This window comes from Kitasatospora sp. NPDC089913, assembly GCF_044748625.1.
Classification (GTDB): domain Bacteria; phylum Actinomycetota; class Actinomycetes; order Streptomycetales; family Streptomycetaceae; genus Kitasatospora.
The window spans coordinates 1-57,671 of the sequence record NZ_JBIVGI010000032.1 but is presented as its reverse complement, the minus strand read 5'-3'; the positions used below and the strand labels follow the sequence as shown (position 1 = coordinate 57,671).

At 72.6% G+C, this 57,671-nt stretch carries 49 protein-coding genes and 1 pseudogene (1 of these 50 running past the window's edge); 43 read left to right on the top strand and 7 right to left on the bottom strand.

All coding sequences use genetic code 11. From position 1 onward, the window contains the following. The 7 genes from ACIPYS_RS34095 to ftsH all read left to right on the top strand — a co-directional run. Positions 1–554, top strand: the end of a protein-coding gene (locus ACIPYS_RS34095; protein WP_030396728.1) for a hypothetical protein. Its footprint begins 901 nt before the window's first position; the window shows 554 of its 1,455 coding nt (coding positions 902–1,455); its start codon lies beyond the left edge, outside the window; its stop codon occupies positions 552–554. A gap of 468 nt (positions 555–1,022) precedes the next feature. Further along, positions 1,023–2,396 carry an ammonium transporter gene (locus ACIPYS_RS34090; RefSeq protein WP_400753543.1) on the top strand — a complete coding sequence of 458 codons (1,374 nt, stop codon included), beginning with the start codon at positions 1,023–1,025 and terminating at the stop codon, positions 2,394–2,396. Next, positions 2,393–2,731, top strand: a complete 339-nt coding sequence (locus tag ACIPYS_RS34085) for a P-II family nitrogen regulator (RefSeq protein ID WP_093860386.1) — start codon at positions 2,393–2,395, stop codon at positions 2,729–2,731. The genes ACIPYS_RS34090 and ACIPYS_RS34085 overlap by 4 nt, the downstream gene beginning before the upstream one ends. A 144-nt stretch (positions 2,732–2,875) precedes the next feature. After that, positions 2,876–5,425, top strand: a complete 2,550-nt coding sequence (locus ACIPYS_RS34080) for a [protein-PII] uridylyltransferase (protein WP_400753540.1) — start codon at positions 2,876–2,878, stop codon at positions 5,423–5,425. Between the two features lie 123 nt (positions 5,426–5,548). After that, on the top strand, positions 5,549–7,114 hold the full coding sequence (ffh, locus tag ACIPYS_RS34075) for a signal recognition particle protein (RefSeq protein WP_093860384.1): 1,566 nt from the start codon (positions 5,549–5,551) through the stop codon (positions 7,112–7,114). Between the two features lie 173 nt (positions 7,115–7,287). After that, on the top strand, positions 7,288–7,827 hold the full coding sequence (locus tag ACIPYS_RS34070) for a GNAT family N-acetyltransferase (RefSeq protein ID WP_093860383.1): 540 nt from the start codon (positions 7,288–7,290) through the stop codon (positions 7,825–7,827). 105 nt (positions 7,828–7,932) lie between these two features. Beyond that, the gene (ftsH, locus tag ACIPYS_RS34065) at positions 7,933–9,852 is read left to right on the top strand and encodes an ATP-dependent zinc metalloprotease FtsH (RefSeq protein ID WP_400753536.1); all 1,920 of its coding nucleotides are present in this window, start codon (positions 7,933–7,935) and stop codon (positions 9,850–9,852) included. A 199-nt stretch (positions 9,853–10,051) separates the two neighbouring features. Here ftsH and ACIPYS_RS34060 read toward each other — a convergent pair whose 3' ends face one another. Continuing rightward, entirely contained in the window at positions 10,052–10,852 is an 801-nt protein-coding gene (locus ACIPYS_RS34060; protein WP_093860381.1) for a class I SAM-dependent methyltransferase, read from the bottom strand. Positions 10,853–11,072: 220 nt separating this feature from the next. Here ACIPYS_RS34060 and proS point away from each other — a divergent pair, with 220 nt between their 5' ends. The 18 genes from proS to ACIPYS_RS33970 all read left to right on the top strand — a co-directional run bounded on the left by proS (position 11,073) and on the right by ACIPYS_RS33970 (position 28,108). Then, on the top strand, positions 11,073–12,485 hold the full coding sequence (gene proS / locus ACIPYS_RS34055; protein ID WP_400753532.1) for a proline--tRNA ligase: 1,413 nt from the start codon (positions 11,073–11,075) through the stop codon (positions 12,483–12,485). 511 nt (positions 12,486–12,996) lie between these two features. Beyond that, a complete protein-coding gene (locus tag ACIPYS_RS34050; protein ID WP_030306744.1) occupies positions 12,997–13,575 on the top strand; it encodes a hypothetical protein in 579 nt (192 codons plus the stop codon). Between the two features lie 511 nt (positions 13,576–14,086). Then, positions 14,087–14,509 (top strand): 30S ribosomal protein S16, encoded by a 423-nt coding sequence (rpsP, locus tag ACIPYS_RS34045; RefSeq protein WP_030396738.1) that lies wholly within the window; start codon positions 14,087–14,089, stop codon positions 14,507–14,509. Positions 14,510–14,511: 2 nt separating this feature from the next. Continuing rightward, positions 14,512–14,751 carry an RNA-binding protein gene (locus ACIPYS_RS34040; RefSeq protein WP_030056773.1) on the top strand — a complete coding sequence of 80 codons (240 nt, stop codon included), beginning with the start codon at positions 14,512–14,514 and terminating at the stop codon, positions 14,749–14,751. Positions 14,752–14,883: 132 nt separating this feature from the next. Continuing rightward, the gene (rimM, locus tag ACIPYS_RS34035; RefSeq protein WP_400753527.1) at positions 14,884–15,507 is read left to right on the top strand and encodes a ribosome maturation factor RimM; all 624 of its coding nucleotides are present in this window, start codon (positions 14,884–14,886) and stop codon (positions 15,505–15,507) included. Positions 15,508–15,638: 131 nt separating this feature from the next. Further along, positions 15,639–16,457 carry a tRNA (guanosine(37)-N1)-methyltransferase TrmD gene (gene trmD, locus ACIPYS_RS34030; protein WP_093864883.1) on the top strand — a complete coding sequence of 273 codons (819 nt, stop codon included), beginning with the start codon at positions 15,639–15,641 and terminating at the stop codon, positions 16,455–16,457. Between the two features lie 153 nt (positions 16,458–16,610). Further along, positions 16,611–16,961 carry a 50S ribosomal protein L19 gene (gene rplS, locus ACIPYS_RS34025; protein WP_030396741.1) on the top strand — a complete coding sequence of 117 codons (351 nt, stop codon included), beginning with the start codon at positions 16,611–16,613 and terminating at the stop codon, positions 16,959–16,961. A 453-nt stretch (positions 16,962–17,414) separates the two neighbouring features. Continuing rightward, entirely contained in the window at positions 17,415–18,068 is a 654-nt protein-coding gene (gene lepB / locus ACIPYS_RS34020) for a signal peptidase I (RefSeq protein ID WP_400753523.1), read from the top strand. Between the two features lie 259 nt (positions 18,069–18,327). Next, positions 18,328–19,083: a signal peptidase I gene (gene lepB, locus ACIPYS_RS34015; RefSeq protein WP_400753520.1), complete on the top strand. Its 756-nt coding sequence runs from the start codon at positions 18,328–18,330 to the stop codon at positions 19,081–19,083. A 240-nt stretch (positions 19,084–19,323) separates the two neighbouring features. After that, positions 19,324–20,331 (top strand): signal peptidase I, encoded by a 1,008-nt coding sequence (gene lepB / locus ACIPYS_RS34010; RefSeq protein ID WP_400753517.1) that lies wholly within the window; start codon positions 19,324–19,326, stop codon positions 20,329–20,331. Positions 20,332–20,479: 148 nt separating this feature from the next. Then, on the top strand, positions 20,480–21,229 hold the full coding sequence (gene lepB / locus ACIPYS_RS34005; RefSeq protein WP_400753514.1) for a signal peptidase I: 750 nt from the start codon (positions 20,480–20,482) through the stop codon (positions 21,227–21,229). Between the two features lie 118 nt (positions 21,230–21,347). Beyond that, positions 21,348–21,821, top strand: coding sequence for an NUDIX hydrolase (locus ACIPYS_RS34000; RefSeq protein ID WP_093860375.1), 474 nt, complete (start codon positions 21,348–21,350; stop codon positions 21,819–21,821). 55 nt (positions 21,822–21,876) lie between these two features. After that, the gene (locus ACIPYS_RS33995) at positions 21,877–22,203 is read left to right on the top strand and encodes a DUF2469 domain-containing protein (protein WP_030056781.1); all 327 of its coding nucleotides are present in this window, start codon (positions 21,877–21,879) and stop codon (positions 22,201–22,203) included. 408 nt (positions 22,204–22,611) lie between these two features. Then, complete coding sequence (locus tag ACIPYS_RS33990) at positions 22,612–22,998, top strand: YraN family protein (RefSeq protein ID WP_107452678.1); 387 nt, start codon at positions 22,612–22,614, stop codon at positions 22,996–22,998. Continuing rightward, on the top strand, positions 22,999–24,768 hold the full coding sequence (locus tag ACIPYS_RS33985; RefSeq protein ID WP_400753510.1) for a YifB family Mg chelatase-like AAA ATPase: 1,770 nt from the start codon (positions 22,999–23,001) through the stop codon (positions 24,766–24,768). Then, complete coding sequence (dprA, locus tag ACIPYS_RS33980; protein ID WP_093860373.1) at positions 24,765–25,949, top strand: DNA-processing protein DprA; 1,185 nt, start codon at positions 24,765–24,767, stop codon at positions 25,947–25,949. The genes ACIPYS_RS33985 and dprA overlap by 4 nt, the downstream gene beginning before the upstream one ends. A gap of 416 nt (positions 25,950–26,365) precedes the next feature. After that, a complete protein-coding gene (whiG, locus tag ACIPYS_RS33975) occupies positions 26,366–27,256 on the top strand; it encodes an RNA polymerase sigma factor WhiG (protein ID WP_093864880.1) in 891 nt (296 codons plus the stop codon). A gap of 279 nt (positions 27,257–27,535) precedes the next feature. Beyond that, positions 27,536–28,108 carry a TetR/AcrR family transcriptional regulator gene (locus ACIPYS_RS33970; RefSeq protein ID WP_093860372.1) on the top strand — a complete coding sequence of 191 codons (573 nt, stop codon included), beginning with the start codon at positions 27,536–27,538 and terminating at the stop codon, positions 28,106–28,108. A gap of 178 nt (positions 28,109–28,286) precedes the next feature. On the opposite strand, the pseudogene ACIPYS_RS33965 reads toward ACIPYS_RS33970, so the two are convergent. After that, a pseudogene (locus tag ACIPYS_RS33965) lies at positions 28,287–28,574 on the bottom strand (peptidoglycan DD-metalloendopeptidase family protein); the annotation flags it as partial. 869 nt (positions 28,575–29,443) lie between these two features. On the opposite strand from ACIPYS_RS33965, the gene rpsB reads away from it, so the two are divergent. The 6 genes from rpsB to rlmN all read left to right on the top strand — a co-directional run bounded on the left by rpsB (position 29,444) and on the right by rlmN (position 35,725). Beyond that, a complete protein-coding gene (gene rpsB, locus ACIPYS_RS33960; RefSeq protein ID WP_093860371.1) occupies positions 29,444–30,340 on the top strand; it encodes a 30S ribosomal protein S2 in 897 nt (298 codons plus the stop codon). A gap of 129 nt (positions 30,341–30,469) precedes the next feature. Continuing rightward, on the top strand, positions 30,470–31,309 hold the full coding sequence (gene tsf, locus ACIPYS_RS33955; protein ID WP_093860370.1) for a translation elongation factor Ts: 840 nt from the start codon (positions 30,470–30,472) through the stop codon (positions 31,307–31,309). Between the two features lie 261 nt (positions 31,310–31,570). Then, positions 31,571–32,335 carry a UMP kinase gene (gene pyrH, locus ACIPYS_RS33950; protein ID WP_030396754.1) on the top strand — a complete coding sequence of 255 codons (765 nt, stop codon included), beginning with the start codon at positions 31,571–31,573 and terminating at the stop codon, positions 32,333–32,335. Between the two features lie 97 nt (positions 32,336–32,432). Next, positions 32,433–32,990, top strand: a complete 558-nt coding sequence (gene frr, locus ACIPYS_RS33945; RefSeq protein WP_030396755.1) for a ribosome recycling factor — start codon at positions 32,433–32,435, stop codon at positions 32,988–32,990. Positions 32,991–33,343: 353 nt separating this feature from the next. Beyond that, positions 33,344–34,549, top strand: a complete 1,206-nt coding sequence (locus tag ACIPYS_RS33940) for a phosphatidate cytidylyltransferase (RefSeq protein ID WP_231978567.1) — start codon at positions 33,344–33,346, stop codon at positions 34,547–34,549. A 75-nt stretch (positions 34,550–34,624) separates the two neighbouring features. Then, positions 34,625–35,725 carry a 23S rRNA (adenine(2503)-C(2))-methyltransferase RlmN gene (gene rlmN, locus ACIPYS_RS33935; RefSeq protein ID WP_093860369.1) on the top strand — a complete coding sequence of 367 codons (1,101 nt, stop codon included), beginning with the start codon at positions 34,625–34,627 and terminating at the stop codon, positions 35,723–35,725. 187 nt (positions 35,726–35,912) lie between these two features. On the opposite strand, the gene ACIPYS_RS33930 is transcribed toward rlmN, so the two are convergent. From ACIPYS_RS33930 to ACIPYS_RS33915, 4 genes are all read right to left on the bottom strand, one after another. Then, complete coding sequence (locus ACIPYS_RS33930) at positions 35,913–37,064, bottom strand: hypothetical protein (RefSeq protein ID WP_093860368.1); 1,152 nt, start codon at positions 37,062–37,064, stop codon at positions 35,913–35,915. Positions 37,065–37,077: 13 nt separating this feature from the next. Then, positions 37,078–37,833 carry an ABC transporter ATP-binding protein gene (locus ACIPYS_RS33925; RefSeq protein WP_093860367.1) on the bottom strand — a complete coding sequence of 252 codons (756 nt, stop codon included), beginning with the start codon at positions 37,831–37,833 and terminating at the stop codon, positions 37,078–37,080. A 289-nt stretch (positions 37,834–38,122) separates the two neighbouring features. Continuing rightward, positions 38,123–39,517, bottom strand: a complete 1,395-nt coding sequence (locus ACIPYS_RS33920) for an aspartate aminotransferase family protein (protein ID WP_093860366.1) — start codon at positions 39,515–39,517, stop codon at positions 38,123–38,125. Then, a complete protein-coding gene (locus ACIPYS_RS33915) occupies positions 39,514–39,987 on the bottom strand; it encodes an Lrp/AsnC family transcriptional regulator (protein ID WP_030396761.1) in 474 nt (157 codons plus the stop codon). The genes ACIPYS_RS33920 and ACIPYS_RS33915 overlap by 4 nt, the downstream gene beginning before the upstream one ends. Positions 39,988–40,257: 270 nt before the next feature. On the opposite strand from ACIPYS_RS33915, the gene ACIPYS_RS33910 reads away from it, so the two are divergent. The 3 genes from ACIPYS_RS33910 (at position 40,258) to ACIPYS_RS33900 (ending at position 44,549) form a co-directional block, all read left to right on the top strand. Next, complete coding sequence (locus ACIPYS_RS33910) at positions 40,258–41,733, top strand: gamma-aminobutyraldehyde dehydrogenase (RefSeq protein WP_093860365.1); 1,476 nt, start codon at positions 40,258–40,260, stop codon at positions 41,731–41,733. 171 nt (positions 41,734–41,904) lie between these two features. Then, the gene (locus ACIPYS_RS33905; protein ID WP_400753499.1) at positions 41,905–43,263 is read left to right on the top strand and encodes an aspartate aminotransferase family protein; all 1,359 of its coding nucleotides are present in this window, start codon (positions 41,905–41,907) and stop codon (positions 43,261–43,263) included. A gap of 68 nt (positions 43,264–43,331) precedes the next feature. After that, positions 43,332–44,549, top strand: a complete 1,218-nt coding sequence (locus tag ACIPYS_RS33900; RefSeq protein WP_400753496.1) for a spermidine/putrescine ABC transporter substrate-binding protein — start codon at positions 43,332–43,334, stop codon at positions 44,547–44,549. Between the two features lie 59 nt (positions 44,550–44,608). Here the strand turns inward: ACIPYS_RS33900 and ACIPYS_RS33895 are convergent, their stop codons facing one another. Beyond that, positions 44,609–46,258 (bottom strand): PucR family transcriptional regulator, encoded by a 1,650-nt coding sequence (locus ACIPYS_RS33895; protein ID WP_093860362.1) that lies wholly within the window; start codon positions 46,256–46,258, stop codon positions 44,609–44,611. A gap of 325 nt (positions 46,259–46,583) precedes the next feature. Here ACIPYS_RS33895 and ACIPYS_RS33890 point away from each other — a divergent pair, with 325 nt between their 5' ends. From ACIPYS_RS33890 to ACIPYS_RS33850, 9 genes are all read left to right on the top strand, one after another. Continuing rightward, positions 46,584–48,095, top strand: a complete 1,512-nt coding sequence (locus ACIPYS_RS33890) for a gamma-aminobutyraldehyde dehydrogenase (RefSeq protein ID WP_400753492.1) — start codon at positions 46,584–46,586, stop codon at positions 48,093–48,095. Positions 48,096–48,147: 52 nt separating this feature from the next. Beyond that, positions 48,148–49,404 (top strand): spermidine/putrescine ABC transporter substrate-binding protein, encoded by a 1,257-nt coding sequence (locus ACIPYS_RS33885; RefSeq protein ID WP_093860361.1) that lies wholly within the window; start codon positions 48,148–48,150, stop codon positions 49,402–49,404. A gap of 38 nt (positions 49,405–49,442) precedes the next feature. After that, positions 49,443–50,585, top strand: a complete 1,143-nt coding sequence (locus ACIPYS_RS33880; protein WP_093860360.1) for an ABC transporter ATP-binding protein — start codon at positions 49,443–49,445, stop codon at positions 50,583–50,585. Then, entirely contained in the window at positions 50,582–51,526 is a 945-nt protein-coding gene (locus ACIPYS_RS33875) for an ABC transporter permease (protein WP_093860359.1), read from the top strand. The genes ACIPYS_RS33880 and ACIPYS_RS33875 overlap by 4 nt, the downstream gene beginning before the upstream one ends. Beyond that, on the top strand, positions 51,526–52,329 hold the full coding sequence (locus ACIPYS_RS33870) for an ABC transporter permease (RefSeq protein WP_093860358.1): 804 nt from the start codon (positions 51,526–51,528) through the stop codon (positions 52,327–52,329). The genes ACIPYS_RS33875 and ACIPYS_RS33870 overlap by 1 nt, the downstream gene beginning before the upstream one ends. A gap of 81 nt (positions 52,330–52,410) precedes the next feature. Beyond that, positions 52,411–53,805, top strand: a complete 1,395-nt coding sequence (locus ACIPYS_RS33865) for an FAD-binding oxidoreductase (protein WP_093860357.1) — start codon at positions 52,411–52,413, stop codon at positions 53,803–53,805. Positions 53,806–54,039: 234 nt separating this feature from the next. Then, the gene (locus tag ACIPYS_RS33860) at positions 54,040–54,471 is read left to right on the top strand and encodes a bifunctional DNA primase/polymerase (protein ID WP_093860356.1); all 432 of its coding nucleotides are present in this window, start codon (positions 54,040–54,042) and stop codon (positions 54,469–54,471) included. Between the two features lie 72 nt (positions 54,472–54,543). After that, positions 54,544–55,419, top strand: a complete 876-nt coding sequence (locus ACIPYS_RS33855) for a nucleotidyl transferase AbiEii/AbiGii toxin family protein (protein WP_400753485.1) — start codon at positions 54,544–54,546, stop codon at positions 55,417–55,419. Positions 55,420–55,590: 171 nt separating this feature from the next. Then, positions 55,591–57,114 carry a CoA-acylating methylmalonate-semialdehyde dehydrogenase gene (locus ACIPYS_RS33850; RefSeq protein ID WP_093860354.1) on the top strand — a complete coding sequence of 508 codons (1,524 nt, stop codon included), beginning with the start codon at positions 55,591–55,593 and terminating at the stop codon, positions 57,112–57,114. Positions 57,115–57,671: the final 557 nt, after the last annotated feature.

Genomic DNA, 57,671 nt, shown 5'->3' with positions numbered 1-57,671 from the left:
ACACCGCCACCCCGCGCCAGCAGTCCCTGCTGTACGCGATGGAGGCGCGCGCGTACGCCACCATCGGCGAGGTGAACCGGTGCGCCCGGGCGGTCCGGCTGGCCGAGGACACCTTCACCGACATCCGGGAGGGCGACGCCGACCCGGACTGGCTGAAGTTCTTCTCGCCGGCCGAGCTGAACGCCGAGAACGCGCACTCCTTCCGCGACCTCGCCTACCACTCCGACAACGGCGCGCTCTACGCCTCGATGTCCGCGCCGGTGATGGAGCGCGCCGTCGACCTGTTCCGGCAGGACGGCGACCACGTCCGCTCCTACGCCTTCAACCTGGTCGGCATGGCCAGCGTGCACCTGCTCCAGAACGAGCCGGAGCAGGCGGCGGTCTTCGCCGAGCAGGCGGTGGACATCGCCACCAAGGTCCGCTCCGAGCGGCTCAACTCCCGGGTGCGCAAGACCACCGAGGCCGCCTCGTCCCGCTACCGGGGCGTGGACGCGGTCAGCCGGCTGAAGGAGCGGGTGGTGCAGGACATCCCGGAGTACGTCTCGGTGGTCTGAGCCGACACCGGTCCGGCCCCGGGTGCCCGCCTCCGACCCAGGCTCGCCCCCGCCCCGCCCCGCGCCGCCCCGCCCACGTGCCCGTGCCGGGCCCGACCCGCCGACCGTGCCGTCCGCCGACGGCACGGTCGGTGTCGTTCGGCGGCGTTCCGCGCCGCTCGGTGTCGTGCGGTGTCGTGCGGTGCCGTGTCGCTCGTGCCGTCCCCGCGCCGTGCCGTGCCGTGTCGTCCCGCTCCGTGCCGCCCCCGGTACACCCCGTGCGGGGCGGCCGTACGGTAACCCCTCGGGCCCCGTGACACGGCCGGGGTTCACGCGGGTGTAACCCCGCCGTCGCCCTCGTCACGGTGGTGAAACAACCGGCGGCATCGGCCGAAACCGGCCTTCGGCACGCTCCTCCTCAACGCCGACGCCCCGGTGCACGGGACAGGAACCCGGGTGCGGATCGGCTTCCAGTCAGGAGGTACGCCGATGCCGGACGGCTTCAGCGCGGGTGACACCGCCTTCGTACTCGTCAGTGCGGCCCTGGTCATGGTGATGACCCCGGGGCTGGCCTTCTTCTACGGGGGGATGGTCCGGGCCAAGAGCACACTGAACATGCTGGCGATGAGCTTCCTCTCGCTGGGCATCGTCAGCGTGCTGTGGGTCCTCTACGGGTACTCGCTCAGCTTCGGGCCCGACGCGGGCGCCGGTCTGATCGGGAACCTGGACTTCCTGGGGATGGACGGCATCGGCCTCGACGACCTCGCCGGGACGATCCCGGTGACGGCCTTCTCCGCCTTCCAGCTGATGTTCGCCGTGATCACTCCGGCCCTGATCAGCGGGGCGGTCGCGGACCGCGCCAAGTTCACCGCCTGGGGCCTGTTCGTGGCGCTCTGGGTCACCGTGGTCTATTTCCCGGTCGCGCACTGGGTGTTCTTCTTCGACGGCGGCAACGGCGGCTGGCTCGGCGACCGCAACGGCGTGATCGACTTCGCCGGCGGGACGGCCGTCCACATCAACGCCGGTGTCGCGGGCCTGGCGCTGTGCCTGGTGCTCGGCCGGCGGATCGGCTTCCGAAAGGACCCGATGCGCCCGCACTCGCTGCCGCTGGTGATGCTCGGCTCCGGGCTGCTGTGGTTCGGCTGGTTCGGCTTCAACGCTGGCTCGGCGCTGGCCGCCAACGGCGTCGCGGCGATGGCGCTGATCAACACCCAGGTCGCCACCGGCGCCGCGCTGATCGGCTGGCTGGTCTACGAGAAGCTGCGGCACGGCGCCTTCACCACCCTGGGTGCCGCGTCCGGCGCGGTGGCCGGCCTGGTGGCCATCACCCCGGCCTGCGGCTCGGTCTCCCCGCTCGGCGCGGTGGCGATCGGACTGGTCGCCGGAGCCGCCTGCGCGGCCGCGATCAGCCTCAAGTACCGCTTCGGCTTCGACGACTCGCTCGACGTGGTCGGCGTGCACGCGGTCGGCGGGGCGATCGGCTCGCTGCTGGTGGGCCTGTTCGCCACCGGGACGGTCGGCCAGAGCGCCAAGGGGCTCTTCTACGGCGGCGGGTTCGAGCAGCTGGGCAAGCAGGCGATGGGCGTGGCGGTCGTCGCGGTCTACTCCTTCGTGCTCTCCTGGCTGCTGGCCAAGGCGATCGACCGGACGATCGGGTTCCGGGTCTCCGAGGAGGTCGAGGTGGCCGGTATCGACCAGGCCGAGCACGCCGAGTCCGCGTACGACTTCAGTGCCCTCGGTTCGGGCCTGGGCCGGTCCTCGGTCGCCCCGGCGCCCGTGACCGCCGTACCCGCCGCCACCGCCACTGCCGCCGCCACCGCCGTGGCCCGGAGCACCGAGAAGACCGAGGTGGACGCCCGATGAAGCTCATCACCGCCGTCATCAAGCCGCACCGCCTGGACGAGGTGAAGGCCGCCCTGCAGTCCTTCGGCGTGCACGGCCTGACCGTCTCCGAGGCGAGCGGCTACGGCCGTCAGCGCGGCCACACCGAGGTCTACCGGGGTGCGGAGTACACCGTGGACCTGGTGCCCAAGGTGAGAGTCGAGGTCCTGGCCGAGGACGAGGACGCCGAGCAGCTCATCGACGTCCTGGTCGAGGCGGCCAGGACCGGGAAGATCGGCGACGGCAAGGTGTGGACCGTCCCGGTCGACACCGCGGTCCGGGTCCGCACCGGCGAACGCGGCCCCGACGCCCTGTAGGGCCTCCCCGGCCGCCCGGCGCCTCTCCGGCGCCCTGCCCGACAGCCCCTTCCGCGGGCCTGCGACCCCCCACGGTCGCAGGCCCGCCGACGGCGTTCCGGCGCCCGCACGACCGACCCGCACGACCACGGACGGGGACTTCAGATGGACTCCCACACCGACGACTCCCGCACCGGCGACTCCCGCACCGGCAACTCCCACACCGACGACTCCCGCACCGGCGACTCCCACCCTGGCCAGGCCGGACCGGCCGACCCCGCCGCCGCCCGGGCCGCGCTGCTCGCCGCCCCCGGACCCGGCGGCCGGGCCCGGCGCGCCGAACTGTCCGCGCGCACCGACGACTGGCTGGCCGCCCTGTTCGCCTCGGCCGGCGCCCCCGCCGGGACCGCCGTGGTCGCGGTCGGCGGTTACGGGCGCGGCGAGCTCTCCCCGCGCAGCGACCTCGACGTGCTGCTGCTGCACGAGGGCCGACTGGACCCCGCCCTGCCCGAGCGGCTCTGGTACCCGGTCTGGGACTCCGGCGCGGCCCTGGACCACGCCGTCCGCACTCCGGCCGAGGCCCGGGCGGTGGCGGCCGCCGACCTCAAGGCGCAGCTCGGCCTGCTGGACGCCCGGCACGTCGCGGGCGACCCGGCGCTCACCGCCGCACTGCGCTCCACCGTGCTCGCCGACTGGCGGGCGGGCGCGGTGCGGCGGCTGCCGGAGCTGCGCGAGCTGGCCCGGGAGCGGGCCGAGCGGCACGGCGAGCTGTCCTTCCTGCTGGAGCCCGACCTCAAGGAGGCCAGGGGCGGGCTGCGGGACGTGGTCGCGCTGGACGCGATCGCCGCGAGCTGGCTGGCGGACGCGCCCCGGGAGGGCCTGGACGCGGCCGCGCTCCGGCTGGCCGACGTGCGCGACGCGCTCCACCTGGTCACCGGGCGGGCCACCGATCGGCTGGCCCTGCAGGACCAGGACCAGGTCGCCGAGCGGCTCGGCGTGCTGGACGCGGACACCCTGCTGCGACAGGTCTACGAGGCGGCCAGGACGGTCGCCTACGCCGCGGACGTCACCTGGCGGGCGGTGGACCGGGTGCTGGCCGCCCGCTCGGGCCGGGGCCGCCGTCCGCACCGGCGCGGGTTCCCGTTCGCCGGTGCGTTCGGCGGCGCGTCCGGGGGCGCGTCCGGAGCGGCGCGGCGCGGCGCCGGTGCGGTGGCCCGGGGCGCGGTGGAGCGCCGGCCGCTCGCCGAGGGCGTCGTCGAGCAGGACGGCGAGGCGGTGCTCGCCCAGGGCGCCCGCCCGGCCGTCGACCCGGTGCTGCCGCTGCGGGTCGCGGCGGCGGCCGCGCAGAACGGGCTCGCCGTCTCCCACGCGACGGTGCGCCGGCTGGCCGCCGAGTGCCGTCCGCTGCCGGTGCCCTGGCCGGACGAGGCGCGCGAGCAGCTGGTCACCCTGCTCGGCGCCGGCGAGGCCTGTCTGCCGGTCTGGGAGGCACTGGAGGCGGAGGGGCTGATCACCAGGATGCTGCCGGACTGGGAGCGGGTCCGCTGCCGGCCGCAGCGCAACGCCGTGCACCGCTGGACCGTGGATCGGCACCTGGTGGAGACCGCGGTGCGGGCGGCCGCGATGACCCGCCGGGTGGCCCGGCCGGACCTGCTGCTGGTCGCCGCGCTGCTGCACGACCTCGGCAAGGGCTGGCCCGGTGACCACAGCGAGGCGGGTGAGGTGATCGTCCGCGACGTGGCCGCCCGGATGGGCTTCGACCCGGAGTCGGTGGAGACCCTCGCGGTGCTGGTCCGCCACCACCTGACCCTGGTGGACACCGCGACCCGGCGTGATCCGGACGACCCGGCCACCGTCGAGGCGGTCACCAAGGTGGTCACCACGCTGCCCCGGCTGGAGCTGCTGCGGGCGCTGACCGAGGCGGACGCGCTGGCCACCGGTCCGGCCGCGTGGAGCGGCTGGCGGGCCTCGCTGGTGGACGGGCTGACCGCCCGGGCCGCCGCCCGGCTGGCGGGGGACGCCGTCCCGGGCCCGGAGCCGGCCGCCGCGCCGACCGCCGAGCAGGAGCGGCTCGCGGTGGAGGCGGCCAGGACCGGCGGACCGGCGCTCTCCCTGCTGGCCCAGGCCGGGGCGGACGCGGCGGGCACCGAGCCGATGGGTGTGCGGCTGCTGCTGGCCGTCCCGGACCGGCCGGGGCTGCTCGGCACCGTCGCCGGGGTGCTGGCCCTGCACCGGCTGGCGGTCCGCTCGGCGGGGCTGCGGGAGCTGGACCCGATCGGCGCGGGGCCGGTGCTGCTGCTGTCCTGGACGGTGGCGGCGGAGTTCGGCGAGCTGCCGGAGGCGGCGCGGCTGCGGGCCGATCTGCGCCGGGCCCTGGACGGCTCGCTGGACGTCGCGCGCCGGCTGGCCGAGCGGGACGCGGCGGCCCCGCGCCGGCGGGGGATCCCGACGCCGCCGCCGGTGGTCGCGGTGGCGCCCCCGGTCGCCTCGGCGAACGCCACGGTGCTGGAGGTGCGCGCCCACGACGCCCCCGGGCTGCTGCACCGGATCGGCCGGGCCCTGGACGGCGCGGGGGTGCGGGTGCGGACGGCGCACGTCTCCACCCTGGGCGCGGACGTCGTCGACGCCTTCTACCTGACCGACGCGGCGGGCCGTCCGCTGTCCGCCCGGCGGGCCGGGGAGGTGGCCGCGGCGGTGCGCGAGGCCCTGGGCTGACCGGCTCCTCCGGGGGGTTCCGGAGTCCCGCCGAACCCGGGTGGAGACCGTCCGTGGACCGGCCGGATACCCTTGGGGGCGACGACCGTACTCAGACCGATGCCGTAGAGGACCCGCGACGACGTGTTCGACACCCTTTCCGATCGCCTCGCAGCGACGTTCAAGAACCTCCGGGGCAAGGGCCGCCTGAGCGAGGCGGACATCGACGCCACCACCCGCGAGATCCGCATCGCGCTGCTGGAGGCGGATGTCGCGCTGCCGGTCGTCCGGGCCTTCATCAAGCGGGTGAAGGAGCGCGCGCTCGGCGCCGAGGTCTCCGGTGCACTGAACCCGGCGCAGCAGATCATCAAGATCGTCAACGAGGAGCTCGTCGCCATTCTCGGCGGCGAGACCCGCCGGGTGCGGTTCGCCAAGAGCGGCCCGACGGTGATCATGCTCGCGGGCCTCCAGGGTGCCGGCAAGACGACCCTCGCGGGCAAGCTCGGCCACTGGCTGAAGAAGCAGAAGCACACCCCGCTGCTGGTCGCCTGCGACCTCCAGCGCCCCAACGCCGTCAACCAGCTGCAGGTCGTCGCCGACCGCGCGGGCGTCGCGTTCTACGGGCCGCAGCCGGGCAACGGCGTCGGCGACCCGGTCCAGGTGGCCCGGGACTCGATCGAGTACGCCAAGCAGAAGCAGTACGACGTCGTCGTCGTCGACACCGCCGGCCGCCTCGGCATCGACGCCGAGCTCATGCAGCAGGCCGCCGACATCCGGGCCGCGGTGAACCCGGACGAGGTCCTGTTCGTCGTCGACGCCATGATCGGCCAGGACGCGGTCACCACCGCGCAGGCCTTCCTCGACGGTGTCGACTTCACCGGTGTGGTGCTCTCCAAGCTCGACGGCGACGCCCGCGGCGGTGCCGCGCTCTCGGTCGCGCACGTCACCGGCCGCCAGATCATGTTCGCCTCCAACGGCGAGAAGGTCGACGACTTCGACGCCTTCCACCCGGACCGGATGGCCTCGCGCATCCTGGGCATGGGTGACGTCCTCTCGCTGATCGAGAAGGCCGAGCAGACCTTCTCGCAGGCCGAGGCCGAGAAGATCGCCGCCAAGCTGCGCGGCGGCCCGAAGGCCTTCACGCTGGACGACTTCCTGTCGCAGTTGGAGCAGGTCCAGAAGATGGGCTCGATCTCCAAGCTGCTGGGGATGCTGCCCGGGATGGGCCAGATCCGCGACCAGATCAACAACATCGACGACAAGGACGTCAACCGCGTCGGCGCCATCATCAAGTCGATGACCCCGACCGAGCGGGCCGAGCCGGAGCTGATCAACGGCTCGCGCCGGGCCCGTATCGCCAAGGGTTCGGGTGTCCAGGTCGGCGAGGTGAAGAACCTGGTCGAGCGGTTCTTCGAGGCCCGCAAGATGATGTCGGCGATGGCCTCCGGCAAGGGCGTCCCCGGTATGCCGGGCATCCCGGGCATGGGCGGCGGCGGCAAGAAGAGCACCAAGAAGGCCCCGGCCGCCAAGGGCAAGCGCAAGAGCGGCAACCCGCTGAAGCGGGCGCAGGAGGAGGCCGCGGCCGCCGAGCGCCGCGCGCTCGGCCCCGGTGCCGACCAGGCGCCCGCCCAGGGCGGCGCGTTCGGTCTCGGCGCGGGCAAGGGCCCGGCCGACTTCGAGCTGCCCAAGGAGTTCAAGGACCTGCTGTAGTCCTGACCCGGTCCTGCCCCGGTCCCGCTGCCCGCGGGTCCCGGGGCGAACGGCCCGCCGTCCCGGTCTTCCCGGGAAGGTGGGCCGTTCGCATGCCCGATGGCCCGCCGTCCCGGTCTTTCCGCGGAGGTGGGCCGTTCGCATGCCCGATGGTCATTCGAGATGATGGTCCGATGCGAGTAGCGATCAGGGCCCCGCGGGCCGGGGACGAGGTGGCGTACGCCGAGGCGGTCCGGCGGTCCGCCGAGCACATCGGCCGGTGGAACCCGGTCGAGCCGGACGCCCTGCCGGACCTGCTGGAGCGCCAGGGGCCGGGGCTGCGGACCTTCCTGATCATCGACCTGGAGACCGGCGGGCTGGTCGGCAAGGTCAATGTGGCCAACATCGTGATGGGCCGCTTCTGCAACGGCTCGCTGGGCTACGACTCGTTCCTGCCGTTCGCCGGCACCGGGCGGATGACCGAGGGCCTGCGGCTGGTGCTGGACACCTGCTTCGCCGGGCACCCGGAGGGCGGGCTGGGGCTGCACCGGCTGGAGATCAACGTCCAGCCGGACAACGGGCGGTCGATCGCGCTCGCCAAGCGGCTGGGCTTCCGGCACGAGGGGTTCACGCCGCGGATGCTGTTCCTCCAGGGGGGCTGGCGGGACCACGAGCGGTTCGCGCTGACCTCGGAGGAATGGCCCGGGTCGGCCGCGGCGGACGAGCGGGGCTGACGGCGGGGCTCACGGCGGGGCTCAGGGCGGGGCGGCCGGGCGGGGGCGGGCCGGGAGCGGCGTTGCGGTTGGAGGCTCCGAGCAGATGTCCGTATTGTCCGATGGGTGACTGATCCCGTGCCGCCGCGCCAGACCCCCGACCAGCCGTGGCGTTCCGAGGGCGCCCCGCCCCCGCCGCCCCCGCGCCGCAGGATGCCCGGCGGCTGGATCGGCCTCGTCCTGACCGCGCTCGTGGTGTTCCTGATCAGCGATCTGCTGCTGTCCTTCTTCGGCCCCGGCGGCGCCACCACGATCTCCTACACCGAGTTCAACAACCAGCTGAACAAGGGCAACGTCACCAAGATCTACTCCAAGGGCGACTCGATCGAGGGCACCCTCAAGAACGCCGAGCCGAAGCCGGACGGCGGCAAGGGGACGTACACCGAGTTCGACACCCAGCGGCCGGTCTTCGCCGGGGACAACCTCTGGACCACCCTCCAGCAGCAGGGCGTCGAGGTCACCGCCTCGCCCGTCGTCCAGCAGCGCAGCTTCCTCGCAAACCTGCTGATCTCGCTGGCCCCGATGCTGCTGCTGATCCTGGTCTGGGTGCTGCTCGCCCGCCGGATGGCCGGGGGCCTCGGCGCCGGCGCGCTCGGCCGCAAGGCCCCGCCCAAGCCGGTCACCGCCGAGGCCGGCCGACGGACCACCTTCGCCGACGTGGCCGGCATCGACGAGGTCGAGGCCGAACTCAGCGAGGTGGTCGACTTCCTGAAGAACCCGCAGCAGTACCGCCGGCTCGGCGCCAAGATGCCGCGCGGCGTCCTGCTCAGCGGCCCGCCCGGCACCGGCAAGACCCTGTTGGCCCGGGCCGTCGCGGGCGAGGCGGACGTGCCGTTCTTCTCGGCCTCCGCCTCCGAGTTCATCGAGATGATCGTCGGCGTCGGCGCCAGCCGGGTGCGCGAACTCTTCGCCGAGGCCCGCAAGGTCGCCCCGGCGATCGTCTTCATCGACGAGATCGACACCATCGGCCGGCAGCGCGGCGGCGGCGGCGGGATGGGCGGCCACGACGAGCGCGAGCAGACGCTCAACCAGATCCTCACCGAGATGGACGGCTTCAGCGGCTCCGAGGGCGTCATCGTCATCGCCGCCACCAACCGGGCGGACGTGCTCGACCCGGCCCTGCTGCGTCCCGGCCGCTTCGACCGGCGGATCACGGTCAGCCCGCCGGACCGCGACGGCCGCGCGGCCATCCTGCGGATCCACTCCCGGCACGTCCCGCTGGCCGGGGACGCCGACCTGAACCAGCTGGCCAAGGTGACGCCCGGCATGACCGGCGCCGAACTGGCCAACCTGGTCAACGAGGCCGCGCTGCTGGCGGTCAAGCGCCGCCAGGACTCGGTGAACGAGCGCGACCTCTCGGACGCGCTGGAGAAGGTCCAGCTGGGCGCCGTCCGGCCGCTGGTGATGCCGCAGGCCGAACGCGAGCGGACGGCGTACCACGAGAGCGGCCACGCCCTGCTCGGCATGCTCCAGCCGGGCGCGGACCCGGTCCGAAAGATCACCATCGTGCCGCGCGGCCGCGCCCTCGGGGTCACCCTGTCCACCCCGGAGACCGACCGGTACTCCTACACCGAGCCCTACCTGCGCGGCCGGATCATCGGCGCGCTCGGCGGGATGGCGGCCGAGCAGGTGGTCTACGGGGTCATCACCACCGGGGCGGAGAGCGATCTGGAGCAGGTCACCAACATCGCCCGCGGCATGGCCGGCCGGTGGGGCATGAGCGAGCGGGTCGGCCGGCTCACCGCCGTGCCGTCCGACCCGCAGGGGGCGTACGGGCTCTCGGCCGCGCCGACCACGCTGGACGCGGTGGACGAGGAGGCCCGGCGGATCGTCGCGGAGTGCTACGACGAGGCGGTGCGGCTGCTGACCGAGCAGCGGGACCGGCTGGACGCGTTGTCGGCGGCGCTGCTGGAGGCCGAGACGCTGGACGAGGAGGCGGCGTACCGGGCGGCGGGGGTGCCCCGGAAGACGCTCGACCAGGCCTGAGCCGCCGGTCCCCGGCCCCGGACGGAGGGGCGTGCGTCAGGGTGACGCGCGCCCCTCCGTCGTCGCCGTGCTGCGGTCGGTGCGGTGGCCGGTGGTCGGTGCGACCGCGGTCGGTGCGGTGGCCGGTGGTCGGTGCGGCTGCGGTCGGTGCGGTGGTCGGCGGCCGGTGGTGGTGCTCGGTGCGGCGGCGGGATCGCTGTCAGCGGGGCCGTTCGGCGATCAGATAGCGGAAGACGTTCGCCATCCGCACCGTCCCGTCCGGCCGCAGGTGGGGCTGCAGCGCCTCCTCCAGCTCCTTCGCGACCAGCGGCGCCCCGGAGAACTCCGCCGCCGCGTCGTACAGCCCGGTCGAGAGCAGCCCGCGCACGGCACTGTCCAGGTCCGGGTAGGCGAACGGGCAGCCGACCCGCCCGCCGCCGGCCGGGCGCAGGCCGGTCCCGGCGAGCAGGTCCTCCAGCGCCCCGGGCGGGCTCAGCTCGAACGGGTCGCGCGCGCCGCTGCGCCGGGCCATCCGCCGGGCGACGTCCAGGACGGCCGCGCTCTCGCAGCGCTCCCTGGGGCCCCAGGCGGCCAGCACCACGTGCCCGCCGGGCAGGACCAGCCGGGCCGCCGCCGCGACCGTCCGGCGCGGTTCGCCCGCCGGTGGCGGCTGCTCGAAAACGGTGACCAGCGAATAGGCCGAGCGGGCGACGTCCGCGGTCGGCCGGTGACCCGCGCCGACCCGCAGACCGCGTCCGGCGGCCAGCGCGCGCAGCTCGCCGTCCCGCTCGAGACCGGCCACCTGGGCACCCCGTCCGGCCGCCAGCAGCAGGGCGAGACCGGAGCGGCAGCCCAGGCCCAGCAGGCTGGTCGCCGGACCCACCTCCAGCCGGTCGTGGACGGCCTCGTAGAGCGGTACCAGCATCCGTTCCTGGATCTCCGCCCAGTCCCGGGCCCGGGCGTTGTCCCGCCCGGTGCCGACGGGTCCTGCGGTCGTACCGATCACCCCAGCTGAAGCCATCGCGGCCTCCCATCCGGTCCTTCGACGTGCTGCTCCGAACCCCCCTCGACGTCCCGCCCCACTCCAGCGAACAGCGGCTCGGGCGCGGCGTCCAGAGGGGTGCGGGGTGGTGCGCGCGCGTCGGGGGCGTGCGCCCCGGTGCGGGACACCGACGGCAGGGCCCGGACGGCGGCCCGGAACGGATTCGAAGTCGGGGCCCCGCTCCCCGTACGATTCGCCCATGGCTAAGGCACCCGTTCTCACCCCCCAGGCGGAAGACTTCCCGCGCTGGTACCAGGACCTCATCAACAAGGCCGAGCTGGCCGACAACGGTCCGGTGCGCGGCACCATGGTCATCCGACCGTACGGCTACGGCCTGTGGGAGCGGATGCAGCAGGAGATGGACGCCCGGATCAAGAAGGCGGGTGCCCAGAACGCCTACTTCCCGATGTTCATCCCGCAGTCGTACCTGACCAAGGAGGCCGAGCACGTCGAGGGCTTCGCCCCCGAGCTCGCGGTGGTCACCCACGGCGGCGGCAAGCAGCTGGACGAGCCGGTCGTCGTCCGGCCGACCTCCGAGACCATCATCAACGAGTACTTCTCGAAGTGGGTGCAGAGCCACCGCGACCTGCCCCTGCTGATCAACCAGTGGGCCAACGTGGTCCGTTGGGAGCTGCGTCCGCGGGTGTTCCTGCGCACCACCGAGTTCCTCTGGCAGGAGGGCCACACGGCCCACGCCACGTACGAGGACGCTCGTGACTACGCCTCGATGATCCACACCCAGGTCTACGGCGACTTCATGACCAACGTGCTCGGCATCGACGTCGTGCTCGGCCGCAAGACCGCCAAGGAGCGGTTCGCGGGCGCCATCAACACCCTCACCCTCGAGGGCATGATGGGCGACGGCAAGGCGCTGCAGATGGGCACCAGCCACGAGCTGGGCCAGAACTTCGCCAAGGCGTTCAACACCACCTACCAGCTGCAGGGTGCCGAGCGCGAGCACGTCTGGCAGACCTCCTGGGGCGTCTCGACCCGCATGGTCGGCGGCCTGATCATGTCCCACGGCGACGACAACGGCCTGCGCGTCCCGCCGCGGCTCGCCGCGGTCCAGGCCGTCGTGCTCGCCATCAAGGGTGACGACGCGGTGATCGCCAAGGTCCGCGAGATCGGCGCCGCGCTGGAGGCCGCCGGCATCCGGGTGGTCGTCGACGACCGTACCGACACCCCGTTCGGCCGCCGCGCCGTCGACTGGGAGCTCAAGGGCGTTCCGCTGCGGATCGAGGTCGGCCCGCGCGACCTGGAGAACGGCACGGCCATGCTGGCCCGCCGGATCCCGGGCGGCAAGGAGCCGGTCTCGATCGACTCGCTGGCGGCGATCCTCCCGGGCATCCTCGACGAGGACCAGGCCCTGCTGCTGCGTCAGTCGCGCGAGCGCCGCGAGGCCCGCACGGTGGACGTCACCAACCTCGACGAGGCGGTCGAGGCCGCCGCCACCGGCTGGGGCCGGATCTCCTGGGCCGAGCTGGGCCCGGAGGGCGAGGCCAAGCTGGCCGAGCAGGGCGTCTCGGTCCGCTGCATCGTGGCCGCCGACGGCTCGGTGCCGCAGACGGACGACCAGGACGGCAACATCGCGATTGTCGCGCGCGCCTACTGACCGTTCGGTGGCTCCGGCGGCAGTTCGGCGGTGGCTTCCGGGACGGTGCCCCGGGCGGTGTCCGGAGGTGGTGTCCGCGGCGCTTCCCGTGCGCGAAGGATGTTGCCGTAAAACGACGCCGGGCGCCGCGTTCTGACGGTTCTCGACCTGTCCGACAGGAAATTCGAACGTCCGATGAGCGGTGTTGTTCCACGGATGTCTCACCTGTCGACATCCCTACTGGTCGGTCAACTGCCGGTATTAACGGAATAGCGGTACGGTGTACGGCCCGTGGCCCTGTCAACTCGACAGGATCACGGGCCGTACGTCCTGGGGGCGACAGCCCGTCCCCGGGCGGAATTGACGAGGCGCCCGTCGAGCTCGACGGGGCCCGAACCTGTAGGGGGTTGGTCTTGCGTCAGATCCGGAACGCGCATTTCGCGCGAGGTCGCACATTCCTGAGAGTTTCCTGGGAAATCCCGGGGAACGGGAACACGCGGAACATCGGCTCCTGCTCCATCGTTGGTCTAGCGTGAGCACGACACAGCCCCTCGTTCTCGCGGCCGAACTGGCCGCCGCCTGGAGTGACATCCAGGCCTACCACCAGGACCTCCCCGACCTCGCCTCGCCCGAGGCGCTGATCGGCGAGTCCTCCTCGGCCTGTGGCACCCGGCTCGGTTTCGAGCGGCTGCTCCACGAGGCTGCCCACGGTCTGGCCGCGGCCCGGGACATCCGGGACACCTCGCGCGCAGGCCGCTACCACAATCGGCGCTTCCTGCTCCTGGCCTCCGAGCTGGGCCTGGCGCACCCGGTCGAACCGCACGCCAGTAGCGGCTTCTCCCAGGTGACCATGCTCAAGGAGACCCGCGAGCGGTACGCCGAGACCATCGAACGCCTGGATCGCGCCCTCGGCGCGCACCAGGAGGCGGTGGCCGGTGAGGGTGCCTCGCGCGCCTTCCGCGGCCCGGCGGCCCGGCACGGCTCCTCCGGGGGCGGCGTCCGGGTGAAGGCGGTCTGCGGCTGCGGTCGCAACGTCCGGGTCGTTCCCTCGGTTCTCGCCCAGGCGTCCATCGTCTGCGGCGCGTGCCAGCAGCCGTTCAAGATCGCGTAACGCGGGTCGCGTCACGCGGGTGCCGCAACGCGGGGCGCGGGGCTCGGGTCGGGTGACCAGGGCCACGTGGTTCACGTGGTTGCGCGGTTCGGAAAGGTCCGGGATCCGGGGACACCCGGGGCCCGGGGAAGCGGAAGAGCCGGCCGGCGACTGTGCGGGCAGTGGTCCGGCCGCAACGACGAACGGTGGCCGTAGGGGATCCGCAGGGGGTCTGCGGATGTCCGCGGGCGACCGGCCGAACACCGGCCGGTGGTCCGGAGGCGGTCCACCGTGATCCGCCAGGGAGGTGCGCCGCGAAGGCGCACGTGTTGGGCTGACCGGGAGCGGGGGCTCCCGGTCGACCTGTTTTCGGGGGTAGGGCGCCCTTGTGGCAGAATGGACCGCTGAGTACCCGGCAGCCGGGCAGGACCCCTCTCTCCTACGGCTGGCGTGTCCCTTGAACGGCCCACCACGCAACCCCACGCGAGGGCAGGGCCGCTCACCCACGTCAACACCAGGAGAATCCACTCCCGTGGCAGTCAAGATCAAGCTCAAGCGTCTCGGCAAGATTCGCTCCCCGCACTACCGCATCATCGTCGCCGACGCCCGCACCAAGCGTGACGGCCGCGCGATCGAGGAGATCGGCCTCTACCAGCCGACCTACAACCCCTCGAAGATCGAGGTCGACAGCGACCGCGCCCAGTACTGGCTGTCCGTCGGCGCCCAGCCGACCGAGCCCGTGCTCGCGATCCTGAAGCTGACCGGCGACTGGCAGAAGTTCAAGGGCCTGCCGGCCCCGGCGCCGCTGCTGGTTGCCGAGCCGAAGGTCGAGGACTTCTCGCACCTGTTCGCGAAGGCCGTCGCCGGCTTCGAGGACGCCACCACCGGTGTCGCCATCACCCCGAAGGCCAAGAAGTCGGACAAGGCCGAGGCCGACGCCGACGCCGAGGCCTGAGCGTGATCGAGGATGCCCTCGACCACTTGGTGAAGGGCATTGTCGAGCACCCCGACGAGGTGCAGGTGCGCTCGCGCAACCTGCGTCGGGGCAACACCATCGAGGTGCGGGTGCACCCCGATGACCTCGGCAAGGTGATCGGCCGGGGCGGTCGTACGGCTCGTGCTCTGCGCACGGTCGTCGGTGCCCTCGGCGGTCGCAACGTCCGGGTCGACCTGGTCGACGTGGACAACATTCGCTGATCCGGCTGCTCGTTCAGCCGTCAGGGTTTCGAGGCCGGCCGGGACGCATGTCGTCCCGGCCGGCTTTCGCCGTTCCGGCGGCAATTCCGCAACTCCGCAACTCCGCAGCACTCATCCAGGAGAACGATCACCGTGCAGCTCGTCGTCGGCAAGATCGGCCGCGCCCACGGCATCAAGGGGGACGTCAGCGTCGAGGTCCGCACCGACGAGCCCGAGCTCCGGCTCGGGCCCGGCGCCGTCCTGTTCACCGACCCCGCCTCGGCGGGTCCGCTGACCGTCGAGTCCGGCAAGGTCCACAGCGGCAGGCTGCTGCTGCGGTTCGCCGGGGTCAAGGACCGCAACGCCGCCGAGGAGCTGCGGGGCACGATCCTGATCGCCGAGGTGGATCCGGAGGAGCGTCCGGACGACCCGGAGGAGTACTACGACCACCAGCTGATCGGTCTGGACGTGGTCCTGCTCGACGGCACCCTGGTCGGTGAGCTCACCGAGGTGGTCCACCTGCCGTACCAGGACCTGCTCACGGTGCGGAAGCCGGACGGCACGGAGGCGCTGGTGCCCTTCGTCAGCCGGATCGTGCCGACCATCGACCTGGAGAACCAGCGCGCGGTGATCGACCCGCCGGTCGGGCTGATCGACCTCGGGCAGGCCGAGGTCGCCGGCGGCGCCGCGGCCGGTGACGAGGCCGGTGACGACGTCGCCGACGGGGCGGACGCCGCTGCGGGGACCGACGCCGGTGACGCGGAGGAGTCGCGGTGAGCACCGAGGAAGGCGCGGACGTCGTCACGGAGGCTGTCACGGCGGCCGCAACGGCGGACGTGACGGCCGACGCGGGGGAGCCCGCGGCGGTGTCCGGGGAATCCGCCGCGCGGGCCTCCGTGCGGGACGGGATGCGGATCGACGTCGTGTCGATCTTCCCCGAGTACCTGGAGCCGCTGAACATCTCGCTGGTCGGCAAGGCCCGTGCGCGCGGCCAGCTCGACGTGCACGTCCACGACCTTCGGGGCTGGACGCACGACGTGCACCGGACCGTCGACGACAGCCCCTACGGCGGCGGCCCCGGCATGGTGATGAAGCCCGAGCCGTGGGGCGAGGCCCTGGACGCGGTGCTCGGTCAGGGGCCGGAGGGCGAGGTGCCGACCCTGGTGGTGCCGACCCCCAGCGGCCGACCGTTCACCCAGGAGCTCGCGCAGGAGCTGGCCGGCCGGCCCTGGCTGGCGTTCACCCCGGCCCGGTACGAGGGCATCGACCGGCGGGTCATCGAGGAGGCGGCCACCCGGATGCCGGTGGTCGAGGCATCGATCGGCGACTACGTGCTGGCCGGCGGCGAGGTCGCGGTGCTGGTCATGGTCGAGGCGATCGCCCGGCTGCTGCCCGGCGTGCTCGGCAACGCCGAGTCCCACCGGGACGACTCCTTCGCGCCCGGCGCGATGGCCGACCTGCTGGAGGGGCCCGTCTACACCAAGCCCGCCGAGTGGCGCGGCCGCACGGTGCCGGACATCCTGCTGAGCGGGAACCACGGCCGGATCGCCCGCTGGCGTCGCGAGCAGGCGTTCGCCCGCACGCTGGCGAACCGGGCGGACCTGGTGGCGCGCTGGCGGCACGCGGACTTCGACAAGAAGGACCGCGAGGCGCTCAGCCTGCTCGGCCTGGCCTGGGACGAGCACCACGGCCGATTTCGGTCCGTGGCCGATGGTGTGGAAGAATAGGCCGCTGCTGTCTGTCGCTGGGCTCCTCCCGTAGGAGTCACGTGGTCCGTCGCCCCCGCCACGGGGGGCTCGTCGGTAACCGGTGCGGCCCGCAGTTACCCCATTTGTGACGACTTCCGTGGGCGGCCCGTGGCGCCTGCGATGGAGAGCAACATGAGCAACAAGCTCGCTGCTGTCGACGCGGCCTCGCTGCGTAGCGACATTCCGGCCTTCCGCGCCGGTGACACCCTGAAGGTTCACGTCCGGGTCATCGAGGGCAACCGCTCCCGTGTCCAGGTCTTCCAGGGCGTCGTCATCCGCCGTCACGGCGCCGGCATCGGTGAGACCTTCACCGTTCGCAAGGTCAGCTTCAACGTCGGTGTCGAGCGCACCTTCCCGGTGCACACCCCGATCGTCGAGAAGATCGAGGTCGTGACCCGCGGTGCGGTTCGCCGCGCCAAGCTGTACTACCTGCGTGACCTCCGCGGCAAGGCCGCGAAGATCAAGGAGAAGCGCGACCGCTGATCCACCGGCCCCCGGCACCGCCGGGGGATCGGGATCGCTCTGGGGGGCCGGACCGCCGCACGGTAGGCTCTGCCCCCGATGAGCACGCACGAACCACCCGCGGACCGCGACGGCTGTCCCGCACCCACCGGTGCGGACTCGCCGACGCGGTCCGCGGTCGTTTCCGCACCCGGCGCCGGGGATCCGTCCGGTGTCGGGCAAGGGCCCAGCACCGGGGATGCGTCCGGTGGGCGAGCGTCCGGTGCCGCTGGGGTGCTCGACCGGGGGAGGCAGGACGGTCCGGGTGCCGCGGATCGGTCGGACGCCTCGGAAGCCCCGGAGGCCCCGGACGCCTCGGAAGCCCCGGAGGCCCCGGACGCCTCGGAAGCCCCGGACGAGCCGGTCGGTGAGGACGGTGCGGCTGCTTCGGAGGAGGCCGCGGAGAGGGGTGAGCGCTCGCGCTCGCGTGAGCTGTTGCTGCTCACCGGCATCTGCCTGTTCGTCCTGCTGCTGGTCAACGCCTTCGTGGCGCGCCCGTTCTCGGTGCCCTCCGGATCGATGGAGAACACCCTGCGCCCGGGTGATCGCCTGATCGTGAACAAGCTGTCCTACGCCTTCGGAGGCCATCCGCGCCGCGGCGACGTGGTGGTCTTCGACGGCACCGGCTCCTTTCTGCGCAAGCCCCTCGAACCCGCCAGCTTCGGGACCTCGCTGCGCTCCTTCGGCCGGGAGATCGGACTGGTCCCGGCCGGTGACTCCGTCTACGTGAAGCGGGTCGTCGGTATCGGTGGCGACCGCGTCACCAGCGCCGGACCGGGCCACCCGATCACCGTCAACGGCGTGCCGCTCGACGAGTCGGGTCTCCTCTTCCCGGGGGACGAGCCGTCCAGTGTGGCCTTCGACGTGGTGGTGCCCCCCGGCAAGCTCTGGGTGATGGGCGACCACCGCAGCGACTCCCGAGACTCCCGCGACCACCTCGGCGAACCGGGGGGCGGTTTCGTCCCGGAGTCCAAGGTGATCGGGCGGGCCGCCTGGGTGGTCTACCCGGTCGGACACTGGGCCGACCTGGACCGGCCGGACGCCTACGCCGCCGCAGAAGGGACGGGCGGTCATGGGGAGCAGGGGTAGGGGGCGGCTCGCCGACCGCCCGGACACCGGCTCCGGGCCCTCGGCCGGTGCCGGCACCGATGTCGCCTCCGGCCCCGGTGCCGGGACGGTGAGCGGGGCCCGGACGGAGACCGGGCCCGGGGAGGCCCTCGGACGGTCGGACCCTGCCGGGACGGCCGATGCCCCGGTGGTGCGCGGCCGTGCCGAGCGCCGCCGCACCGCCCGCAGGGCGGCCCGTCGTCGCAGCCGCTCACGGCTGCGGGAGATTCCGCTGGTCGTCGTGGTCGCACTGATCGTGGCTCTGGTGATGAAGACCTTTCTGGTGCAGGTCTTCGTGATCCCCTCGGGATCGATGGAGCAGACGATTCTGATCGGGGACCGGGTACTGGTCGACAAGCTCACTCCCTGGTTCGGTGCCGAGCCGGAGCGCGGCGAGGTCGTGGTGTTCAAGGACCCGGGCGGCTGGCTGGAGAACCAGCACGGGGCGTCGACGGACGGTGTGCTCCTGCGCGGGGCCAAGCAGGTGCTGACCTTCGTCGGGCTGCTGCCCTCCGACAACGAGCAGGACCTCATCAAGCGGGTGATCGGGGTCGGCGGCGACACGGTCGAGTGCTGCGACGAGCAGGGCAGGATCCTGCTCAACGGCAAGCCGCTGGAGGAGCCCTACCTGGCCCCGGGCAACCCGCCGTCGCGACAGCCGTTCAAGGTGAAGGTGCCGGCGGGGCGGCTCTGGGTGATGGGCGACCACCGGGACGTCTCCGCCGACTCCCGTTTCCACATGGGCAATCCGGGACAGGGCACGATTCCGGTGAGCGGGGTGCTGGGGCGGGCGTTCATGATTGCCTGGCCGGTCGGGCGGGTCCATCAACTTGATGTGCCGGTTTCACTCTCCTCGGTGGCACGCGCCGCGCCGGACCCCGGAACTGCGCGGAACGTGGTGGGTGTTGGCCCGATCCCTGAGGAACCTCCGCTCGTTATGGGTGTGTTGGGCATCCTTCCGCTCGTCGGCCGCCGGGTGGGACGACCCGGGCGGTAGGCCCGGCCGGGCCGGTGGACGGTCGGAACGCGCGCGTGGGACCGCGAGCCGGATGCCCGGGAGTGATAGAGAAGTGCTGGGTGCGGCCGTTGCGACGAGCCGCGCCCGAGGGCTGTGCCGGTGTCGGAGACCCCCGCAGGGGCGGTTCCGGCGGGCGCGGCCGATCGTGGAACGTGGTGCCCGCTGTGCGGCACTGTGAGCGCGGACGCGCAGGCGTCCGCACAGCAGGGAGGAGACGTTGTGGGGGATTTGGTGATCGGCGCCCGCTCGGGTGCCGGAGAGCCCGAGGGCTCCGGCGGCCGGGCGGCCCGGTCCGCGGAGGCCGCGGCGCCTTCGGCCTCGGCCGAGGAGGCGGCGGCCCAGTCCGCGGACGAGCACGGCGACGGCACGGACGACGCCTCGAAGCCCACCCCGGACAACGCTGAGCCGGCGGGCGGTACCGAGGATCAGCCGGAACGGAAGGAGCGGAAGCCGCGGTCCTTCTGGAAGGAGCTGCCGATCCTCATCGGCATCGCCCTCGTGCTGGCGCTCGTGATCAAGACGTTCTTCGTCCAGGCGTTCTCCATTCCGTCGGAGTCGATGCAGAACACGCTCCAGGTGGGTGACCGGGTCCTGGTGGACAAGCTCACCCCGTGGTTCGGTGCCGAGCCGGAGCGCGGCGAGGTCGTGGTGTTCCACGACCCGGGCGGCTGGCTGGCGGACGAGCCGACCAACGAGAGCAGCAACTCCTTCGTCCGGGGCGTTCAGAACGTGCTGAGCTTCGTCGGTCTGATGCCGTCCGACAACGAGAAGGACCTCATCAAGCGTGTCATCGCGGTCGGCGGGGACACCGTCGAGTGCGAGGGCGAGGGCCCGGTGAAGGTCAACGGGATCGCGCTCGACGAGCCCTACGTCTATCCCGGCAACACCCCCTGCGGGACCAAGCCGTTCGGTCCGGTGAAGGTGCCGGACGGTCGGATCTGGGTGATGGGTGACCATCGCGCGGACTCGCTCGACTCGCGCTTCCACATGGACCAGCCGGGTGGCGGGACCGTCCCGGTGGACGACGTGATCGGGCGTGCCTTCGTGGTGGCGTGGCCGATCAACCACTGGTCGACGCTGCCGGTGCCGGACACCTTCGACCAGAAGGGGCTGGCGGCGGCTGCGCTGCCCGCCGTTCCGGCCGCGGCCGGTGCCGTGGGCGCCGTCGCGCTGCTCCCGCTGGTCCGTCGGCGGTGGAACGGGACGGACCGCGACGACCGGTCCTGACGACGACCGGGGGCGCCCGGGTCTTGCGCGGGCCGTGGTACCGACGAGTAATCTGCTCGGACGTGCCACGGCCCGCCGGGTTTTCCGCCCGTCGTCCCGGCGCGGTGCTGTGGGCGTTTCCGGGTCGGTCTGGGGTTGGACGGTATCGATGAGCAGTGTCGTGGAACGCTCGGCCGACAGTCCGCCGGCTGCCGCCCGCCGTCGGCGTCGACCCGCGGCCGTGGTCCAGGGTGTACTGCTCGGCCTCGGGCTGGCCCTGCTGATCGGCGGCTTCGCGGTGATCGCCGTGAGCTACCGGCCCTACAGCATTCCGACCGCCTCGATGGCGCCCACCCTCCAGGCCCAGGACACCGTCCTGGCCAGGAAGTCCGACGGCTCGGACGTCGGTCGCGGTGACGTGGTCGTCTTCCGCGACCGGGCCTGGGGCGGCGAGCTCATGGTCAAGCGCGTGGTCGCGGTGGGAGGGGACACCGTCGCGGTCGGAGAGGGCGACCGCCGGCTGACCGTTAACGGCAAGCCGGTGGACGAGCCCTACCTCGCCGGGACGGGTGCCCAGGGAGCCTCCTTCAGCGTGGAGGTGCCGCCCGGCCGGCTCTTCCTGCTCGGTGACAACCGGCTCGGCTCGCTCGACTCCCGGGTCCACCTGGAGACGGACGGCGGGACCGTCCCGGCCACCGAGGTGCAGGCCAGGGTGGAGGCCACCGTGCTGCCGTTCGGCCGGATGGCGCTGCTGGGCGGCACCTCGGCGTTCGAGGCGATCGACGGCCGCCGGCCGGCTGCCCCGGGACCGCTGGAGCCCGCGTTCTGGGCGAGCGTTGTAGGCGCGGCGACGATCGTCGTGACCTCGGCGGTGGGGGGTGCGGCGGGTCTGGTGCGCCGCCGTCGCCGCGCCGCCTGAGCCGGACCGGCGCCGCCCGCGCCGGGACCGCTCTGCCGAACCTCGCCCCGGACGACCGCGCCGGGTGGCAGGATCGGGGGAACGACCGGGGCGGACGGAGGGAGCGTGGAGGCTCGTCATGGCGGCACAGCGGCGCAGGGCCTCGCGGATCCTGCTGCTCGACGGGCAGGACCGACTGCTGCTCTTCCACGGCTCGGACCCGGCGACGCCCGGCGTCACCTGGTGGTTCACCCCCGGCGGAGGACTGGAGCAGGGGGAGAACGTCCGGGACGCCGCCGAGCGGGAGCTCGTGGAGGAGACCGGCTTGCACGGTGTGGAGCTCGGTCCGGTGGTCGCGTACGGCAATGCTTCGTTCTCCTATCGGGGGCAGCGCTTCGAGCAGGAACAGTGGTTCCACCTGGCCCGGACGACACGGACGGTGCTGGACCACTCGGGCATGGGCGAGGACGAACACGCCCAGTTGCTCGCGGCGCGCTGGTGGACGGTCGAGGAATTGCGGTCCACCTCCGAGACGGTCTATCCGTTCGGACTGGTGGACTTTCTGGAGCGGCTGTTGACCGAGGGGCCGCCGGTCGCCCCGGTACGGCTCTGAGGGTGAGTGCGGTGGTCCACAATGGGTGGACGTGACAAGTTGAGGGGACGCCTGGATGAGTGCCGAAGATCTCGAAAAGTACGAGACCGAGATGGAGCTCAAGCTCTACCGGGAGTACCGGGACGTCGTCGGCCTGTTCAAGTACGTGATCGAGACCGAGCGACGGTTCTACCTCACCAACGACTACGAGCTGCAGGTGCACTCGGTGCAGGGTGAGGTCTTCTTCGAGGTGTCGATGGCGGATGCGTGGGTCTGGGACATGTACCGGCCGGCCCGGTTCGTCCGCAAGGTCCGGGTGCTGACCTTCAAGGACGTGAACATCGAGGAACTCGCGAAGAGCGATCTGGAGCTGCCCTCGGACGAGTCCGGCTTCGGGAACTGACGTTGGACCGCCCGGTCCCCGGATGTCCAGGGGAATTTCGGATATTCCGGAATTCTCACTCCCGTGGGTGACAGGAGTTATCCACAGGCCCGGGTTTTCCACAGGAAATAACAACCCCATGGTCCGCGTCCGGACCGCACGGCAGCCTCCCCGTCGGAGGTGGTCACCGTGCAGGACATCGAGCGCGCCACGCGCCAGCAGACCGCGAAGGCCCGACGGGGCGGGCAGCCACGCCGACGGGCGGCGCCCGCCCCGGCGGGCGGCCCGCTCCCGCAGGCCGACCAGGGATCCGTCGCGCCCGCGTCCGCCCCGGCCGAGCCCGCCCCGCCCGTAGCGGCGCCGTCCGCGCCCGGCGGCGCCGGAGCGGGGCGGCTCGGCAACACCGGCCTCGGCCGCTACGGCGAACGCGTGGCGGCCCGCCGGCTCGCCGAGCAGGGGCTGCACATCCTCGACCGCAACTGGCGGTGCGTCGAGGGCGAGCTGGACATCGTCGCCCTCGACGGCGACACGGTGGCGGTCTGCGAGGTCAAGACCCGCTCCGAGCGGAGTTTCCAGCAGCCCACCGAGGCCATCGACCCCATCAAGGCGGAGCGGCTGCGCCGCCTGGCCGAGCGCTGGATGTCCGAGCGCTGGCCCGGCCACTTCGCCCGGCTGGCGGGCCCCGGGTACCGGCCCGGCTCCACCGACCCGCCGTGGGCGCCCGTTCCGCCGGGCGGTGTCCGGATCGACCTCGTCGCCGTCATCAACCGGGTCCGCGGCGCGGCTACGGTCGACCACCTGCGGGGGGCGGTCTAGATGGCCTTCGCCCGGACGTGTTCCGTGGCCCTGGTCGGGGTCGACGGGGTGATCGTCGAGGTCCAGGCCGACCTGGAGCCCGGGGTGGCGGCGTTCACCCTGGTCGGCCTGCCCGACAAGGCGCTCTCCGAGGCCCGCGACCGGGTTCGCGCCGCGGTCGTCAACAGCGGCGAGGCCTGGCCGCAGCGCAAACTGACCGTAGGACTGAGCCCGGCGTCGGTGCCCAAGAGCGGCAGCGGCTTCGACCTCGCCGTGGCCTGCGCCGTACTGGCCGCGGCCGAGCGGCTCGACCCCTCCGCGATCGCCGACCTGCTGCTCATCGGTGAGCTGGGGCTGGACGGGCGGGTGCGCCCGGTCCGCGGGGTGCTCCCCTCGGTGCTGGCGGCCGCCGACGCCGGTTACGAGCGGGTGGTGGTCGCGGATCAGACGGCCGCCGAGGCCGAGCTGGTCCCCGGAGTGAGCGTCATCGGCGTGCGCAGCCTGCGCCAGCTGATCGCGGTGCTCAGCGGAGCCCCCGAGCCGGAGGAGCCGCCCGACCGGCTCGCCGGACGGCCGGACCCGTTGATGGCGGGTCTCATGCTCCCCAGCGCCGGGGTGCGCGGCCTGCCCGACGAGGCGGCCGCCCGGATGGACCTCGCGGACGTGGCCGGACAGTACGAGGCCCGCCGGGCCCTGGAGATCGCCGCCGCGGGTGGTCACCACCTCTACCTCAAGGGTCCGCCGGGCGCGGGCAAGACGATGCTGGCGGAGCGACTGCCGGCGCTGCTCCCGAGGCTGACCCAGAAGGAAGCGCTGGAGGTCACCGCGGTCCACTCCGTCGCGGGGCTGCTCCCGGCGGGCCGGCCGCTGATCGACCGCGCGCCCTACTGCTCCCCGCACCACTCGACCACCATGCCCGCCATCGTCGGTGGTGGCAGCGGTCTGCCGAGACCGGGTGCGGTCTCGCTGGCCCACCGTGGGGTCCTGTTCCTCGACGAGGCGCCCGAGTTCCCGGTCCGGGTCCTGGACGCACTGCGCCAACCGCTCGAAGCCGGCGAGGTGGTGATCGCGCGGTCCGCCGGATCGCTCCGGCTGCCCGCTCGCTTCCTGCTCTGCCTGGCGGCCAACCCCTGTCCGTGCGGGCGCCACTCGCGGCGGGGCGAGGGGTGCGAGTGCACGCCCGCCATGGTCAGCCGCTACCAGGGCAGGCTGTCCGGCCCGCTGCTCGACCGGGTCGACCTCCAGGTCCAGGTCGCCCCGGTGACCAGGGCCGAACTGATGCAGCGCGACACCTCGGCGGAGACCACCGAGGTCGTTGCCGCCCGCGTGCTGGCGGCGCGGGAGCGCGCGGCGGCCAGGCTCGCGGCCACACCGTGGCGGACCAACGCCGAAGTCCCCGGGCACGAGCTGCGGACCCGCTGGCAACTGGCGCCGGGCGCGCTCAACGACGCCGCGCGCCAGCTGGAGCGGGGCCTGTTGACCGCCCGGGGCCTGGACCGGGTGCTGCGGGTCGCCTGGACCGTCGCGGACCTCGCCGGCCGGGACCGCCCCGAACAGCGCGACATCCGGACGGCCCTCGTACTGCGCACGGGCGTGGAACAGGGGCTCCCACTGACGGAGCAGTTCTTCCGCAGTCCGGATTCCACCGCGGACGGTCCGGACGCCCGGGCCGGACGCCGTCCCACTCGCCCCCGGCCCGCCCGCCGGCCGCCCGATCCCACCTCCACCGAGAACCCCGAGAACCCCGAGAACCCCGAGAAGCCCGAGAACCCCGAGGAGAGCGGCACATGAGCCTCACCGCGAACGACCTCCCCCAGCGCCCGCCCCCCGAGCCGGGAGCCGTCCCGGAGCCCGGGCCGGAGCGCCTCGCCAGGGCGGCGCTGAGCCGGCTCGCCGAACCGGGGGACGCCACGCTCGGCCGCTGGCTCGCCCGCCTCGACGCCCTGGACGTCGTACAGGCGATCCGGAGCGGCGCCCCGGCCGAGCAACTCGGCGTGGACACCGCCAGGCTGGCGGCCTACCGGGCCCGGACGGCAGGACTCGATCCGGTCGCCGATCTGGAGCGGGTGCGCGCGGCCGGCGGACGCTTCGTCATTCCGGGCGACACCGAGTGGCCGAGCCAGCTGGACGACCTCGGAGCGGGCCGTCCTACCGGGCTCTGGGTGGTCGGGACGGGCTCGCTGCGCCTGCTCGCCCTGCGATCGGTCGCGGTGGTCGGGGCCCGGGCCTGCACGGCGTACGGTGCGCACGTCGCGGGGGACCTCGCCGCACAGCTCGCCGAACGCGGCTGGGTGGTCGTGTCCGGCGGCGCCTACGGGATCGACGCGGCCGCCCACCGGGGCGCGCTGGCGGTCGGCGCTCCGACGGTCGGTGTTCTGGCCTGCGGGGTGGACGTGGCCTACCCGCGGGGCAACACCGTGCTGATCCGCCGGATCGCCGAACAGGGACTGCTGGTGAGCGAGCTTCCGCCGGGGGAGCACCCGACCAGGTTCCGGTTCGTGCTGCGCAACCGGGTGATCGCGGCGCTGACCCGCGGCACGGTGGTGGTCGAGGCGGCGCTGCGCAGCGGGGCGCTCAGCACCGCTCGACGCGCCCGTGACCTCAACCGGCACACCATGGGTGTGCCCGGGCCGGTCACCTCGGAGCTCTCCGCCGGGGTGCACGCACTGGTCCGCAGCGGCGCGGCCACGGTCGTGACCGACGCGGCCGAGATCGTCGAACTGATCGGGGCGATCGGCGAGGACCTGGCGCCGCAGCGCAGTGGGCCGGTGCTGCCCAGGGACCTCCTGGAGCCGGAGGCGGCACAGGTCCTGGAGGCCGTGCCGGCCACGGCCGAGGGTGCGCCCGTGGAGCGGTTGGCCCGGCAGTCGGGACTTCCGCCGGACGAGGTGCTCCAGCGGCTCTACGAGCTGGGATCGCTCGGCCACGTCGAGCGCCACGGCGCGCACTGGCGTCTGGTGCGGAGGAGGTGACGGCCCGTCCGGACGAGGGCGGCGGATCGGCCCGGAGGGACCGGTGGGGCGCGGCGTCAGGAGGACACGCGCCCGAGGGGCGACCGGGAGGAGGACGGGGAAGGGCGCGGAGTTGACGGTGCGGACCGGCCGGGCGGGGCCGGCATCCGGTTCGTCCACCTCCGGTGCCCGGGTGGGGCGACACGAACGCCACCGGATCGGGGGACGACCGAGTGGCGGTAGCACTCTGCAGCGAGTCGGTCACGCTACGCTCGCCATGCCTTCCCTATCAGCACATGACTCGGCAGAACGGCGCAGACCAACGTATGCCCACACACATTCCCGGACACCGAGTGACCGGTGGCGCCCGGTCCTCGGGAGGGCCGCGCACCGAGCGGCGGACCGCGACCGAGTACCCGCCCAAGTCCACGGGTGGGATGGGGGCCCTGGCGCGGCAGGGTGGCCGTCCGGCGCTCACCGGGGCGCACGACGACCGCCCGGACGCGCCCGGCGCTCCCGCCGGCGCGTCCGCCCCCGCGTCCGCGGAAGCGCCGGCTCCCCGTCGGGAGCGCACGGCGCTCGAAGAACTCTGGCGCGCCTACAAGGAGACGGCCGATCAGCGGCTGCGGGAGCAGCTGATCCTGCACTACTCGCCGCTCGTCAAGTACGTGGCGGGCCGGGTGGGGGTCGGTCTGCCGTCCAATGTCGAGCAGGCCGACTTCGTCTCCTCCGGTGTTTTCGGGCTGATCGACGCGATCGAGAAGTTCGACATCGAGCGAGCCATCAAGTTCGAGACCTACGCGATCAGCCGGATCCGCGGCGCGATCATCGACGAGCTGCGTGCGCTGGACTGGATCCCGCGCTCGGTGCGGCAGAAGGCCAAGGCGGTCGAGCGCACCTACGCGACACTCGAGGCCCGGCTGCGGCGGACGCCCACCGAGCCCGAGGTCGCGGCCGAAATGGGCATCGCGATCGAGGACCTGCACACCATCTTCAGCCAGCTCTCGCTCGCCAACGTGGTCGCGCTCGACGAGCTGCTCCACCCGGTCGGCGACGGCGGCGACCGGCTGAGCCTGATGGAGACGCTGGAGGACCACGGGGCGGACGACCCGGTCGAGGTGGCCGAGGACCGGGAGCTGCGCCGGCTGCTGGCGCAGGCGGTCAACACCCTTCCCGAACGGGAGAAGACCGTGGTGACGCTCTACTACTACGAGGGACTCACGCTCGCGGAGATCGGCCAGGTCCTCGGGGTGACCGAGAGCAGGGTCAGCCAGATCCACACCAAGTCGGTGCTTCAGCTGCGCGCCAAGCTGTCGGACATCCGGTAGCCGAACACCCCCGGCCGGACTCTCTCCGGCCGAACACCCTCCGGTCGCCCCCGGTCGACTCCCGGTCGGCCCCGGCCGAAAACCGCCCCCGGCCGGAGGCTCCTCGGCCGAACGCCCCGGCGGGGCGTCGAGCGGACCGGTCGGTGCGCCGCGTACGCCGGGTTCGCACGCCGCACCCCGGAACGCATCCCTCCGTATTCGTTGCGGTGCGCGGCACCGTACCGGTGCGATGTAGGGCTCCGTACAGTGGAGGGCGTGCCGAAGATCCGAGCAGCCAGTGTGGCCGAGCATCGCCAGATGCAGCGGGCAGCCCTCCTCGATGCTGCCCGCAGTCTCCTCACCGAGGGAGGCATGGAAGCCCTGACCTTTCCCGCGCTCGCGGTGCGCACCGGCCTCGCGCGTTCCTCGGTGTACGAGTACTTCCGCTCCCGCGGGGCGGTGGTGGAGGCGCTCTGCGAGGTGGACTTCCCACTGTGGGCCGCCGAGATCGAGGCCGGGATGGCGAGCCGGGACACCGCCGCCGAACGGATCGAGGCGTACGTCCGGAGCCAGCTCGCGCTGGCCGCCGACCCGCGCCACCGCGCGGTCGCGGCGATCTCCGCACTGGAGCTGGACGACGCGGCCCGGGAACGCATCCGGGCCGCGCACGGGACGCTGGTCGGGCTGGTGGTCCAGGCCCTCGACGACCTCGGCCACGAGCAGCCCCGGCTGGCGGCCGCGCTGCTCCAGGGCATCGTCGAGGCGGCGGTGCGGCAGGCGGAGCACCGGGCAGCGGGTGGCCGGGCCGAGAGTCCCGAGGTGATCGCGGACGCCGCCGTCGCCCTCGCCCTGCACGGCCTCGGCCGGAGCTGAAGCGCGGCGTCCCCAGCACGGTGCGCGGCCCGGCAGGGGGGACGGGTGCGGCGGCGACCCGGTCCGCCGGGCGGTCGAGCGGAAGCAGCCGGGCGCGGCCGGTCCCGAACAGGGCCGGTGGGTCCAGGTAGCGCTCTCCGCGCAGCAGACCCCAGTGCAGGCAGGGGCCGGCGGCGCAGTGGCCGTCCCCGGGTGCGAGCCGTCCGATCACCTGTCCGGCCGCCACGGCGGTGCCCGCGGTGAGGACACCCACCACCGGGAGATAGGTGCTCCGCAGCGGAGGAGCCGACGGGGCTGACGGAGCCGCGGACGCCGCGGATCCCGTCGGCGCGTGGGTGACCGTGACGACCGGCCGTCCGGCCACCGGCCCGGCGAACGTCACCACCCCCGGCGCCGCGGCGCGAACCTCCGCACCGGCGGTGGCGGCCAGGTCGACGCCCCGGTGGCCCGCGCCCCACGGTCGCACGGGCGGCTCGAAGCGGCCGATCACGGCACCCGGCCCCCCGCCCGGCCCGTCCACCGGCCACCACCGCCCGCTCCCGCTCGTCCCGCTCCTGCTCGTCCCGCTCCCCTCGCTGGTCCTGGCGGCTCCGGGAGCGACCACGACCCCGTCCTCCCTGCCCGCGGCGTGCCCGAGCGCCCCGGGCGGGCCGCCGGTCAGCAGGGCGACCAGCACCACCGGCAAGAGCGAGAGCACCCACCGCCTCGCCTCCGCCCATGCCCTGCTGCCTCTCCCGCCCGGAGCCGCGTCCAGACCTGCGTCCACGTCCGCACCCACACCCACACCCACACCCACCGTCCCCGCCACCGACAGTCGTGCCGCCGAGGCTCCCCGGGCCGGCCGTCCCGGGCCACCCCGGGCCCGTTTCCTGTGGACAACCGGCCCCTGGGGACAATGGCCGTCCCTCCAACGGGTGGACCCCGACAGGTGCACGGGGGCCCAACACGGCCGCCCGGGGCCCCGGACCTGGCCGGTCCCCCGCCCGCCCGGCTTCCACGGAGTCGCTCGGCGCTCGGCGCTTCCCGTACACTTCACACGCGACCCGGTCCGCCGGGTCGACTTCGCACGCCCCGCCACCGGTGGTCGGACAGCGGCTCAGCCGCCGCCCCCGCCAGGTGCGAGTGCCGCTCGGTCCGCCGAGCCCGACCGGTCCCAGGACCGCCGGGGGAAGCGGCTCGGCACGTTCGGGGCGTCAGGCGTGGCTGTCACCTGGCCGCCACGGACAAAACCGAGCCTGACCCGGCCGTTCGCACCAGCCGAACGGGAAGCGCCATCTCGCGCGTCCCGTGACGCCGCTGCGCCGGAGCCGGGCGTAACACCTGAGGAGCACGGCTATGGCCGTCGTCACGATGCGGGAGCTGCTGGAGAGCGGCGTCCACTTCGGTCACCAGACCCGCCGCTGGAACCCGAAGATGAAGCGCTTCATCATCACCGAGCGCAACGGCATCTACATCATCGACCTCCTGCAGTCGCTGAACTACATCGACCGCGCCTTCGAGTTCATCAAGGAGACCGTTGCCCACGGCGGCAGCGTCCTCTTCGTCGGCACGAAGAAGCAGGCCCAGGAGGCCATCGCCGAGCAGGCCACCCGCGTGGGCATGCCCTACGTGAACCAGCGCTGGCTCGGCGGCATGCTGACCAACTTCTCGACCGTCTACAAGCGCCTGCAGCGCCTCAAGGAGCTGGGCGAGCTGGACTTCTCGGACGTGGCCGGCTCCGGCCTCACCAAGAAGGAGCTCCTGGTCCTCCAGCGCGAGCACGACAAGCTGGAGAAGACCCTCGGCGGTATCCGTGACATGCAGCGCGTTCCCAGCGCTGTCTGGATCGTGGACACCAAGAAGGAGCACATCGCGGTCGGCGAGGCCCGGAAGCTCAACATCCCGGTCGTCGCCATCCTCGACACCAACTGCGACCCCGACGAGGTCGACTACAAGATCCCGGGCAACGACGACGCGATCCGCTCCGTCACCCTGCTGACCCGTGTGATCGCCGACGCCGTCGCCGAGGGCCTCAAGTCCCGCGCGGGTGTCGCCAAGGGCGACGTCAAGGCCGAGCCGGGTGCCGACCAGCCGCTCGCCGACTGGGAGAAGGACATCCTGGAGGGCGAGAAGAAGGCTGAGGAGGCTCCCGCCGCCGACGCCGCCGAGGCTGCTCCGGCCGCCGAGGCCGCCGCCGTCGAGGCCCCGGTCACCGAGGCCCCCGCCGCCGAGGCTCCGGCCGAGCAGGCCTGACGTACCAAGGGTGAGGGGCACCCGCCGGTACGACACCGGTCGGTGCCCCTCTCTCCCGCGCCGGGGCCGAACCATCGGCCCCGGCGCTACTCCACGCAGACACGCGAGACGCGAGAAGAGATTCACACCATGGCGAACTTCACCGCCGCGGACGTCAAGAAGCTCCGTGAGCTCACCGGCGCCGGCATGATGGACTGCAAGAAGGCCCTGGACGAGGCCGAGGGCAACGTCGAGAAGGCCGTCGAGCTTCTGCGCATCAAGGGCCAGAAGGGCGTTGCCAAGCGTGAGGGCCGCGACGCCTCCAACGGTGCCGTCGCCGCGCTGATCGCCGAGGACAAGAAGTCCGGCGTCCTGGTCGAGCTCAACTGCGAGACCGACTTCGTCGCCAAGGGTGACAACTTCGTCCAGGTCGCCGACGCGATCGCCGCCCACGTCGCCAAGAGCGCCCCGGCCGACCTGGACGCCGCCCTGGCGTCCGAGATCGAGGCCGGCAAGACCGTCCAGCAGTTCGTGGACGAGGCCAACGCGACCCTGGGCGAGAAGATCGTCTTCCGCCGCTTCGCGCAGTTCGACGGCGACGGCTTCGTCGCTGTCTACCTGCACAAGACCAGCCCCGACCTCCCGCCGGCCGTCGGCGTCCTGGTCGAGCTGGACAAGGAGAACGCCGAGGTCGCCAAGGACGTCGCGCAGCACATCGCCGCCTTCGCGCCGAAGTACCTGTCCCGCGAGGACATCCCGGCCGAGGACATCGAGAACGAGCGCCGCGTCGCCGAGGCCACCGCTCGCGAGGAGGGCAAGCCGGAGGCCGCCCTGCCGAAGATCGTCGAGGGTCGCGTCACCGGCTTCGTGAAGGAGAACTCCGTCCTGGAGCAGGCCTTCGCGAAGGACAACAAGAAGACCGTCGCCAAGGTCCTCGAGGAGAACGGCGTCGCCCTCAAGCGCTTCGCCCGCTTCCGCGTCGGCGCCTGAGCCACGTTCCACCGGTCCCCCCGGCCGTAGGCTGGGAACCGCCCCCGCCCGCTGACCAGGGCTACGGGGAACGCGCCGTACGGGCTCACCCAGCGCCATCCGTTCACGGGCGAGCCGCGTCGGCGACATGAACGACGAGGAGGCCATTGCCGTGCAGGACACCGAACCGGTTCCCGCGGCAGTGGCCTCCTCGCGTGTACGCGCAGGCCGGGCACCCGCACACCCGCGTCTGTGAACCAGTAGGTGCAGAAGGAGAAGTCCATGCAGGAGACGCAGGAGACCGCGCGGGAGATCCAGGACGGCACGCGCCGCCGGGTAATGCTGAAGCTGTCCGGTGAAGCGTTCGCCGGCGGCGGCGGGCTCGGCGTCGATCCGGACGTCGTGCACGCGATCGCCCGCGAGATCGCCACGGTCGTCCGCGCGGGCACCGAGGTCGCCGTGGTGATCGGCGGCGGCAACTTCTTCCGCGGCGCCGAGCTCCAGGTCCGCGGTATGGACCGGGCCCGCTCGGACTACATGGGCATGCTCGGCACGGTCATGAACTGCCTGGCGCTCCAGGACTTCCTGGTCAAGGAGGGCATCGAGACCCGGGTCCAGACCGCCATCACGATGGGCCAGGTCGCCGAGCCGTACCTGCCGCTGCGCGCCGTCCGGCACCTGGAGAAGGGCCGTGTGGTGATCTTCGGCGCCGGTATGGGCATGCCCTACTTCTCCACCGACACCACGGCCGTCCAGCGGGCGCTGGAGATCCACGCCGATGTGCTGCTGATGGGCAAGAACGGCGTGGACGGCGTCTACGACTCCGACCCCCGCACCAACCCGGACGCGGTCAAGTTCGACGCGCTGGAGTACTCCGAGGTCATCGCGCGCGACCTCAAGGTGGCCGACCTCACCGCGATCACGCTCTGCAAGGACAACAACCTTCCGATGCTGGTCTTCGAGCTGCTCGCGGAGGGCAATATCGCGCGTGCGGTGAAGAGTGAGAAGATCGGCACACTCATCAGCCAGGATTCTGTCCGGGCCTGAGCAGTAACCAGCCGTACCGGACGGCGCCGCCGCCGCGAGGCTCCGGCGCCCGACCCCGGTCGGGACACCAGCAGATGAACCGGACAGGGAGATCACAGTGATCGAAGAGACCCTCCTCGACGCCGAGGAGAAGATGGAGAAGGCCGTCGCCCACGCCAAGGACGACTTCGCCGCCATCCGCACCGGCCGCGCGCACCCGGCGATGTTCGCCAAGATCGTCGCGGAGTACTACGGCGCCGTGACGCCGATCAACCAGCTGGCGTCCTTCTCCGTGCCGGAGCCCCGGATGGCGGTCGTCTCGCCGTTCGACAAGACCGCGCTGAAGGCGATCGAGCAGGCGATCCGCGACTCCGACCTGGGTGTCAACCCGTCGAACGACGGTTCCATCATCCGGGTCGTGCTCCCCGAGCTGACCGAGGAGCGCCGCCGGGAGTTCATCAAGGTCGCCCGCGGCAAGGGCGAGGACGCCAAGGTCTCGATCCGCGCCGTCCGCCGCAAGGCCAAGGACGCGATCGACAAGCTGGTCAAGGACGGCGAGATCGGCGAGGACGACGGCCGTCGCGCCGAGAAGGAGCTCGACGACACCACGGCCAAGTACGTGGCCACCGTCGACGAGCTGCTGAAGCACAAGGAAGCCGAGCTGCTCGAGGTCTGATGAACGACGCCCCTGACGCCCCTGGCTATTGGGGCACGTCCGACCAGCAGTACCAGCCGTACCGTCCGTACGAGCCTGCGCAGGCCCCCGGCACGCCTGCGCAGGCCCCCGGCGCACCCGGCACACCCGCTGCCCCCGGCCCGTCCGGCGCACCCGCCGCCGGCGGGTACCCGGCGCAGCCGCAGCACGGGCAGTACGACCGGCCGGGCCAGTACGACCGACCCGGCCAGTACGACCGACCCGGCCAGCACGACCGGCCCGGGCAGTACGGCTCGGGTGACCCCGGCCACCGAACGGGTCACTCCCAGCAGCCTCCGGTGTACTGGGACCCCGACGCGGAGGAGACTCAGGTCATGCCTCCCGTTCCGGCCGAACCGGGCCCGCAGCCCGCAGCCCCGTCCGGGCCCGACCCCGCCGAGGGGCCGTCCCGCGAGACGGGCCGGCTGAGCGGACCGCTGTTCCGCGACGAGCAGCCCGGGGCGGTGGAGCCTGGCGCGTCGGAGACGGTCGTGCTGCGCGCGATCACCGACGACGCCCGGTCCGCTCCGGTCGGCGGTCCCCACCCGGGCACCGCCGCGGCGTACCCGGGGCCGTCGGCGCCGCAGACGCCTCCGGTCGCGGCGGGTCGTCCCGGCATGCCGGGCGGACCGGCGGCGGGGCAGCCGTTCCTCGTGCCGTCGTCCCACCCAGGGCAGGAGACACCCGTGGCCCAGCCCGATCCGCAGCCTCAGCCGGCGCAGCGCAAGCAGCGCGGCGGCCGCAACCTCCAGGCCGCGATAGGCGTGGGCGTCGGCCTCGGCGCGGTCATCGTCGCCTCGCTCTTCGTCGTCAAGGCCCTGTTCCTGGTCGTGGTGATCGCGGCGGTGTCGGTCGGCATCTGGGAGCTGACCAGTCGGCTGGCCGAGCGCAAGGAGATCAAGGCGCCGCTGGTCCCGCTGGTCGCGGGCGGCATCGCGATGGTCGCCACCGGCTACTGGTCGGGGATCCAGTGGGCGGCCGCCTCGCTCGCGCTCACCGGTCTCGCGGTGATGGTCTGGCGGATGGCCGAGCCGCCGGAGAACTACCTGCGGGACATAACGGCGGGCATCTTCACCGCCTTCTACGTCCCCTTCCTCGCCACCTTCGTGGCGATGATGCTGGCGGCCGACGACGGTCCGCAGCGGATCGTGCTGTTCCTGATCGTCACGGTGTGCAGTGACACCGGCGCCTACGCGGTGGGCTACAAGTTCGGCCGGACCAAGCTGGCGCCGACGATCAGCCCGGGCAAGACCCGGGAGGGACTGGCCGGCGGCATCGGCCTGTCGATGCTGGCGGGCGCGCTGCTGATGGAGCTGATCATCGACGGCGGCAGCTGGTGGCAGGGCCTGATCCTGGGCGGCTGCGCGGCGGTCACCGCGACCCTGGGCGACCTGGGTGAGTCGATGATCAAGCGGGACCTCGGGATCAAGGACATGGGCACCCTGCTGCCCGGTCACGGCGGCATCATGGACCGGCTGGACTCGCTGCTGCCGACCGCCCCGGTGGTCTGGCTGCTGCTGGCGGCCTTCGTGGGCAGCTGAGGCGACCCGCCCCGGCCCCGGGCCCCGGACGCACGGCGTCCGGGGCCCTCGCGCGTCTGCGACACTGGAACAACCATGCCTAAGCCCGGAGAACTCACCTTTGTCGCGCCGCGCGGCGCCAAGCCCCCGCGACACCTCGCCGACCTGAGCCCCGCCGAGCGCAAGGAGGCCGTCGCCGAGCTGGGCGAGCAGCCGTTCCGCGCGAAGCAGCTCTCCAACCACTACTTCGGCCGGATGTCGAACGACCCGGCGAGCTGGACGGACATCCCCGCCGCCAGCCGGGAGAAGCTCACCGACAGCCTGCTGCCGGAGCTGATGTCGGTCCTGCGGCACGTGTCCTGCGACGACGACACGACCCGCAAGACGCTCTGGAAGCTGTTCGACGGCACGCTCGTCGAGTCGGTGCTGATGCGCTACCCGGACCGGGTCACCATGTGCATCAGCTCCCAGGCGGGCTGCGGCATGAACTGCCCGTTCTGCGCCACCGGCCAGGCCGGGCTGACCCGGAACCTGTCGACGGCCGAGATCGTCGAGCAGATCGCCGCCGGGATGCGCTCGCTGAGGAGCGGGGAGATCCCCGGCGGCGAGGCCCGGCTGTCCAATGTGGTGTTCATGGGCATGGGCGAGCCCCTGGCCAACTACAAGCGGGTGCTGGCCTCGATCCGCCGGCTGACCGACCCGGCGCCGGACGGCTTCGGCCTGTCCCAGCGCGGCATCACGGTCTCGACCGTCGGCCTGGTCCCGGCGATGTACCGGTTCGCCGACGAGGGCCTCAGCTGCCGTCTGGCGCTGTCGCTGCACGCTCCGGACGACGAGCTCCGGGACGAGCTGGTGCCGGTCAACACCCGCTGGAAGGTCGCCGAGGTGCTGGACGCGGCGTGGAACTACGCCGAGAAGTCCGGTCGCCGGATCTCCATCGAGTACGCGCTGATCAAGGACATCAACGACCAGGCGTGGCGGGCGGACCTGCTCGGCCGGCTGATCAAGAACCACCGGGTGCACGTCAACCTGATCCCGCTGAACCCCACCCCGGGCTCCAAGTGGACGGCCTCGCGTCCCGAGGACGAGCGGGAGTTCGTCCGTCGGCTGCAGTCGCACGGTGTGCCGACGACCGTCCGCGACACCCGCGGTCAGGAGATCGACGGCGCCTGCGGCCAGCTCGCGGCGGCGGGCTGATCAACGGCGGACTGATCGCCCGACGAGCCGATCGAGCGACGATCTGACCGAGCGACGATCTGATCAGCGATGAGCCCGACCGGCGACGAGCCGATCGAGCAGAGCCGGACGACCGGCCCAGCGACGCGGAAGGGCCCGGCCACCGGCCGGGCCCTTCCGCGTCGCCCGGAGGCGCCGCCCCGTCGGCTCAGCGCAGTCCGGCCGCGGCCAGGGCCGCCGTGGCCCCGCCGGTGACCAGCAGGACCGTGCCCGTCATCAGGGTCCGCAGCACGACCGCGCCGAACAGCAGCCGGGGCGCCGCCCCGAGCCGCAGCAGCGCCTCGGCGACACCCCGGCGGGCGGTGCGCAGCTCGGCCAGCCGGACCACCACCGCCCCGGCGGTGCAGCCCAGTACCAGCCCGGCCTCGATCGCGGGCAGCACATCGGCGCTGCCGGGTTCGCCCAGCCAGTAGCGGACGGTGGTGAGCACCATCGCGAGCGCCAGGGCGAGGACGGCCAGCGGCGCCCCGAGCCGGCGGGCCTGGGCGGTGAGACCCCGGCCGGCGAGCAGTCGCAGCGGGGTGGGCCGCCCGAGCGCCAGCAGCCGCCCGGCCCAGCCGAGCAGCGGGCCGGTGAGCAGGGCGAGGCCGACCGCGGAGGCGATCCACCCGCCCAGCGCGGCGGTGCTGGTGCTGCCGAGTCCGGCCGGCAGGTGGATCGGACGGCCGTCGGCGGCGGCGCCGGGGCGCAGCGCGATCAGTTCCAGGGCGAGGCCGATGACGGCGAGGCCGATCGGCAGGGCGATCCGCCACGGGCCGAACCCGGTCGGCTCGGTGCCGGAGCGGCCGGGCAGGGTCTCGGCGGGCCGGACGGCCCCGGCCGCGGCGAGTCCGGCGGTCAGCGGCACGAGGGCGAGCAGGGTGACCGGCGCGGCGGCGGGGAGGGCGACGCCCATGCCCAGTTCGTCGGCGAGGGCCGGGCCGGCGATGTCGTTGCGCAGGACCAGGAAGAGCAGCAGGGTGAGTCCGGCGCCGGCCCCGCAGGCGAGCGCGACCTCGCCGGCGATCAGCGCGCGGATCCGGCCGGCCCCGGCGCCGGCCGTGGTGAGCCCGGTGATCCGGTCGGCCCGCCGGGCGGGCACGGCGCGGGCGGCGACGGCCGCGAACCAGGCGACCGCGGCCAGCGGGGGCAGGCACCAGAGCAGCCGGACGAGCGCGTCGTGGCCGTCGGTGGGGCCGCTCATCGCCCGGCCGAGGGCGCGCAGCAGGAAGGCGGCGACGACCGCGCCGGCCAGCGCGGTCAGCAGCCAGCGGCCGAGGTCGAGGACCCGGTAGCCCCGGGCCAGGCGGAGATAGAACACGGCGTCGACTCTTTCAGCGGCCGGCGGCCGGGACGGCGGTGGCCCCGGCGGTGCCGGGGGCGGCGATGCCGCGCGGCACGGGCGTGGCGGGGCCGGTCAGGCGGCCGTCGAGGAGGGCGACGGCGCGGTCCGCGTACCGGACGAGCTCGGGGTCGTGGGTGGCCAGCACGAGGGTGAGCTGGTGGGAGCGGGCCGCGCTGGTCAGTATCCGCAGGACCTGTTCGGCGGTCTCGCGGTGCAGCGGGGCGGTGGGGTCGTCGGCGAAGACGACCGGCGGGAGCGGTGCGAGGGCGCGGGCGACGGCGATCCGCTGGCGCTGGCCCTGGACCAGCCGTTCCGGCCGGACCTTGGCGAGGTCGCCGATGTCCAGGCGTTCCAGCCACTCGTCGGCGGCGGTGTAGGCGGCCTTGCCGCCGGCGCCGGCCAGCAGCAGGGGCAGGGCGACGTTCTCCCGGGCGGTCAGTTCGGGGACCAGGTGCGGTTCGGAGCCGACGAAGCCGAAGCGGTCGCGGCGCAGCCGTTCACGGCCGGCCCGGCCGAGGGTGTGGACGGGGGAGCTGTTGAACCAGACCTCGCCCTCGTCGACCGGGAGCAGGGCGGAGAGGCAGCCGAGCAGGGTGCTCTTGCCGGAGCCGCGCGGGCCGGTGACGGCGAGGACCTCGCCCTCCCGGACCCCGAGCGAGACGCCGCGCAGCGCGGGGGTGCCGTGGTGGGACTTGACGATCCCCCGGGCCCACAGCACGTCGTTGTCAGGAGGGGCCGCTGACATGAGGTTCCATCCTGGGTGGCCGCAGGGATATGACAGTCGTCAGATTAGAACGATCGGGCCTGGGCGCGGTTGCGGCACACTGGCCCATCCGGGGCAAATCGCCCGCAATCAGGCGTGTTTGATCGACGGACCGATGGCGGAACGGCTGGGAACCGCCGTCGGGGAGGTGTCGGAGCGGTGCCGGGAGCGGCGGCGGCGCGGTGCGGGGGCGGCGCCGGGAACGCCGCAGGGCGGCCCCGCCGAAGCGGGACCGCCCTGTGACTGAGGGTGGGGAGGAGAGTCCGAGGGGTCAGAGCTTCGCCCACGCGTCGGTGAGGCTGGTCCGCAGGATCTGCTCGATCTCGTCGAAGGTCGACTGGTCGGAGATCAGCGGCGGGGCCAGCTGGACGACCGGGTCGCCACGGTCGTCGGCGCGGCAGTACAGGCCGTTGTCGAAGAGCGCCTTCGACAGGAAGCCGTAGAGCACGCGCTCGACCTCGTCGTCGTTGAACGACTCCTTGGTGACCTTGTCCTTCACGAGCTCGATGCCGTAGAAGTAGCCGTTGCCGCGGACGTCGCCGACGATCGGCAGGTCGCGCAGCTTGCTGAGGGTGCCCAGGAAGTTGGCCTCGTTGTCGAGGACGTGCTGGTTCAGGCCCTCGCGCTCGAAGATGTCGAGGTTGGCCAGCGCCACCGCGGAGGAGACCGGGTGGCCGCCGAAGGTGTAGCCGTGCAGGAAGGTGTTGTCACCCTTGTAGAACGGCTCGGCGAGGCGGTCCGAGATGATCGTGGCGCCGATCGGGGAGTAGCCCGAGGTCATGCCCTTGGCGCAGGTGATCATGTCGGGCTGGTAGCCGAACTTGTCGGCGCCGAACATGGTGCCGAGGCGGCCGAAGGCGCAGATGACCTCGTCCGAGACCAGCAGCACGTCGTGGCGGTCGCAGATCTCGCGCAGGCGCTGGAAGTACCCGGGCGGCGGCGGGAAGCAGCCACCGGCGTTCTGCACCGGCTCGACGAAGACGGCAGCGACGGTGTCGGCGCCCTCGTTGAGGATCGCGACCTCGATCTCGTCGGCGCACCAGCGGCCGTAGGCCTCGGGGTCGACCGTGCCGTCGGGGCCGGCCAGGAACGCCGGGGCGCGGTAGATGTTGGTGTTCGGGGCCTTGTGGGTGCCCGGCACCAGCGGCTCGAACGGGGCCTTCAGGCCCGGCAGGCCGGTGATGGACAGGGCGCCCTGCGGGGTGCCGTGGTAGGCGACGGCCCGCGAGATGACCTTGTACTTGGTCGGCTTGCCGGTCAGCTTGAAGTACTGCTTGGCGAGCTTCCAGGCGGTCTCGACGGCCTCGCCGCCACCGGTGGAGAAGAAGACCTTGTTCAGGTCGCCCGGGGCGTAGTTGGCCAGGCGCTCGGCCAGCTCGACGGCCTTCGGGTGGGCGTAGCTCCACACCGGGAAGAAGGCGAGCTCCTTGGCCTGCTTGGCGGCGGCCTCGGCGAGCTCCTCGCGGCCGTGGCCGGCCTGGACGACGAACAGGCCGGCGAGGCCGTCGAGGTACTTGCGTCCCTTGTCGTCCCAGACGTAGGTGCCCTCGCCCTTGACGATCGTCGGCACGGGGGAGTTCTCGTACGACGACATGCGGGTGAAGTGCATCCACAGGTGGTCGTAGGCGGTCTTGGAAAGGTCCTTCTGCGCCGGGTCGGCTGTCATCGGGTGCCCCAGGTGTAGGTCTGTTTCCGGAGCTTCAGGTAAACGAAGCTCTCGGTGCTCCGCACGCCGGGAAGCGCGCGGATGCGCTTGTTGATCATTTCGAGCAGGTGCTCGTCGTCCTCGCAGACCAGTTCGGCCAGGAGGTCGAACGAGCCGGCGGTGCAGACGACGTAGTCGACCTCGTCGAGGGCGGCCAGCGCGTCGGCGACGGGATCGATGTCTCCTTCGACCCGGATTCCGACCATCGCCTGGCGGGTGAAGCCGACGGTGAGCGGGTCCGTGACGGCGACGATCTGCATCACGCCCTGGTCGAGCAGCTTCTGGACGCGCTGTCGCACTGCCGCCTCGGACAGGCCGACGGCCTTGCCGATGGCGGCGTACGGGCGGCGCCCGTCCTCCTGGAGCTGCTCGATGATCGCCTTGGAGGCGGCGTCGAGGGGAACGCTGGCGTTCCGGTCGCGGTTGGCCACGCCGCCACTGTGCCCGATCGGTCTCGTGTTCGCAAGCGCGGCAGCTGCTGATTTCGTCGAGATCTTGGAAAACGCATGCGGATTTCATCGTCGATGTGCGATCGGCCTGTCGATAACGGCAGCCTTGCGGCTACCCTGGCTACGGTACGCGCGCGGCTCCGCTGTGCCACGCGCATTCCGCCAACCAGTGGACCGCGGCACGACCGGCGCGGCCACTCGGCGCCCGCCGTCGGCCCCGGCGGCCGACGTACCATGGCGCCGGATTCTGCAATGCCGCAGGCCGAGACCGAGGAGAGACCCGTGAGCGACCTTCGCACGCTGCGCAACTACATCAACGGTGAGTTCGTCGATGCGGCCGACGGCCGCACGCTCGACATCGTCGACCCCACCACCGGCGAGGTCTACGCGACGTCCCCGCTGTCGGGCGCCTCCGACGTCGATGCCGCCATGGACGCCGCGGCGGCCGCGTTCCCGGCCTGGCGGGACTCCACCCCGAGCACCCGGCAGAAGCTGCTGCTGAAGATCGCCGACGCGGTCGAGGCGCGTGCCGACGAGATCGTCGACGCCGAGGTCCGCAACACCGGCAAGCCGCGCGCGCTGACCCTCTCCGAGGAGATCGGCCCGATGGTGGACCAGATCCGCTTCTTCGCCGGTGCCGCCCGCCTGCTGGAGGGCAAGTCCGCCGGTGAGTACATGGACGGCATGACCTCGATCGTCCGCCGCGAGCCGGTCGGCGTCTGTGCCCAGGTGGCGCCGTGGAACTACCCGATGATGATGGCCGTCTGGAAGTTCGCCCCGGCCATCGCCGCCGGCAACACCGTGGTGCTGAAGCCCTCCGACACCACCCCGGCCTCCACCGTGCTGCTGGCCGAGATCATCGGCGGCATCCTCAAGGACCTGGAGCTCCCGGCCGGCGTCTTCAACGTCATCTGCGGCGACCGTGAGACCGGCCGCCTGATGGTCGAGCACCGGACCCCGGCGATGGCCTCCATCACCGGCTCGGTGCGCGCCGGCATCCAGGTCGCCGAGTCGGCCTCCAAGGACGTCAAGCGCGTCCACCTGGAGCTGGGCGGCAAGGCCCCGGTCGTGGTCTTCGAGGACGCCGACATCGCCGAGGCCGTCGAGGGCATCTCGGTGGCGGGCTTCTTCAACGCCGGCCAGGACTGCACCGCCGCCACCCGCGTGCTGGTGCACGAGTCGATCCACGACGCCTTCGTCGAGGCGCTGGCCAAGGCCGCCGCCGAGACCAAGACCGGTGGTGTGGACGACGAGGACGTGCTCTACGGCCCGCTGAACAACGCCAACCAGCTGAAGCAGGTCTCCGGCTTCGTCGAGCGCCTGCCGGAGCACGCCAAGGTCGAGGCCGGCGGCCACCGGGTCGGCGACAAGGGCTACTTCTACGCCCCGACCGTCGTCTCCGGCCTGAAGCAGGACGACGAGATCATCCAGAACGAGGTCTTCGGCCCGGTCATCACCGTGCAGAAGTTCTCCGACGAGGAGCAGGCCGTCGACTACGCCAACGGCGTCGAGTTCGCGCTGGCCTCCTCGGTCTGGACCAAGGACCACGCCCGCGCCATGCGGATGTCCCGCCGCCTGGACTTCGGCTGCGTGTGGATCAACACCCACATCCCGCTGGTCGCCGAGATGCCGCACGGCGGCTTCAAGAAGTCCGGCTACGGCAAGGACCTCTCCTCCTACGGCTTCGAGGACTACACCCGCGTCAAGCACGTGATGACCGCCATCTGAGCGAGCACCACCACCGGCACACGGTCCGACCGGACGACGATCGTGTGATCCGACCATGGGCCCGGGTCCCCGCGACCCGGGCCCTGTGCCTTTGCACCCTGTCGGCCGTTGCGGCGACCGGCTGACAGGATGGCTCTCCACTTCGGTACGACGAGTCCCTAGCCTTGCCGCATGAGCATCCCCACCGCCGACTCGGCCGCCGGCCAGGCCGTCAAGGCCGCCGACCGCGCGCACGTCTTCCACTCGTGGTCCGCCCAGGCGCTGATCGACCCCCTCGCGGTGGCCGGCGCCGAGGGCTCGTACTTCTGGGACTACGACGGCAACCGCTACCTGGACTTCTCCTCGCAGCTGGTCAACACCAACATCGGGCACCAGCACCCGAAGGTGGTCGCGGCCATCCAGGAGCAGGCGGCGAAGCTCTGCACCATCGCCCCCGGCTTCGCGGTGGAGGCACGCAGCGAGGCCGCCCGGCTGATCGCCGAGCGCACCCCCGGCGACCTGGACAAGATCTTCTTCACCAACGGCGGCGCCGAGGCCAACGAGAACGCCATCCGGCTGGCCCGGCTGCACACCGGCCGGCAGAAGGTGCTCTCCACCTACCGCTCGTACCACGGCGCCACCGCCAACGCGATCGCCCTCACCGGCGACCCGCGCCGCTGGGCCAGCGAGACCGGTGTCTCCGGCGTCGTGCACTTCTGGGGCCCGTACGCCTACCGCAGCAACTTCCACGCCGAGAACGAGGCGCAGGAGTGCGAGCGCGCGCTGGCCCACCTCGAGCAGGTCGTCGCCTTCGAGGGCCCCGGCACCGTCGCCGCCGTCATCCTGGAGACCGTGGTCGGCACCGCCGGCATCCTGGTCCCGCCGCCCGGCTACCTGGCCGGCGTCCGGGAGATCTGCGACCGCTACGGCATCGTCCTCATCCTCGACGAGGTGATGGCCGGCTTCGGCCGCACCGGCGAGTGGTTCGCCGCCGACCACTGGGGCGTCACCCCGGACCTGCTGACCTTCGCCAAGGGCGTCAACTCGGGCTACGTGCCGCTGGGCGGCGTGGCGATCAGCGCGGAGATCGCCGCCACCTTCGCGGAGCGGCCCTTCCCCGGCGGGCTCACCTACTCCGGCCACCCGCTGGCCTGCGCCTCGGCCGTCGCCACCATCAACACCATGGCGGAGGAGGGAATCGTCGAGAACGCCAAGCACATCGGCGAGACCGTGCTCGGCCCCGGCCTGCGCGAGCTGGCGGAGCGCCACCCGTCCATCGGCGAGGTGCGCGGACTCGGTGTCTTCTGGGCGCTCGACCTGGTGAAGGACCGCGCCACCCGCGAGCCGCTGGTGCCGTACAACGCGGCCGGCGCCGCCAACGCGCCGATCGCCGAGCTGGCCGCCGCGTGCAAGCGGCGCGGGCTGTGGCCGTTCGTCAACATGAACCGCTTCCACGTCGTTCCGCCGTGCACGGTGACGGAGGAGGAGGCGAAGGCCGGTCTCGCCGTTCTCGACGAGGTGCTGTCGCTGGCCGACGCGCACACCGTCTGACTCTCACCGACAGGACGGCCCCGGGCGCCCTCGCGTCCGGGGCCGTCTCCCGCTCCGGAGGCTCCACCATGCCCAGCACCACCCCGACCCACCGCCCGAGCGGCCTCCACGGTCCGGCCCGGCGCCGTCCGACCCGCCGCCGGGTGCTCGGCACCGGCGCCGGACTGCTCGGGGCGGCCGCCCTGACCGGCTGCGGCATCCCGTCCGCCTACGTGGACGAGGACCGCCGCTCCGCCCCCGACCGCTCGGAGGGCGAGAAGCGGCTGGACTTCTCCAACTGGACCCAGTACATCGACACCGACGACGACGGCGGGCGCCCGACCCTGGACGCCTTCACCGAGCGGACCGGCATCAAGGTCACCTACACCGAGGACATCAACGACAACGACGAGTTCTTCGGCAAGATGGGCCCGGTGCTCACCCAGGGCACCGACCCGGGCCGCGACCTGATGGTGGTCAGCGACTGGATGGCCGGCCGGTACGTCTCGCTCGGCTGGGTGCAGGCCATGGACCGGGCCAACCTGCCCAACGTCGCGGCGCAGCTCGACCCGCAGCTGGCCGACCCGGCCTTCGACCCCGGGCGCCGGCGCAGCGTGCCCTGGCAGTCCGGGATCACCGGCATCGCCTACAACCGCAAGGAGCTCGGCCGGGAGATCAGGTCCGTCGCCGACCTCTGGGCACCCGACCTGAAGGGCCGGGTCACCCTGTTCGCCGGGCTGGACGAGGCGCTCGGCCTGCTCATGCTGGCCCAGGGCGCCGACATCTCGGCCTTCACCGAGGACCAGGCCCGGCAGGCGATGGACCTGGTGCAGCGGATGGTCGACAGCCGGCACGTGCGCCGGTTCACCGGCAACGACTACACCAGCGACCTGGCCTCCGGCGCGGCGCTGGCCTGCCAGGCGTACTCCGGCGACGCCGTCCAGCTCACCGCCGAGAACCCCGACATCGCGTTCGTGGTGCCCGAGGAGGGCGGCGAGCTGTGGGCGGAGAGCCTGATGATCCCCAACCGGGCCGGTCACAAGCGCAACGCCGAGCTGCTGATCGACCACTACTACCAGCCCGAGGTGGCCGCCGAGCTGGCGGCCGCGGTGCAGTACATCTGCCCCGTTCCGGCCGCCCGCGAGGTGCTGGCGGCCAGCGGGGACCGGGAGAAGGCGGAGCTGGCGGAGCACCCGCTGCTCTTCCCGACCGAGGAGATGCGGGCCCGGCTGCACACCATGCGTGACGTGAACTCCGCGGAGCGGCCCGGCCTGCACAAGGTCTGGACCCGCATCACCGGCGTCTAGCGGCCCTTTCCGGGGCCCGCCCCGCTCCCGCGTCCCCGGGGGCGGGGCGGGGAGCGGGCTCAGCGGCGGACGGCGTCCAGTGCGAGCAGGGCGACGTGCAGCGAGAGGCAGGACTCGACCTGGTCGAGGTCGACCCCGAGGATCCGTTCGACCTTGTGCAGCCGGTCGTAGAAGGACGGCCGGGACAGGTGCGCGGCGTCCGCCGCCGCGGACTTGTTCCGGCCCTGCTCCAGGTAGATCCGCAGCATCTGCACCAGCTGGCCGTTGTGCTCGGCGTCGAAGGCGAGCAGCGGCCCCAGCTCCCGTTCGACGTAGGTCTGCAGCCGGGCGTCGTCCCGCAGCAGGTGCAGCAGTCCGCGCAGCCGCACGTCGGGCAGCCGGTAGTAGGACGCGGCCCGGCCGCCGGGCGCGTCGTGCAGCGCCGCGTCGGCGACCTGGGTGGCCTCCAGCAGGGTGCGCCGGGCGTCGCGGACCGAGCCGACCGAGGAACCGACCGCGACCACCGGCTCCGGCGCGGCGGCGTCCCGGGCCGCCTCGGCGGCCAGCCGGCGCAGCGCCGCGGCGAAGGCGTCCAGCGCGGCGTGTTCGTCCTGCTGTGGGCCGAGCGTGATCAGCACGCCGACACCCTCGTCGTCCAGGGCCCCGACCAGGGCGGACAGCCGGCAGGCGCGGACGGCGCTCGCCGCGAGCTCGGTGAAGTCGCGCAGCCTGGCCTGGGCCTCCAGCGCGGCCGGGATCGGTCCGCGCCGCTGCCGGAGCACCGCGCCGACCAGTCGCCGGCCCTCCAGCGGGACACCGAGCGCCTGGGCGCGCAGGGCCACCTCGGAGACCGTCAGCGCATGGGTGAGGATCCCGGAGAGCAGGGTGCGGTGGGTCTGCCGCTCCAGGCTCTCCCGGTCGCGGACCACCAGCCGGTTGAGGGCCAGCGCGGAGGCGCCGCGCTCCAGCAGCATGGTGAACGGGTGCGGGCCGCCCTCCGGCCGCGGACCGGGCTCCTGCATCAGCACCAGCCGCCCCCAGTCCTGGCCGCGGGCGCCCACCGCGGTGACCAGCCAGCCGCTGCGCGGGTCGTACCCGGTGCGCCCGGGCGGGCGGACCCCGCGCGAGCGGCGCTCCCAGTCCTCCAGCAGCTCGGCCTCGGGCCGGCCGGCGGACTCGTGGGTCAGCACCTGGTGGGCGAGGTTCTCCAGGACGACCGGCGCTCCCGCTATCCGGGACACCTGGCGGACCACCTCGGCCGGTTCGGCGCCCTCCACGACCAGCTCGTTGAACACCTGGTGGATCGCCTCGGAGGTGCGCAGCTGCTCCAGCTGGGCGTTGACCACCAGGGCGTGCACGGCCTCGGTGACCGAGACGAAGCGCAGTTCGCGGCGGAGCGCGATCAGCGGCAGTCCGCGCTGCTCGGCGGCGTGCACCAGGGCGCGCGGCAGGCTGTCGAAGTAGCGCCGGCCGTACTCGATGACCAGTCCGGCCACACCGATGTCGGCGAGCTCGCGCACGTACCGGGCCAGGCCCTCGCGGTCCTCGGGCAGGGCGATGCCGGTGCTCAGCACCAGCTCCCCGCCCTGCAGCATGCCGGCGACGTCGGGCAGCTCGCTGACGTGGACCCAGCGGACCGGGCGTTCCAGGTGGTCGGCTCCGGCCACCACCTGGGGGAGGCCGCGGCGCATCACCTCCAGGTCGAGCACACGGGCGACGGTGGGGAGCATCGCGGGCCTCCATGGTTCAGAGTGTCAGGGAAATCATCCATCGTGGCGACGACCTGTTGCCCTGCCCGAAGCCTTGCACCTTGTAAGGCGCTTTCCGTCGAGGTTGTCGCAGTGGTCCTTGTCACGCCCCGGCGCCAGCAGGCATGGTCAGCGGGTCGACCGTGACGGATCCGGCCCTGTGGCCGGAACCCGGCGCCACGAGTGCGACGACCGGCCTGCCGGCCACGCCCCGTCCGCCCCCTCGCCCGCCCCCCACGGCGGCGCGGGCGGGACGGCCCGGGGCCGTCGTCCGGACGGTCGCACCACCGGAACCTGGAGGAACCAGATGGACCTGACCGACTTCGGCGCGGGCGCGCAGTACATCGCGGGCCGGCAGAGCCGGGGGAGCGGTGACGCCTTCCAGGTCGTCAACCCCGCCGACGGCAGCGTCGTCCAGGAGATCTCCCTGGCCTCCACCGGACAGGTCGACGAGGCCGTGGCCGCCGCCCGGGCCGCGTTGCCGGAGTGGGCCGGTGCCACCCCCGGTGCCCGTTCCGAGGCGCTCACCCGGCTGGCCGCCGTGCTCACCGACGCGGCGGCCGACCTCGCCCGGGTGGAGACCGCGCAAACCGGCAAGCCGATCAAGCTCTCCACCGAGTTCGACGTCCCCGGCACCATCGACAACGCGGCCTTCTTCGCCGGGGCCGCCCGCAACCTCGAGGGCAAGGCGGCCGGCGAGTACTCCGGCGACCACACCTCCTACGTGCGGCGCGAGGCGATCGGCGTGGTCGGTTCGATCTCGCCCTGGAACTACCCGCTCCAGATGGCCGCCTGGAAGGTCCTCCCGGCGATCGCGGCCGGCAACACCATCGTCCTCAAGCCCGCCGAGCTGACCCCGCTGACCTCGCTGATGTTCGCCCGGGCCTGCACCCTGGCCGGCATCCCGGACGGCGTGGTCAACGTGGTCACCGGCGCGGGCCGGGTCGCGGGCGAGCACCTGGTGTCGCACCCGGACGTCGCGATGGTCTCCTTCACCGGCTCGACCCCGGTCGGCAGGCGGGTCGCCGAACTCGCCACCGCGACCGTCAAGCGCACCCACCTGGAGCTCGGCGGCAAGGCCCCGTTCGTGGTCTTCGACGACGCCGACCTCGACGCCGCCGTGCACGGCGCCGTCGCCGCCTCCCTGATCAACAGCGGCCAGGACTGCACCGCCGCCACCCGCGCCTACGTCCAGCGCCCGCTCTACGACGCCTTCGTGGCCGGCGTGGCCGAGCTGTACGAGGGGATCCGGCTGGGCGACCCGCTGGACCCGCGCACCGACCTCGGCCCGCTGGTCTCCTTCACCCACCGCGACCGGGTGGCCGGCTTCGTCGAGCGCGCCCGCGGCTACGCGACGGTGGTCACCGGAGGCGCGGCCCCCGCGACGGGCCACGACGGCACCGACCTCACCCGCGGCGCCTACTACCGCCCCACCCTGATCACCGGCGCCGCCCAGGACAGCGAGGTCGTCCAGGGCGAGATCTTCGGCCCGGTGCTGGTGGTCCTGCCCTTCGACAGCGACGACGAGGGACTGCGGCTGGCCAACGACACCCCCTACGGCCTGGCCGCCTCAGCCTGGACGGGCAACGTCCACCGCTCGCTGCGGGCCACCCGCGAGCTGGCGGCCGGCTGCGTCTGGGTCAACGACCACATCCCGATCATCAGCGAGATGCCGCACGGCGGCTACAAGTCCTCCGGCTACGGCAAGGACATGTCGCAGTACTCGCTGGACGAGTACACCCAGGTCAAGCACGTCATGTTCGACACCACCGCGGTCGCCCGCAAGGACTGGCACCGCACCGTCTTCGGAGACAGATAACCCGGACCGGGGTGCCCCCCACACCCCTCTTCGCCCCCAGGAGGCCCGTCCCATGGCGTTCAACGAGCTCACCGACGGACTGTCGGAACCGGTCCGCAAGGCCTGGGAACGCAGTCTGAGCAGTGGCCGGGCCGCTCTCGGCCGCCGCGCGGTGCTGCGCGCCGCCGCCCTGACCGCCGGTGCGGCCGGCCTCGCGGCCTGCGGCATCCCGCCCGCCGGGAACACCGGCGGCACGGGCGACTCCACCGCGAACGCCGCCAAGGACCTCTCGGACAGCGAGAAGGAGGTGAACTTCTCCAACTGGCCGCTCTACGTCGACACCGACGAGAACGACAAGGAGAAGCACGGCACCCTGGAGGCCTTCACCGCCGCCACCGGCATCAAGGTCAAGTACACCGAGGACGTCAACGACAACGTCGAGTTCTTCGGCAAGGTCAAGCCGCAGCTCGCCGCGGGCCAGGACACCGGCCGCGACCTGATGGTGCTGACCGACTGGATGGCCGCCCGGATGATCCGCCTCGGCTGGGCGCAGAAGCTCGACCCGGCCAACGTCACCACCGCCATCACCAACGTCGAGTCCCGCTTCCGGGCCCCCGACTGGGACCCGGGCCGCCTGTACAGCTACCCGTGGGCCGGCATCCAGGTCGTCATCGCCTACAACCGCAAGGCCACCAAGGGGAAGGAGGTCAGCAGCGTCGCCCAGCTGCTGGAGGACCCCGACCTCAAGGGCCGGGTGACCTTCCTCTCCGAGATGCGCGACAGCATCGGCATCACCCTCCTCGACATGGGCAAGGACCCGGCGAACTTCACCGCCGACGACTACGCCGCCGCGGTCGCCCGGCTGCAGAAGGCGGTCGACAACAAGCAGATCCGCCGCTTCACCGGCAACGACTACGGCCAGGAGCTCTCCTCCGGGGACATCGCCGCCTGCGTCGCCTGGGGCGGCGACCTGATCCAGCTGCGGGCCGACAACCCTGACATCGAGTTCGTCGTCCCCGAGAAGGGCTTCGTGACCAGCACCGACAACCTGCTGGTGCCGGCCAGGGCCCAGCACAAGACGAACGCCGAGAAGCTGATCGACTTCTACTACCGGCCGAAGATCGCGGCGCAGCTGACCGCAGGCATCGGCTACGTCTCCGCCGTCACCGGGATGAAGGAGGAGCTGGCCGCGATCGCCCCCGACAGCGCGGCCAACCCGCTGGTCGTCCCCACTCCCGAGATGGCGGCCAGGGCGCACGTCTTCCGGACCCTCACCGAGACCGAGGAGAGCGACTTCGAGGAGAAGTTCTCCAAGCTCATCGGCGCCTGACCCCCACTGACGGCAGCGAACCCAGAGAGACACCATCCATGACAGAGCAGCAGAGCCCCGCGGCCGTCGGCGGCGACGTCCGGCTCACCGGCATCGGCAAGACCTACGGCTCCTTCACCGCCGTGCACCCGCTGGACCTGACCGTCCCCCAGGGCTCCTTCTTCGCCCTGCTCGGCGCGTCCGGCTGCGGCAAGACCACCACCCTGCGGATGATCGCCGGCCTGGAGGAGCCGACCAGCGGCACCGTCCTGATCGGCGGCCAGGACGTCACCGCCCTGCCCCCGTACAAGCGGCCGGTGAACACCGTCTTCCAGAGCTACGCGCTCTTCCCGCACCTCGACATATTCGAGAACGTCGCCTTCGGTCTGCGCCGGCGCGGCCGCAAGGACGTCAAGAAGCAGGTCGAGGACATGCTCGAACTCGTCGAGCTCGGCCAGTACGCCCGGCGCAAGCCGCACCAGCTCTCCGGCGGCCAGCAGCAGCGCGTCGCCGTCGCCCGCGCGCTCATCAACCACCCCCAGGTGCTGCTCCTCGACGAGCCGCTCGGCGCCCTCGACCTCAAGCTCCGCCGCCAGATGCAGCTGGAGCTCAAGCGGATCCAGACCGAGGTCGGCATCACCTTCGTGCACGTCACCCACGACCAGGAGGAGGCCATGACCATGGCCGACACCATCGCGGTGATGAACGGCGGCCGGGTCGAGCAGCTCGGCGCGCCCGCCGACCTCTACGAGAACCCCGCCACCACCTTCGTGGCCAACTTCCTCGGCCAGTCCAACCTGCTGCCCGCCGACGTCACCGGCGGCGCCGGCGAGGACCTGCTGCTCACCGCCGGCGGCGCCCGGCTCACCGTGCCCCGGGCCCGCTGCGCCACCGAGGCCAAGCGGGTCCACCTCGGCGTCCGCCCGGAGAAGATCACCATCGAGCACGGCTCCGCCGAGGTCGCCGAGGGCCGCAACCGGCTGGCCGGCACCGTCGTCGACTCCAGCTTCATCGGTGTCTCCACCCAGTACCTGGTGCGCACCGACGGCGGCCAGGAGGTCACCGTCTTCGAGCAGAACATGGAGCGCGACGCCCGGGTCGTCCCCGGTGCCCCGGTCGTCCTGCACTGGAACCCGGCCCACTCCTTCGCCCTCGACGCCGCGCAGGCGATCGACGCGGGCACCGGGGAGGCGGCGGCATGACCACCACCACCGAAGCCGCCCCGCCACAGGCGATACCCCCCGACAGCGGCCCGGCCACCGGCTCCGCACCGAAGCCCCGGCGCAAGCTCACGCCTTACTGGCTGCTGCTGCCCGGCGTCGCCTGGCTGGTCGTCTTCTTCGCGGTGCCGATGCTCTACCAGGGCTCCACCTCGCTGCAGACCGGCTCGCTCGAGGACGGCTTCCGCGTCACCTGGCACCTCGCCACGTACTGGGACGCCCTGGCCGAGTACAAGTGGCACTTCGTCCGCTCGTTCGGCTACGCCGCCACGGCCACCCTGCTCTGCCTCGCCATCGGCTACCCGCTCGCCTACACGATCGCCTTCAAGGCGAGCAAGCGCTGGCGCAGCGTGCTGCTGATCCTGGTCATCGCGCCGTTCTTCACCAGCTTCCTGATCCGCACGCTGGCCTGGAAGACGATCCTCTCGGACGGCGGCCCCGTGGTCGGGGTGCTCAACACCCTGCACGTCCTGGACGTCACGAGCGCGATCGGCCTCACCTCCGGCGACCGCGTGCTGGCCACCCCGCTCGCCGTGGTCTGCGGCCTCACCTACAACTTCCTGCCGTTCATGATCCTGCCGCTGTACACCTCGCTGGAGCGGATCGACCCGCGCCTGCACGAGGCCGCCGGGGACCTCTACGCCCGCCCGTTCACCACCTTCCGCAAGGTCACCTTCCCGATCTCGCTCCCCGGTGTGGTCGCGGGCACCCTGCTCACCTTCATCCCGGCCTCCGGCGACTACATCAACGCCCAGCTGCTGGGCTCGCCGAGCGAGCAGATGGTCGGCAACGGCATCCAGAAGCAGTTCCTGAACGTGCTCGACTACCCCACGGCCGCCGCGCTCAGCTTCATCCTGATGGCCCTGATCCTGGGCATGGTGACGGTCTACATGCGCAAGGCCGGGACGGAGGAACTGGTCTGATGTCCCGACTCTTCACATGGATCCGGGCGCACCTGGTGGTGCTGGCGGGCCTGCTGGCCCTCGCCTACCTGGTGCTGCCCAACCTGGTGGTCCTCGCCTTCTCGTTCAACAAGCCGGTCGGCAAGTTCAACTACGAGTGGAACGAGTTCTCCACCGACGCCTGGACCGACCCCTGCGGCGTCGCCGACATGTGCCAGTCGCTCTCGCTGAGCCTCCAGGTGGCGGTGCTCGCCACCGTCGGCGCCACCGTGCTCGGCACCATGGTCGCCTTCGCGCTGGCCCGCTACCGCTTCCGCGGCCGCTCCGCCACCACCGCGATGATCTTCCTGCCGATGGCGATGCCCGAGGTGGTGATGGCCGCCTCGCTCGGCACGCTCTTCCTCAACATGCGCATCCCGTTCGGCTTCACCACCATCCTCATCGCGCACATCATGTTCTGCCTGAGCTTCGTGGTGACGGCGGTCAAGGCACGCGTGATGAGCATGGACCCGCGGCTCGAACAGGCCGCCCAGGACCTCTACGCCACCCCGGTGCAGACCTTCCTGCGGGTCACCCTGCCCCTCGCCGCCCCGGGCATCGCGGCCGGCGCGCTGCTCAGCTTCGCGCTCTCCTTCGACGACTTCATCATCACCCAGTTCAACTCGGGCCCGACCACGGTCACCTTCCCGATGTTCGTCTGGGGCGCCTCGCAGCGCGGCATCCCGGTGCAGGTGAACGTCATCGGCACCGCGATGTTCATCGCCGCCGTCGGTCTCACCGTGGGCGGACAGTGGCTCGGGAACCGCCGGAAGGCGACCGCCTGACCACCCCGGCCGCCGTCCCGGCGTACCGTCGGGACGGCGGCCGATCATCACCATCGATGTGCAGAAAGTGGCTGATAATGCATGGACTCCGCCCGCGCGCTCAGTGACGCCAGGCCCACCCCCTTCTGGCTCGAGGACCCGGGACGGCCGACGGCGCAGCCCGCCCTGGTCGGCGACGCCCACTGCGACCTCCTGGTCGTCGGCGGCGGCTACTCCGGCCTCTGGACCGCCCTCGTCGCCAAGGAGCGCGACCCCTCCCTGGACGTCGTCCTGGTCGAGGGGCAGGAAGTGGGCTGGGCCGCGTCCGGGCGCAACGGCGGATTCTGCGCGGCCAGCCTGACCCACGGCTTCGGCAACGGCCTGCAGCGCTGGCCCGCCGAGCTCGGCCGGCTGGAGCGCCTCGGCGCCGACAACCTCGACGGCATCGAGGCCACCCTCACCCGCTACGGCATCGACGCCGAGTGGGAGCGCACCGGCGAGATCGACATCGCCACCCAGCCGCACCAGCTCGACGAGCTGCACGAGGTCGCCGAGGCCGTCGCCCAGTACGGCCTCGACGTCACCGTGCTCGACCGCGACGAGCTGCGCGCCCAGGTCGACTCGCCGACCTTCCTCGGCGGGATCTGGGACAAGGAGGGCGTGGCCATGGTCCACCCCGCCAAGCTCGCCTGGGGCCTCAAGCAGGCCTGCCTCGGCCTGGGCGTGCGGATCTTCGAGCACACCCCGGCCGAAGCCCTGCGCGAGCACGGCGCCGGCATGGCCGTCCGCACCCCCTACGGCCGGATCTTCGCCGGCAAGGTCGCGCTCGGCACCAACGCCTTCCCCTCCCTGGTCAAGCGCGTCCGTCCGTTCATCGTCCCGGTGTACGACTACGCGCTGATGACCGAGCCGCTCACCGACGAGCAGCTGGCCGCGATCGGCTGGAAGGGCCGGCAGGGCCTCAGCGACAGCGCCAACAAGTTCCACTACTTCCGGCTCTCCGCGGACAACCGGATCCTCTGGGGCGGGTACGACGCCGTCTACCACTTCGGCGGGCACGTCCGGCACGAGTACGACCAGCGGCCGGAGACCTTCCGCACCCTCGCCCGGAACTTCTTCACCTGCTTCCCGCAGCTGGAGGGCGTCCGCTTCACCAACGCGTGGGGCGGCGCGATCGACACCTGCAGCAGGTTCTCCGCGTTCTTCGACACCGCCTACCGGGGCCGGGTCGCCTACGCCGCCGGCTACACCGGCCTCGGCGTCGGTGCCACCCGGTTCGGCGCCGAGGTCATGCTCGACCTGCTCTCCGGCGAGCGCACCGAGCGCACCGAACTGGAGATGGTGCGGCGCAAGCCGCTGCCCTTCCCGCCCGAGCCGGTCCGCTGGGCCGGCATCGGGATCACCACCCGCTCGCTGGAGCGCGCCGACCGCACCGGCGGGGAGCGCAACCTGTGGCTGCGCACCCTCGACAAGCTGGGGCTCGGCTTCGACAGCTGACCTGGACGCGGGTCCGGTCCGGTGCGGATCCTGGCCGGAGCCGCGGGCCGCGGCCTTGTGCCGGACCCTTGTGTCGGACTCGTGTGCCGGACCCGTGTGCCGGACCCGTGTGCCGGACTCGTGTGCCGGACCCGTGTAAGAGAGACCCGCCGTTCGCCTCTCGAAGGTGACGGCGGGTCTCCGCATGCCCCGCCGCGCCATAGAACACACCGACGCGCAGAGCGGGGACAGCACATGGAGACCACGGCACTCGACTGGCTGGCCCAGGCCGCGCCGGACCCGCAGGCCTTCCGGGCCCAGTGGGAACGCTCCGGCCTCGGCCTGGTCCTGCTCCCGGCCGGGCGGTACTGGGACGTCCTCTCGGTACCCGGCAGGCTCGGCCGCCCGGTCGTCGAACTCCTCGGCACCGGCTCCTGCGGACCGGTCCTGGCCGACTTCGGCGAGGAGCACATCGGCTTCCTGGTGCCCGCCGGCACCGCCGCCCGCTGGATCGGCACCGGCGTGCGGTGCGCCGGGGAGGGCACCTGGATCGTCGTCCCCCACCCCGAGCGGCGGGGCCGGGGCGTGCGCTGGCTCGTCCCACCCGACGGGTCCGGACGGCTCAACGACCCCGTGCTCCTGGAACTCGCCCTGCACGAGGCGGCGGCCGGGCTCGGAGACTGGTGACCGGACCGGCCCGGCCGGCCTAGGGCCCCCGAGCCGGGCGCGCCGGAGGGGACGGCGCGCCAGACTGGAGGGGTGACCACAGCCCCGGACGCCGTCGACCCCGCCCTCCACCCGGGCGCGGCCCAGCTGCGCCTCGTCGACCTGGCCAGGCCCGTGTGCGAGCGCCACGGCCTCGCCCTCGCCGGTGGGCACGCCCTGCGCGCCCACGGCGTCGCGGCCTGCGACCAGGACGGGATCACCCTGGTCGCCGACGGGACCGCCGACCTGCCCCGGGCCGCCGCCGAGCTGGCGCACGCCTACCGGACGGCGGGCGGCGTGGTGGCCCAGCGTCCGGGCACGCCCCGGCTGGAACAGCTCTCCGTCCGGCTGACCCTGGGCGGGCGGGCGCACACCGTGGAACTGCGCAAGGAACCGCTGGGCCACCGCCCGGTCCAGCTCGACCTCGGCGGCCCCGGCCCCGGGAGCCCCGGCCCCGCGAGCCCCGATCCCGACGGTGCCGGTCCCGGAGGCTCCGGTCCCGGCACTCCGCCCGTCGTGGCTACGGTCGCGCTGGAGGACGCCGCCGCCCTCACCACCGCGCTGCTGGTCGACCGGGCCCTGCCCCGGGACCTGATCGACGTGCACGCCCTCACCGCCTGCTACCGGGAAGGCGAACTGCTCGCGCTGGCCACCGCGCTGGACGCCGAGTTCCAGCCCACCGCGCTCGCCGAACGGCTGGAGACCCTGGCCGAGGCCGCCGACGGGCGGTTCCGGGCCCGAGGCCTGCCCGCCGGGGAGGTCGACGCGCTGAAGCGATGGGCGCTGGCCTGGGCCCAGGACCTCAGGCTGGACCTGCTGGAGACCCAGGAGGCCGCGGACGGCCTGCACGACCCGTACCTGGAGGACGTGGAAGCCCGGGAGGACCAGGCGGGCGAGGGCCTCGGACCGGGTCGGCAGTACGACCTGTAAGGCTGAATCCGCAATCCCCGTCAGCCTGTTCGTTGAGGCGGCGTCGACCGCGCAGCAGACTGGACGAGTGAGCGCGGTAGCCCCGTGACCTCGCCGCCCCGTCCCGTGCGGGCGGCGTCACACAAGGGACCGGTGGCGCAAGGCCGCCCGGACTTCGGAGGCAGACGGACCTTGAGCAAGCACATCACCCACTGGATCGGCGGCCGCCCGGTCGCCACCGCCGGTGCCGCGCCCCGTCGCGGTGACATCTTCGACCCGGCCACCGGCCAGGTCACGGGTCACGTCGACTTCGCGGACGTCGCGGACGTCGACCAGGCGGTGGCCGCCGCCGCCTCGGCCTTCACCGAGTGGCGCACCGCCTCGATCGCCAAGCGCACCACGGTGCTCTTCGCCTTCCGCGAGCTGCTCAACGCCCGCAAGGACGAGCTGGCGTCGATCATCGTCGCCGAGCACGGCAAGGTGCACTCGGACGCGCTCGGCGAGATCGCCCGCGGTCTCGAGGTCGTCGAGTACGCCTGCGGCATCCCGCAGCTGCTCAAGGGCGGCTTCACCGAGCAGGCGTCCACCGGCATCGATGTCTACTCGATCCGCCAGCCGCTCGGCCCGGTCGCGATCATCTCGCCGTTCAACTTCCCGGCCATGGTGCCGATGTGGTTCTTCCCGATCGCCGTCGCCGCCGGCAACACCGTGGTGCTCAAGCCGTCCGAGAAGGACCCGTCCGCCGCGAACTTCCTGGCCGAGCTGTGGAAGGAGGCCGGCCTGCCGGACGGCGTCTTCAACGTCGTGCACGGTGACAAGGTCGCGGTCGACCGGCTGCTGGAGCACCCCGACATCAAGTCGGTCAGCTTCGTGGGCTCCACCCCGATCGCCCGCTACGTCTACGAGACCGGCACCCGCTACGGCAAGCGCGTCCAGGCCCTCGGCGGCGCCAAGAACCACATGCTGGTCCTGCCGGACGCCGACCTCGACCTGAGCGCCGACGCCGCCGTCAACGCCGGCTTCGGCGCGGCCGGCGAGCGCTGCATGGCGGTCTCCGTCCTGGTCGCGGTCGACCCGATCGGCGACGAGCTGGTCGAGAAGATCAAGCAGCGGGTCGCCACCCTCACCGTGGGCCCCGGCTGCAACGGCGAGTCCGAGATGGGCCCGCTGGTCACCGGCCAGCACCGGGACAAGGTCACCTCCTACGTGGAGTCCGGCCTCGCCGACGGCGCCGAGCTGGCCGTCGACGGCCGCAAGCACGAGATCACCGCCGAGGACCGCAACGGTTCGCCGACCGCGGACGGCTTCTGGCTCGGCCCCACCCTGTTCGACCACGTCAAGCCCGGCATGTCCGTCTACAACGACGAGATCTTCGGCCCGGTCCTGTCCGTGGTCCGGGTCGCCTCCTACGAGGAGGGCCTGGCCCTCATCAACGCGAACCCGTACGGCAACGGCACTGCCATCTTCACCAACGACGGCGGCGCGGCCCGGCGCTTCCAGTACGAGGTCGAGGTCGGCATGGTCGGCATCAACGTGCCGATCCCGGTCCCGGTCGCCTACTACTCCTTCGGCGGCTGGAAGGCCTCGCTGTTCGGCGACGCCCACGCCTACGGCCAGGACGGCGTCCAGTTCTTCACCCGCGGCAAGGCGGTCACCCAGCGCTGGCTGGACCCCTCGCACGGTGGCATCAACCTGGGCTTCCCGACCAACGACTGATCCGGCCGGGCTCCCCGCCCGCCTCCGCCCCGAGTCCGACCAGCTCCGCAGGCCGGCCCGCACCCGTGCGGGCCGGCCTGCGCGTTGTCCCGGGAGTTTGCCGGGCGTTTGCCTTCGGCCGCGAACCGGCGTAGTGTTCTCTAGTCGCTCGACAGGGAGCACCGGACACGCAGCAGCGCGGACGGTCCCGGGGCGGCCAATCCTCGAAACACCACTTCCAGAACCGACTGAGCTGCGCCATGCCTTTTGGCTTTCGCGGCGAGGGTTTGTTTTGTTGTGCTCATTTTTGATGATTGCGGCCGGATTCGCTTTTCGGAGCGGGGATCGGCTAGAGTTTGAAACGTCGGACGGGGCGTCAAGCCGCAGAAGACACCAGCGAGTTGGGTGTAGGAAGCGCCGGGAACGGCACGGAAAACATCTGATAAGCTGGGAACACGAAAGAACGAAGCGCCCGGAGGGTCGGTGTGAAAGCCGCCCGAAGGAAGTGTCCGTTCCTTGAGAACTCAACAGCGTGCCAAAAGTCAACGCCAGATATGTTGACATCCCCGGCCTCGGAC

Coding starts and splice junctions, on each gene's coding strand:
- ACIPYS_RS34090 (WP_400753543.1), top strand. CDS start 1,023: ATGCCGGACGGCTTCAGCGCGGGTGACACCGCCTTCGTACTCGTCAGT.
- ACIPYS_RS34085 (WP_093860386.1), top strand. CDS start 2,393: ATGAAGCTCATCACCGCCGTCATCAAGCCGCACCGCCTGGACGAGGTG.
- ACIPYS_RS34080 (WP_400753540.1), top strand. CDS start 2,876: ATGGACTCCCACACCGACGACTCCCGCACCGGCGACTCCCGCACCGGC.
- ACIPYS_RS34070 (WP_093860383.1), top strand. CDS start 7,288: ATGCGAGTAGCGATCAGGGCCCCGCGGGCCGGGGACGAGGTGGCGTAC.
- ACIPYS_RS34060 (WP_093860381.1), bottom strand. CDS start 10,852: ATGGCTTCAGCTGGGGTGATCGGTACGACCGCAGGACCCGTCGGCACC.
- proS (WP_400753532.1), top strand. CDS start 11,073: ATGGCTAAGGCACCCGTTCTCACCCCCCAGGCGGAAGACTTCCCGCGC.
- trmD (WP_093864883.1), top strand. CDS start 15,639: ATGCGGATCGACGTCGTGTCGATCTTCCCCGAGTACCTGGAGCCGCTG.
- rplS (WP_030396741.1), top strand. CDS start 16,611: ATGAGCAACAAGCTCGCTGCTGTCGACGCGGCCTCGCTGCGTAGCGAC.
- lepB (WP_400753514.1), top strand. CDS start 20,480: ATGAGCAGTGTCGTGGAACGCTCGGCCGACAGTCCGCCGGCTGCCGCC.
- ACIPYS_RS34000 (WP_093860375.1), top strand. CDS start 21,348: ATGGCGGCACAGCGGCGCAGGGCCTCGCGGATCCTGCTGCTCGACGGG.
- ACIPYS_RS33995 (WP_030056781.1), top strand. CDS start 21,877: ATGAGTGCCGAAGATCTCGAAAAGTACGAGACCGAGATGGAGCTCAAG.
- ACIPYS_RS33985 (WP_400753510.1), top strand. CDS start 22,999: ATGGCCTTCGCCCGGACGTGTTCCGTGGCCCTGGTCGGGGTCGACGGG.
- dprA (WP_093860373.1), top strand. CDS start 24,765: ATGAGCCTCACCGCGAACGACCTCCCCCAGCGCCCGCCCCCCGAGCCG.
- whiG (WP_093864880.1), top strand. CDS start 26,366: ATGGGGGCCCTGGCGCGGCAGGGTGGCCGTCCGGCGCTCACCGGGGCG.
- rpsB (WP_093860371.1), top strand. CDS start 29,444: ATGGCCGTCGTCACGATGCGGGAGCTGCTGGAGAGCGGCGTCCACTTC.
- tsf (WP_093860370.1), top strand. CDS start 30,470: ATGGCGAACTTCACCGCCGCGGACGTCAAGAAGCTCCGTGAGCTCACC.
- pyrH (WP_030396754.1), top strand. CDS start 31,571: ATGCAGGAGACGCAGGAGACCGCGCGGGAGATCCAGGACGGCACGCGC.
- ACIPYS_RS33940 (WP_231978567.1), top strand. CDS start 33,344: ATGCCTCCCGTTCCGGCCGAACCGGGCCCGCAGCCCGCAGCCCCGTCC.
- rlmN (WP_093860369.1), top strand. CDS start 34,625: ATGCCTAAGCCCGGAGAACTCACCTTTGTCGCGCCGCGCGGCGCCAAG.
- ACIPYS_RS33925 (WP_093860367.1), bottom strand. CDS start 37,833: ATGTCAGCGGCCCCTCCTGACAACGACGTGCTGTGGGCCCGGGGGATC.
- ACIPYS_RS33920 (WP_093860366.1), bottom strand. CDS start 39,517: ATGACAGCCGACCCGGCGCAGAAGGACCTTTCCAAGACCGCCTACGAC.
- ACIPYS_RS33910 (WP_093860365.1), top strand. CDS start 40,258: ATGCCGCAGGCCGAGACCGAGGAGAGACCCGTGAGCGACCTTCGCACG.
- ACIPYS_RS33905 (WP_400753499.1), top strand. CDS start 41,905: ATGAGCATCCCCACCGCCGACTCGGCCGCCGGCCAGGCCGTCAAGGCC.
- ACIPYS_RS33900 (WP_400753496.1), top strand. CDS start 43,332: ATGCCCAGCACCACCCCGACCCACCGCCCGAGCGGCCTCCACGGTCCG.
- ACIPYS_RS33895 (WP_093860362.1), bottom strand. CDS start 46,258: ATGCTCCCCACCGTCGCCCGTGTGCTCGACCTGGAGGTGATGCGCCGC.
- ACIPYS_RS33890 (WP_400753492.1), top strand. CDS start 46,584: ATGGACCTGACCGACTTCGGCGCGGGCGCGCAGTACATCGCGGGCCGG.
- ACIPYS_RS33885 (WP_093860361.1), top strand. CDS start 48,148: ATGGCGTTCAACGAGCTCACCGACGGACTGTCGGAACCGGTCCGCAAG.
- ACIPYS_RS33880 (WP_093860360.1), top strand. CDS start 49,443: ATGACAGAGCAGCAGAGCCCCGCGGCCGTCGGCGGCGACGTCCGGCTC.
- ACIPYS_RS33875 (WP_093860359.1), top strand. CDS start 50,582: ATGACCACCACCACCGAAGCCGCCCCGCCACAGGCGATACCCCCCGAC.
- ACIPYS_RS33870 (WP_093860358.1), top strand. CDS start 51,526: ATGTCCCGACTCTTCACATGGATCCGGGCGCACCTGGTGGTGCTGGCG.
- ACIPYS_RS33865 (WP_093860357.1), top strand. CDS start 52,411: ATGGACTCCGCCCGCGCGCTCAGTGACGCCAGGCCCACCCCCTTCTGG.
- ACIPYS_RS33860 (WP_093860356.1), top strand. CDS start 54,040: ATGGAGACCACGGCACTCGACTGGCTGGCCCAGGCCGCGCCGGACCCG.